Genomic DNA, 44,102 nt, shown 5'->3' on the forward strand with positions numbered 1-44,102 from the left:
CCTTCATGTTCATAATGTGTTTAACTTGTCCACTCCAGTTTGGCAATTCTTGAGCCAGAAAGGCTGGCACGATATCTAGGTTGACAATTTTGTCAACGTCTATCCATTCACAAGCTTGCTTCAACTTCCCTTCAATCATCTTTTCAGGCATTTCTCCAACAGGCTCCACGATAAAATGAAGCTCGATATTGTGAAAGTCTATACCTTCATGTGTAAATTGATTTTCAACAACAAAAGCCAATTGATTGACACGACTGTCAACCCCTAATTCTTCTTTGACTTCTCGAACAGCCGCATCCGCTGCTACCTCATTGACCTCAACTGCACCGCCAATGGTATAATAACGGCCCTTATTATCTTTGGTCAGGAAAATCTTCCCATCCTTTATAATCAATGCAGTCGCTCGAACACCAAAAATTTGGTTGACAACTCTGGTTCTGAAATCCATTTATCCTTCTCTTTTCTAAAATTTCGTCCAGATATGGAACTAAGTTTTTCTTATTTTTATCGGTAGGAGCTAACCATAGAAAATCTGTATGCTCTTCTGGGTCAAGAAGAATAGTTTTTGGTTGTTCAGGAAGTGTTACTTCATAGACTAGCCTTGTAAACACCGTCTGTTTTTCTTCATCAAACTGACTATCTTCATGGATAATGATCAGATTTTCCTTTTCTATCGAAATACCTGTTTCTTCAAAACACTCTCTCACTGCAGCATCACGGGACAACTCATTCTCCTCAACACGACCGCCTGGAATGTCCCAATATTGAGGAAAAACATTGGGTTTGCCACGCTTAGTCTGCGAACGCTGAATAATCAAGTGGCTGTCTGCAACAGTCAGTAAAACATGGGCAATCAGCTTGACAGGCATGGTTTCCTCCGCTACTTTAGTTGTCTTTGTTCATAAAATGCTTTAGTTGTCCGTCCCAGTTGGCTAACTCGGTCTTAAGAAAGGCTGGATTGAGATCCAGTTTCTCTAAGTCCGCAAAAGCAACCCATTCACACTGGCGAACAGAATTCCCTTCTTCCAGATTGGTCGCTGGATTAGACAGTGGGGTAACTATATAGAGAAATTCAATCTGATGATAGGATTTCTCCTGTAAGGTGAACTGATTTTCAACGATAAATGCTAGTGGTCCAACCTCCACATCAATTCCGATTTCTTCTTTCATTTCCCGCAGGACAGCCTCTTCGGTTGTTTCACCAAGCTGAATAGCTCCACCTAAGGTGTAGTATTTCCCCTTGGGTGACTTAACAAGATATAACTTCTCATCTTGTACCACCAAGCCCGTCGCACGGACACCGAAAATCTGGTTGTCAACTCTGGTTCTGAAATCCATCTTCTCTCCCCAATCGCAAAAAATAGCCAAAACTCTCGAAAATTGCAGGACAAAAAAGCCTACAATTCCCATGAGCTTTGACCATCATAGTTCTTGTTAGAAATATTGTATCAAATTGTCCTGACAAGTCAAGTTAAACAATCTTTACAAACCTGTCAACTAAATATACTGACAAGCCACTCCATCCTTGTAGGCCATGTCAATCATACCGCCGCCCAAGCATTCTTGTCCATCGTAGAAAACAACCGCTTGCCCTGGTGTAATTGCTCGTTGTGGCTCTGCAAAGATGACTTCTGCCTTGTCCCCTTTTACCTTGACAGTTACTTGACTATCTGGTTGACGGTAGCGGAACTTAGCTGTACACTCTAATGTGAATTCTTCCGGCATATCCCGTGTAAAGTGGACTTGACTAGCTTGTAAAGAAGTTGACATCAAGGACTCATGATAGAAGCCCTGTCCGACATAGAGGATATTTTGGGACAGATCTTTTCCGACAACAAACCAGGGCTCATTATCCCCACCTATTTGTCCTCCGATACCAAGCCCGCCCCGCTGACCAATGGTATAGTACATAAGGCCTGTGTGTTCACCCATATCACGACCGTCCACCGTCATCATCCGACCGGGCTGGGCTGGCAAATACTGCCCCAAAAATTCTTTGAAGTTCTTTTCACCGATAAAGCAGATTCCTGTAGAGTCCTTCTTTTTAGCTGTCGCCAAGCCTGCTCGCTCTGCTATTTCCCTCACCTGAGGCTTTTGTAAATGGCCGAGCGGAAACATGGTTTTCTGCAACTGCTCCTGTGAGAGTTGGCTGAGGAAGTAGGTCTGGTCCTTGCCATTGTCTGCCCCACGTAGCATATGGACAGTGCCGTCCTCGTCGCGTGACACCTGAGCATAATGCCCCGTCGCCACATAGTCCGCACCCAAGTTCATAGCGTAATCCAAGAAAGCCTTGAACTTGATTTCCTTGTTACACATGACATCTGGATTAGGTGTGCGGCCTGCCCGATACTCTGCTAGGAAGTACTCAAATACGCGATCCCAGTACTCTTTTTCAAAGTTGACAGAGTAGTAAGGAATGCCGATCTGGTCTGCCACTGCAGCCACATCCTTGTAATCTTCTGTTGCTGTACAGAAGCCATTTTCATCCGTGTCGTCCCAGTTTTTCATGAAGATGCCGATCACATCGTAGCCCTGCTCCTTGAGCAAGAGAGCCGTAACCGATGAATCCACACCGCCACTCATACCAACAACAACACGGGTTTTCGAATTGTCTATTGACATCATCTTCTCCCATCTTTTCGTTGAAATAACGATTTGAAGGTCGTATTCCAAAATTTTTTCAAAAAACGATTTGAAGGTCGATTTTGAACAACTTGTATTATACCACACAAAAGGGAGAAGAAACAGGAATTTGGTATTGAAACCCCATTCATCTAGGCATTCTATCCAAATCAAAAATTTGATATAATAGTATTAAGAAAAACGTGAGGATAGTTATGACAAATTTAAAATTTCAATCGGTCTTTGATATTATCGGGCCTGTTATGATTGGACCTTCTTCCAGCCATACGGCTGGAGCGGTCCGCATTGGAAAAATAGTGTCTTCCATCTTTGGTGATGAACCAACCGAGGTCGAATTTCAACTTTACAATTCTTTTGCCAAAACCTATCGTGGACACGGTACGGATGTGGCCTTGGTAGCAGGCATTTTAGGCATGGATACAGACGACCCACGCATTCCTGACTCTCTTGATATTGCAAGAGAACGAGGCATTAAGGTTTACTGGCGTGTCAACAAGGACAGCAATACTCCCCATCCCAATACCACCCGAATCATCATTAAAAATGACAAAAAGTCCATCTCAGCAACGGGCGTTTCCATTGGCGGAGGCAATATCCAAGTGACTGAGCTTAATGGTTTCTCTGTCAACCTCAATATGAATACTCCGACTATTATCATCGTTCACCAGGATGTTCCAGGTATGATTGCCAAGGTAACTGACATCTTATCAAAATACAACATCAATATTGCTCAAATGAACGTGACACGTGAACAGGCTGGCGAAAAAGCTATTATGATTATCGAAGTGGATGCTCGCCAGTGTGAAAATTCTATTGCAGAAATTGAAAAAATTCCCCATCTGCACAATGTTACCTTCTTCAACTAGAAAGAGAAAGACATGTTTTATACTATCGAAGAATTAGTTCAGCAAGCCGAACAGTTTTCTGGCAATGTAGCTGAACTCATGATTGCGACTGAAATTGAATTGACAGGGCGTAGCCGAGAAGAAATCTTGACAATCATGTCAAGAAACTTGACAGTCATGAAAGCGTCGATTGTTGACGGATTAACAGAAAGCAAGTCCGTTTCTGGATTGACAGGTGGTGACGCTGCCAAGTTGGACGCTTATATGAAAAAGGGCAAGACGCTGTCTGATTCCTCTATCCTATCGGCAGCAAGAAATGCTATGGCTGTCAATGAGTTGAACGCCAAAATGGGCTTGGTCTGTGCCACCCCAACTGCTGGCTCTGCTGGTTGCTTGCCTGCCGTTCTTGGTGTTGCTATTGACAAGTTAAGCTTGACAGAAGAGCAACAACTTGACTTCCTCTTTACAGCTGGAGCCTTCGGTCTAGTTATCGCCAACAACGCCTCCATCTCTGGAGCAGAAGGAGGCTGTCAGGCAGAAGTTGGCTCTGCCTCTGCTATGTCAGCAGCGGCATTAACCCTTGCTGCTGGAGGAAGTCCCTACCAGGCTAGTCAAGCTATCTGCTTTGTCATTAAAAATATGCTGGGACTGATTTGTGACCCAGTCGCAGGTCTGGTAGAAGTCCCATGTGTCAAACGAAATGCAATGGGAGCAAGCTATGCCATGGTAGCTGCTGATATGGCATTGGCAGGAATTGAATCAAAAATTCCTGTAGATGAGGTTATCAATGCCATGTACCAAGTGGGCTCTGCCCTACCAACTGCCTTCCGTGAAACTGCCGAAGGAGGCCTGGCTGCTACACCAACTGGTCGCCGATTGGCACAAGAAATCTTCGGAGAAAGTTGACAATCCTGTCAAGACAAAAAGGACCTCTACGGTCCTTTTCTTATTGTTTTGTAAAGCTGATTTTATCCAAGGTCGTGTCGTTGGTATCAACTTCTGTCAAGGTCAAGGTTGATCCACTTAAACTATAGGTATCCGCTTCGCCATCGATATAGGCAATTTTTTTCTCAAGGTCCAAAACGACTAATTCACTATCTTGTTCCCCATCATTGTCAACTTCAACCAGGCTACCCTGATTGCCTTTGATGGTCAAGGTATACGTATCATTTCCGACCGTAGCCGTATAAGTACCATCTAACTCTGAACTCTCAACCAGGGTAATGCCATAATTTGCTGCAACTTGCTCAGCTGTGATTGCTGTTGTAGTTGTTGAAGAAGCTGCTGTTGTACTACTTGATGCTGTTAAGCTAGAGCTTGCAACAACTGACTGGGCTGTGGTGACTTGATTATCATCATCGTCTGATAGACCAAGGCTCTGTTCAACTTGAGTTTCTAAAGCATCCAAACGATTTTCATATATTTCAGCTGCGACAAATCCACCTGTTACCAAGAGTAGAGCCCCTGCTGAAAGCAAGATGATTGATTTTTTACTCATCTTATTTACTTTTGTTTTTAAACTGGTTAGGAGAGATGCTTTTTCTTCCGTTTGCACTTCTTGCTCGATAATTTGCTTGTTTTCGTTTTGGTTTTCCATTTGTGTTTCCTCTTTTTTACGATTTTCTTCAGCTCTTTGCTGATAAGTCTATTATAGAGGACAATTCTCAACACTTTAGGTAAAGTTTCTAAACAGTTTCTAAACAAATTCGAAAGAATTTATGCATTTAGCCGGTAACCTGCTCCCCAAACCGTTTCAATCAAATCTGCTCCCAGCTTATCCCTCAATCGATTGATATGGACCGTTACTGTTGCACTATCGCCTACATAGTCATAGCCCCAGATTGTCTCAAACAGTTGATCTTTTGAAAAGACCCGGTTGGGATGTTGAGCTAGGTGGGCAAGTAATTCAAACTCCCTATTGGGCAACTTGATCGGCTGCCCTGCTTTTTCCACCTTCCAACTCTCCAAATAAATCACCAAATCACCAACCCGCAGTTCCTTCTCCTCTTTGGTAGGTTGTAGACGTTGGTAGCGGGTCAAATGGGCTTTCACACGCGCAACCAACTCCATGGGATCAAAGGGTTTGCTAATATAGTCATCTGCTCCTAAGCCTAAACCTCGCACGACATCCATAGTTTCTTGCTTAGATGTTACCATCAGGATGGGAAAATCTACTTGGTTGCGGAGGTCGCGGCAAATATCATAGCCTGTTTTGTTAGGGAGCATGACATCTAAAAGTAAAAGATTGTAGGTTTCGGTTCGAATCTGCTCTTCGACTAGTGCACCATCGGCTACGACATCAACTTGATACCCCTGCATTTCCAAATAATCTCGCTCAAGCTGTGCAATTTCGATATCATCTTCAGCAATCAATATACGTGTCATTTCTTATCCTTTCTTAGGTAGACGAATGGTAAAGGTCAAGCCAGTCTTATTTTCAACCACGATTGTGCCACCTAGACGATGCACAATATTGTTTACAATTGAGAGTCCTAGTCCATGTCCATCCACTTGCTGACGGGCCTGATCCACCCTATAAAATTCTGTAAAGAGTTTGTCTAGCTGGTCCTTAGAAACTCCTTGTCCGTTATCAGCAAAAGTCCAAACCACTTGATTGTCCTCACTAGTACCTGTAATGGTCAACAAGAGCGGACTAGTATTGGCATATTTTCGTGCATTATCTACCAGATTATCCAAAATCCGTCTAAACTGGACGGGGTCCATTTCTACTGGTAATTCTCCCGCCACTTCTAGACGGAAATCAACCGCTTCATCTGCCAATTCTGCCTTCTTCTCGCTGATATAAGCTTTAAAAAACTCCCGCAAATCGACTTCTACTGTATCGAATGGCAATTTATCGGTCTCTAGTTGAGAGAAAACGAACAATTTTTCCAACAATTTCTCCATGACCAATGATTTCTGATAGATAATGGTCATGTAATTCTGCCGTTTTTCTTCTGTGTTGGCAACTCCGTCTAAAATTCCCTTGGCATAGCCTTTAATCGATGTGAGAGGTGTCCGTAAATCATGAGAAATATCCGCTACCATCTGGGTCCGATTTTGTTCGTACAGACGATTTTTCTCTTGAGCCTCCAACAAACTTGTCTGCATTTGGTTGAAACCTTCTGTCAATTCTTCAAATTCTCGATCACCGCTATAATCTAGATTTTCCTGATAATTTCCCTTGCGAATCCGCTCAACCCCCTTGTGGAGTTCATCCATCGGTTTCATAATGGCCTGCAGAATGCGTCTGGTAACCATCAAATTCAAGGTCAAAATGACTGCAATACCAGAGCCACCCATTACTGCAATTTGTAACAAGAAGGTCTGGAATTCCCTAGCGTCTTGTTGGTCTTCCGTATCTTCAATTACCGCATAGAGGGAGACTGTTTGCCCCTGCGTTTCCAACTGCCTAGTGATTACAATTTCCTCATCAATGTAGGTCAAATGAGTAGTCTCGCTAATTGCAACAGCCGTGACTTCCTCTACATCTTCCTGGATATTGGAAAACAAAATAAAGCCGTCACTCTCCACATAGAGCTGAGCCCCTCCACTTGCTAGTTTCTCTGCTAGAGCCACATAATCTGTTCCCGAGAATTCTTCAATGCTGGTTTGACTCATTGCTGTTTTCTGGCTTGTGGACAATAAACTACTCCGATTCAGGTAAATGTTATTGACAACAAAGACACTGATGGCCAACATGGCAAGCAGAGAAATCCCTAACATCAGCATATTAAGACGAAAAATCCGTTTTTGTAAATTCATGTGCCACTTTCTTCCTTAATTTTTCAACATTATAAGCAAAATCCACCTATTTGTAAAGTTTTCTTACTTCAAAAAAGCTAGGACAGGCAATTGCCTGTCCTAGCTATCTCATCCTAGAATATCTCATACACACTTCTGGTTAGCTTAATACCAACCATTTGCCAACCAAAATTGATAGGCAGCTGACCAAGAACCGTAGCGGTTTGCTACATAGGCATCTGCCACACGTTCTTGGTTTTCAGGTGAATAGTCACCATTCAAATAGGTATTGGTCAACTGATAGCGACCATAATAAATTCCGTTCTGTGCAGTGTAGCTGCCGCCAGATTCCTTTTGGGCAATCCATTCTTTGGCAGCTGCATCTTCTGCACTTAGGTTAGAAGAGTAGCTGGTAGTCGTTGCCACAGTCGCTTCGCTACTTGTTTCAGTAGTAGCTGTCTGTGTAGTTGCTTCCGATTCACCGATTTCTAACACTTGACCAACGGATATCAGATTTTTATCCGCGATTTTATTTTCCTCTACCAAGGCTTCAACACTGGTTTTGTACTGAAGAGCAATTTTAGAAAGCGTATCGCCTGCTTGAACTGTATAGGTTTCTGCACTAACAAGACCTGCTGTTGCTAAAGATAGAGTTGCAACCGCTCCTGTTAGAATGGGTTTTAGGTTTGATTTTAGTGAAAAATTCATCATAAAAAGTTTCCTTTCTTTCAACTGCTCCTATCATACGCCTCCTTTATTACCTTTGGATGTAGAATTTGTAACAAATGTTACAGTTGAATTGGAATTGGACTAAAAAAACGCTTTACAAAGCGCTTTTTAACTTTTTAAAATGAATAAGACCGCACTGATTCCAAGCATAACTAGAATAGCGAGACTATCTAAGTAAGTCCATTTGAGAACACGATACTTGGTTCTTCCCTCTCCTCCTTGGTAGCCACGAGCTTCCATTGCCGTTGCTAAGGCGTATGCACGTTTAAAACTAGATGCAAATAGTGGAATCAAAATCGGAATCACAGATTTGACCTTTTGAATCAAATTACCTTCTCCAAAATCAACACCACGCGCCCGCTGTGCATTCATAATGCGTGTCGTATCATCCATCAAGGTCGGTACAAAACGCAAACTCATGGACAGCATCAAGCCAATTTCATGGACAGGAACCTTGAATCGTGCCAAAGGTGCCAAGCCGGTCTCAATGCCATCTGCCAAACTCAAGGGCGTGGTTGTCAAGGTCAGGAGGGTTGAAAAAATGATAATTAATACGAACCGTGCAAAAATGATGGCTGCCTGAGTCACTCCATGTTCGGTCAATTGGAAAATCCAAAATTGCCAGTAAATCCTACCGCCACCTGTAAAGAATAATTGAAAGAAAGTGGTAAAGAGAATAATCCCAATCATGGGCCTCACACCATTCAAGAAAAAGGAAAACTTAATGGAAGACAAACCAATCAGACCGAAGACAAATCCGATTAAAACCAGATTGGTGACCAAATTATTGGCCCAAAAAATCACCAACAAAAAGAGAAACATAGCCAAGAGTTTACTACGCGGATCTAGTCGATGTAGGAGAGAATCGCCTGGAATATAGCGACCCAAAATAAGTTTATCCACCTGACACCACCTCCCTAAATTCGTCTATTGTAATCGGCAATTGTTCAAAAACAAACCCCCGACCTTCTAAATTAGCCGCAAATTTTGTAATTTTTGGAACACCTAATTTGATAGACTCCAAGAACTCAACCTGCTGAAAAACCTCTTTGGGCTGACCAGATAACACCAATTTTCCCTTGTCCATCACATAGACATAATCAGCGAAATCAGCGACATCATCCATCACATGCGTCACCAAAATAATGGTCATCCCTTCTTGATGCAATTGTTTAAAAATCGCCATCAACTCGCGTCTTCCCAAGGGATCTAGACCAGCTGTTGGTTCATCCAAGACCAGATAGTCCGGTTCCATAGCCAAAATTCCTGCAATCGCGACCCTGCGCATCTGCCCGCCTGACAATTCAAAGGGACTTCTCTCAAACAGTTCTTTCCCAATACCAACCAAAGCCAGTTTTTCTGCTGCAATAGCCTGAGCTTCTTCTTCTGAAATACCAAAATTCTGTGGTCCAAATGCTACATCCTTCAAAACTGTTTCATCAAAGACTTGACTTTCTGGAAATTGAAAAACCAAACCAACCTTTTTCCGAATATGCTTAATATCCTTGGTTTTTGATCCAGCAAGGATTTCCACACCATCTACCAATACACTACCACTTGTTGGCACATGCAAGCCATTTAATAGCTGTAGAATTGTGGATTTTCCTGATCCTGTGTGCCCAATCAAGGCAGTATAGGAACCCTCTTTGATTTCCAAATCCACACCAAATAGGGCACGACCTTCAAAAGGCGTCCCTGCCTGGTAGATATAGCTTACATCTTGGAGATTAATTCCCATACTTCTTCTTCCAATTCTTCTTCCGTAAAATAGCCTGATGGTAGGGCAAGGCCTGCCTGCCGCATTTTTTCTGCTAACTGGACTGAGAAAGGTGCTTCCAAACCAAGTTGATTCAAATCAGACCGTAAAAATAGTTGACCAGGGCTACTGATGGACTCAATTTGCCCTTTCTTCATTACAATAACGCGGTCACTCAAGGCAACTTCATCTAGATCATGCGTGATGGACAGTACCGTAATCTTGTACTTTTCTTTTATTCTTTGAACAACCTTTATCAGCTCTAGGCGACCTTCAGGATCCAGCATGCTGGTTGCTTCATCCAAAATCATAATAGCTGGACGCAGGGCAACAACTCCAGCAAGGGCGACCCGTTGTTTTTGACCACCGGATAGTCTGGCAGGTTCCTTGGTTTTAAATTCAGACATCCCAACCAACTCTAAGGCTTCTTGAACTCTTTCGCGCATTTCTTCGAGGGGAACACCTTGGTTTTCCAAACCAAAAGCAACATCATCCTCAACAGTTGCCCCTACAAATTGGTTGTCAGGATTTTGAAAGACCATTCCAATCTGCCGACGCTTTTCCCAAACATTGTCTGGGGTCAATAGATCGCCTGAAATATAGATTTCACCCTGATTGGCTTCCAAAAGCCCATCAATCAAGCGTACCGTCGTTGATTTCCCTGATCCGTTGTGACCAATAATCGACAACCATTCTCCTTGTTTCACGTGAAACGAGACCTTATCCAATGTCCAAAATGGGGCATCTTCTTCATATTTGTAGGATAAATCTTTTACTTGAATTATTTCTGTCATTACTTAAACGTGTCCTTAAATAAGAAAGACGCTCCTTTGAAATAGTCATAACCCGAATACAAGGTAAAGAATAGAGCTACATACAGAGTGATTTGCCCCAATAACTGCCACTGCAAGAGGAGGAAAATGATAGCAAACATTTGCGAAAATGTCTTAATTTTACCAGGCATAGCTGCTGCCAAAACCGTCCCACCATTTTCCACTAATAGCAGACGCAGGCCTGTCACTGCCAACTCACGGCAGATGATAATCGCAACCACCCAGGCTGGAGCTAGGGACAGCTCCACCAGCATGATAAAGGCAGTCATCACTAAAATCTTATCAGCCATCGGATCAGCAAACTTACCGAAATTCGTTACAACCTTCCATTTCCGTGCCAGGTAGCCATCTAGATAATCTGTCGCACTAGCCAAAGCAAAGAGAAGGGCAGCAAAGGCCATCCCCGCTCCTGACTGCCATAGGGTAAGACTAATAATAAAAATTGGGATAATTGCAATGCGACCTAAGGTAAGGGCATTGGGAATATTTTCTTTTTTCATATAAATTCCTTTATTCTAGGGTCAAAACCAGACTAGCAGCTGTGTCATTCAATGAGGATGTATCAACCTTCTGACCAGCAATTGTCACTTCAACACCGTCCACAACGCCTAAAACAAGTTCTGCTGCTGTGCTTCCTTGGTAAATTGTTGCTTCTACCTTAGGATTCTCTGGACTCAACGTCACCCCACCAGCGATATCTGAATTGGAAAGACTAACCCAGCTAGTTGCATCTGTAACGAATAGTGTGACTGTTACCGCTGTTTCTTGATGAGGTATTGTCACATAGAGGACTTGGCCACCTCCAGAACTGGTCAAACTTGTCGTTGAACTAGTTGTAGTCGAACTAGATGTCGCACTAGTTGAACTGGAACTGTTCGAAGGAGTGCTTGATGCTGTTGAGGAGCTTGAAGTTGACACCACATATGAAGAGGAAGTCTGTTGATTCACCAACAATTGCATCTGATAACGCTGATAGACGACATAGGTCACAAAAATTAAAATCATCAAAGCAGACAAAAGCAGATAAACCAGCGGTAAAAAAGACTTGCCATTTCGCTTGGTTTTCTGACGTCTCCGCCATTTGTGCTCAATATCCACTTCTTCACCAGCCTCAAAATACTGGACAAGACTTTGGTGTTCAAAAGCATCTACCAAGACATCTGCATCCAAGTCCAAAACATCTGCATAAGAGCGCAAGACAGAAATCGTCGTCTCTTCATCCGGCAGATAATCAAAATCATTGTATTCTAAAGCCTGTAAATAATTGGGGTGAATTTCTGTCATTCGTTGCACTTCCGCCAAAGACCAGTCATGACTTTCCCGTGCAGAACGCAATACTTCACCGATACTTTTTTGCCTCATAGTAACCTCGCACATTCTCTAGTTTCAATACAATATTGTAACAAAAATCACCAAAAAATTCGATGATTGGTACCTAACTTTTTGGAAAAATCGTGAAATCTGCAAGGCTAGCCTCTTTAAGAAAGTTCCTACCAATTTTCCTGACCATATCCAAATCAATTTCAGCTAAAATCCTAGGAAAATCAATAGAATCTACTGAAAAAGGGAACTGTTCAGACAGATAGGTCCCGAGAAATTCAACCGAGTTTACCGACTGTAAAAATTGTCCCAACCATTCTCTCTTGATCAATTCGAGATGCTCTTGGCTGAAATCCTTACTTTTTTCAAACGAAAACAAGGTTTTACGAATCGCAGAAGCCATAGAAATCGGCTCCGCCGTATCCCCACTAATCACCAAATAGTGATAAGAAGGATGGACATCAACATAAAATTGAAAAGAAGAATCGATTTTTCCCTCTCGGTACCAATCTTGATAGCACTCTGACGTCCAACCAATAAGAAGAGCCAAAAAGAGACGCAGACCCAGTCGATAGGTCGGTAACTCTTGAATAGATTGTGGCGCCAAACTTCGCATACCAAAAGCCAACTTCGGTGTCGCCACATCCAACTCTACATGACTATGCGCGACTGGGCCTTTTGTTTCAAAATGATGAAGTTGACAACCATTGGCAAGGGAAGTCTGTTTAGGCATCTCATAGGTTCTTAAAAATGCTTCAATATCTTTGACATCCATATCTCCTATACAAACCAAATTCATCTTGTTAGGCTGGTAAAAATAACTGTAAACTTCTTGTAAAGTTTGTACATCGATTTTTTGAATGGAGTCAACGGTTCCCGCAATATCAACTGCTAAGGGACTCTCTGGAAACAGGCTTCCTACGATACCGAGATGTAGTCGATGATCAGGATCATCCAGATACATCTCAATTTCCTGCTCGATGACTGCCAGTTCCCTTTCAACTGTCTCTTGTGTAAAACCTGGTGTCAGAACCAGTTGCAATAAAAGTGCAAGAGATTCCTTGGTCTCACCCGTAGTAGAATAAAAATAACTGGTCTGTGTTTGACTGGTAAAAGCGTTTACCTGGCTACTAAGAAGGGCAAATTCCTTCACCATGTCTCTCTTATCTGGCATATCAAACAGACTATGCTCTAAAAAATGTGCCATCCCTGCAGGAATAACTTTTCCATTTTCCTTGACAAGTGTGTCAACCGAACCAAACTGACAGGTTAGAATCCCGTAAGATTCCTGTATTCCCTTTTTAGGTAATAACCATACTGTCAACCCATTGTCAAGTTCAAAACTACTTATTTTCTCCTGTGTAAAGGATAGAGAGATTTGTTTTGTTTTCATGAATCTACCCCTTCTAAAAAATAAATGGCTTGTAAACGAATTGGTTGCACCAAGTTGACAACATCCTCAATCGTCACAGCCTCTATAGAAGCAATCCAGTCCTTCAAATCAATCGATTTCAGCTGAAAGAGTTCCTTTCGATACAAGAGTTCCATCTCATGATCTTGACTATCGCGACCAAGTTTGGCTGCAGCAATCAATAATTTTTTCGTCATACTAAGCTCTTCTTCCCCAATCTTCCCCTTTTTAATGGCTAGTAAAGATTGGTGGACTGCCTTCATCACGGGTAAACGATTGGAGCGATCGATTCCTGCTGTAACTTTCAATAAACCTGTAAAGATAGATAGAGAACTGTCAATGCTATAAGCCAGCCCTTTTGTTTCACGAATATCCATAAATAGCTTGCTGTGAGCCATACCACCAAACAAACCATTGAAAACAAGTAAGGCAGGATATTGGTCATCTCTGTAAATGACCTGTAAAGGATATGCCAATTCCAAGATTGATTGGTTAACCTCCTTACGTACCACCCGCTCCTTAATAATGACAGATTTCTCTTGTTTATAAGTCGGAACAAGTTTTGGATTTCGGTAGCCGAAATCCATTGCTTCCACGAAATCAATCATACGTTGACGATCAAACCGACCTGTAAAAAAGAAGTCAATCCGATCTGATTTTAGCATATTTCGATAGGTCTGGTAAGTCGAGTGGGCACTAGTCTCTGCAACCAAGTCAGGAGTTGCGTAAGACGGCAATTTTATTTCTTCCTCTTGATAAAAAAGATCGCTAATCCCTCGATCAGCCAGATAAAAACTATCCTCCTCTTCTGACAGTAAAAAGGATAAGAGGTTCTTTTTTTCAATTTCAAAGAGTTGAGAATCAAATTCCTTTCTCTTCTTCAAGGGTCTAAAAAGACTGGCACGAAGTAGCTCCAGTAGTTCCTCTGTGACATCACATTTGTCTGGTAAAAAGTCTGACTGAACATAGGTCAAATTGAAATCAACGAGGTGGTTATTTCCCATCTTAGAGACCTGAGTTTGGAGCTGACTTCCGTATAATTTCGCCAACCGTCTTCTCAGTTGCAAAGGATTTGGAAAATCTTGGTTTGCCTGCTCCAACATATTAGCTACTAAAACCCTATCTGCAATACTAGAAGACTGTAAAGGTGCTGTAAAGCGAACCTTGATTGTATTGGTTGTAAACTGTTTACTTTCGATAAAATGAAGAAAAACACCTTCTTGAATTTTCATCTTTACTCTCTTTCTTTTGCTTGCCCTCCATTATACCATTTTGTGGTATAATATTCTGAAACGAGGTAAGAGAATATATGGAATACAAACTTTTTGATGACTACATCACCCTACAATCTTTATTAAAAACAACAGGCTTGTTGCACTCTGGAGGAGCTATCAAATCCTTCTTAGCTGAAAACAAAGTCTTGGTCAATGGCCAGGAAGAAAATCGACGTGGTAAAAAGTTAAGAGTCGGAAATCATGTAGAACTACCAGAACAAGCTAAAACAATCACCATAGTGTCTCCAAGTCCAGAAGAAATCCAAGAACATGAGAATGATCTTGCTGAGAAAACGCGCGTAGCAGCGATTGTGAAGGAAATGAACAAGCAAAACAAATTGCAAAAACAAGCAAAGACTGGAAAAAGACAAGTAAGGGCTCCGAAGCAAACAAAAAATACCTCAAAACAAACTGACAGAAGACCTGTCCGCTTCCCAGGTACCTAATATGTGGCTAAAATCCCTACAATTGCAACATTTTCGCAACTATGAGCAACTGACCATTGATTTCCATCAGGGGCTAAATGTCTTTTTGGGGCAAAATGCCCAAGGTAAGACCAATATCCTAGAAGCAATCTACTTCCTAGCACTCACACGCAGTCACCGGACAAGAACAGACAAGGATCTTCTCCAATTCAATCAGTCCACCCTTAGTTTACAAGGAGCCTTGGAACGCACTAGCGGAACCATCCCTCTAGACATTCATTTGACAGAGAAGGGCCGCATCACTAAAGTCAATCATCTCAAACAATCCAAACTTTCCGATTACATCGGTAATATGAACGTTGTCTTGTTTGCACCAGAAGATTTACAGCTGATTAAAGGAGCGCCAGCCCTTCGAAGAAAATTTATGGATGTAGAACTGGGCCAAATCAAACCTATCTATCTATCTGACTTGACCAACTACAACCATACGCTCAAACAGCGCAATGCCTACCTAAAATCCACTGACAAAGTAGACGAAACCTTTCTATCTGTACTTGACCAGCAGCTAGCTGAATTTGGCAGTCGTGTCATCCGACACAGACTTGATTTCCTCAAAAAACTAGAGGAATTTGGAAACAGGAAAGTTCAGGAAATATCTGGCAGTCGGGAGGAATTGACAATCGAATACCAAGCCTCAATCGGATTGACAGAAGGTGTCAATTTAATTGACACCTTCTTGACAGAACTAAATAAATCTCGTAAACGTGATTTATTTAAGAAAAATACAGGAGTTGGACCACATCGGGATGATGTAGCTTTCTTTATAAATGGAATGAATGCCCATTATGGTAGCCAAGGTCAGCACCGCAGTCTCGTTCTGTCGCTCAAACTGGCTGAGATCGAACTGATGAAGGAAGTCACACGAGAATACCCCATTCTACTCTTAGATGATGTGATGAGCGAGTTAGACAATAATCGCCAAATCAAACTACTCGAAACCATTACAGATACCATTCAAACATTTATTACGACGACATCCTTGGATCATTTACATCAGCTACCTGATCGTTTAAAAATCTTCCATATTGAGTCAGGTAAGGTTACTGAGTCTGAATAACAGCTATTTACATATCTGTCAATTTTGTTTACAAAACAATAAAGGCCCTGTCAAGCAGGGCCTTTATTGTTTTATTGTACTGAATAGTTTGGAGCTTCGTTTGTGATTTGAACATCGTGTGGGTGGCTTTCTTTCAAACCAGCCCCTGACATTTCGATGAATTGAGCATTTTCATGCAATTCAGTCAAGTTACCAGCACCCACATAGCCCATACCTGAGCGAAGGCCACCAACCATTTGGAAAATCATATCTGCAACAGAACCTTTATAGGCTACACGTCCTTCAATTCCTTCTGGAACAAGCTTATTGGCTTCATTGACAGATGCTTGGAAGTAGCGGTCTTTTGAACCTTGTTTCATGGCTGCAATTGAGCCCATACCACGATAGGTCTTAAACTTACGACCTTGGAAGATTTCAGTTTCACCTGGTGCTTCATCTGTTCCTGCAAACATAGAACCAAGCATTACGGCATGACCGCCAGCTGCAAGTGCCTTGACAATATCTCCAGAATATTTGATACCACCATCAGCGATAATCGTTTTACCATATTCACGCGCAACACCAGCTGCATCATAGATAGCTGTCACTTGCGGTACACCGACACCGGCGATGACACGAGTGGTACAGATTGAACCTGGTCCAATTCCGACCTTCACAACATCTACACCTGCTTCATAAAGAGCACGAGCTCCTTCAGCTGTAGCAATATTACCTGCAATCAAGGTACGATTAGGGAAATGTTCACGGATTTCTTTGATCTTACGCAAAACACCAGCTGAGTGACCATGAGCTGTATCAATGACAATCGCATCTGCACCTGCTTCAAAGAGAGCTTCTGCACGTTCAAAGGTATCAGAAGTCACACCAACCGCACCAGCAACCAAAAGACGACCAAATTCATCCTTGGCAGCATTTGGGAACTCAATCACTTTTTCAATATCCTTGATAGTAATCAAGCCAGACAAACGGCCATTTTCATCGACCAAAGGTAATTTTTCAATACGGTGCTTGTGAAGAATTGCCTCAGCAGTCGCTAAATCTGTTCCAACTGGCGCTGTTACCAAACCATCACTAGTCATATTTGTGGAAATTGGCTGTGAGTAATCCGAAATAAAACGCATATCACGGTTGGTAATAATCCCGACCAACTTGCGATTTTCCATGGTTTCTACGATTGGCACACCTGAGATACGGTAGGTCCCCATAAGTTTCTCCGCTTCAGCGATAGTGTGCTCAGGGGTCAAGAAGAATGGATCAATGATAACACCATTTTCAGAACGTTTTACTTTACGAACTTCTTCAGCCTGCTCTGCAATGGACATATTCTTATGGATAACGCCCAAACCACCAGCACGCGCCATAGCAATGGCCATTTTGCTATCCGTTACTGTATCCATAGCCGCAGAAATAATCGGAAGATTAAGTGTCAAGTTTGGTGCTAACTGCGTTTTCAAATCAATATCATGTGGCAATACATGACTTTCAGCAGGAATGAGTAATACATCGTCGAAGGTAAAGCCTTTTTTCAAAAATTTAGTGTCCCAGTTTGACATTTTCTTCCTCTTTTCTTTAATTAATGTTTGGTTTTTATTTTATTTATGATAACATTTTGAAATCATTTGTCAATCATTATTCGCTTTAATCTCTTATTAGATAAAAATTCAGAAAATTCATTCCTACTTTCTTTTAGAAAATCGAACGTTTGGTTTTTACTTACTTTTAAAAAGCATGAAAAAAGCAACGTTTTTCAACATTGCCCTTTCATTGTTAATCTTATTTAAAATAGTTAATTCCCATAGCATCCTTGACTTGATCGAGAGTGGTTGCTGCAACCTGACGAGCTTTTTGGCTGCCTGCTTCTAACATAGCATATACTTGTCCCATGTCTTTGGCAAACTCCAGACGGCGTTCACGGATTGGCCCCAACTCACGTTCTAAAATGTCAAGAAGATAGCATTTGGTCTTGACATCTCCCAAACCACCACGCTGGTAGTGCTCCTTCATGGCCTCAATCTCAGCCCTATCTTCTTCACGGCCGAACACATCGAGGTAGTGGAAGACCATATTTCCTTCAATCTTACCTGGGTCTTCAACACGAATGTGGTTTGGATCTGTGTACATGGACATGACTTTCTTTTTGAGTGTATCCATGTCATCTGCCAGATAAATCCCATTTCCAAGGGACTTGGACATTTTAGCGTTGCCGTCCAAACCTGGTAAGCGACCAGCTGCCTCATTTTCAGGATAAATGCCCTCCGGTTCTACCAAAATATCAGTCTGGTAAGCATGGTTAAAGCTACGAACGATTTCGCGGGTCTGCTCAATCATTGGTTTCTGGTCATTTCCAACAGGTACAAAATTTGCCTTGAAAGCTGTAATATCTGCCGCTTGAGAAACAGGATAAACCAAGAAACCTGCTGGAATTCCTTCGCCAAATCCCTTCTGAGCAATCTCTGTCTTCACTGTCGGATTGCGTTCCAAACGAGCCACTGATACCAAGTTCATGTAGTACATGGTCAATTCTGCTAATTCAGGAATTTGACTTTGGATGAAAATGGTTGTCTTAGCTGGATCAAGGCCTGCCGCTAGGTAATCAAGGGCAACATTTCCAACGGATTCAACAATCTTCTGCGGGTCTTTAGCATGGTCTGTCAGGGCTTGCTGGTCTGCTAGAAAGACAAAAAGCTCATGCTGCCCTGCATTTTGCAAGAGAACACGATTTTTCAAAGAGCCAACATAATGGCCGATATGGAGTTTACCTGTTGGACGGTCTCCCGTCAAAATAATTGGTTTGGTCATTTTCTCACCTCATTTTATGATTTTGATAGAAAAAAGCCCCGCACAGAAACTGTGCGAGGGCGTCTAGGACACGGTGCCACCTCACTTAAGAGCAGTTGCTCCTATCTCTATGCACATAAGGCCTGCTAGCCGAATCCTTATTGGTTCGAATTCATTGAAAATCAGTCCATTCACCAATCACCATTACCTGTTTGCAGCGACCACAAGCTCTCTAAAAATGGAGGATTACCTACTCTTCTGATTGAATACCATTATACCGCTTCAAATTTAGAAAGTCAATACTTCCAAGCCTTGACGAGACCGTCTGAATCAGCGATAATAGAGATTGAGTTTAGTAAGAAAAAAAGGTGAGGTATTGCGACCTATGCAACAAAAACTAAAAGACTTTGCACTTGTGACAGCTGGTTCCATCGTCATGGCTATTGGGTTCAATAGTCTATTTTTAGGAAATAATATCGTATCTGGTGGCGTTGGAGGGTTGGCTATTGCCCTCAACAAACTCTTGGGCTGGAATCCTTCTGATTTTGTCCTTTATAGCAACATTCCCCTCTTGATTCTTTGTTGGATTTTTTTAGGAAAATCTGTATTCATCAAAACCGTTTACGGTTCCTTGATTTATCCATTTTGTATCAAGTTGACAGCAGGTTTACCAACCTTGACAGACAATATCTTTCTCGCAGCTATTTTCGGTGGCATCATTATCGGATTTGGACTCGGATTGGTCTTCCTTGGGAATTCTTCCACTGGAGGAACAGGTATTGTCATTCAATTACTCCACAAATACACTCCACTTCCCCTTAGTCTTGCAATGTCAATCAGCGATGGTATAGTAGTCGGGCTTGGTTTTATCGCCTTTGATCCAGACACCGTCATGTACTCGATTTTGGCACTAATGACCATTACCTATGTTATCAACCGTATGATGTCGGGTACAGAATCTTCTCGAAACGTCATGATTATTTCAGAAAAATTTCCTGAGATTAAACAATACATTACACAAACAGCAGACCGTGGTGTGACCGAACTTCCTGTTGTCGGTGGGTTTACAGGCAAGGAAAAACGCATGCTGATGACCACTATTTCCATCCATGAATTTCAGAAGATTGAAACAGCAGTTTTAAGCATCGATCAAACCGCCTTTATGGTAGTCATGCCTGCCAGCCAAGTTCGTGGCCGTGGTTTTAGCTTACAAAAAAACTACGATCAAGACATTTTAATTCCAATGTAATTCATTGAAAATTCACCCACTTTCTAGTAAAATGAATCCAATAGATAGAATATAGGAGAAACTATGCTTACAGTATCAGACGTGTCGCTCCGTTTTAGCGACCGCAAATTATTTGACGATGTCAACATTAAGTTTACAGCTGGAAACACCTACGGCTTAATCGGTGCCAATGGTGCTGGTAAATCAACTTTCTTGAAAATTCTTGCTGGTGATATTGAACCATCGACAGGCCATATCTCACTTGGTCCAGACGAACGCCTTTCTGTGCTACGTCAGAACCATTTCGACTACGAAGATGAGCGCGTGATTGACGTTGTTATCATGGGGAATGAGCAACTTTACAGCATCATGAAAGAAAAAGATGCCATTTACATGAAGGAAGATTTTTCTGATGAAGATGGTGTCCGTGCTGCTGAATTAGAAGGTGAATTTGCTGAACTTGGTGGTTGGGAAGCTGAAAGTGAAGCTTCACAATTACTCCAAAACCTTAATATTTCAGAAGACCTTCACTACCAAAACATGAGTGAATTGACCAACGGTGAGAAGGTTAAGGTTCTCTTGGCCAAGGCACTTTTTGGTAAACCAGATGTTCTTCTTTTGGACGAGCCAACCAACGGTCTGGATATCCAATCCATCAACTGGCTTGAAGATTTCTTGATTGACTTTGAAAATACAGTTATCGTCGTATCCCATGACCGCCACTTCTTGAACAAGGTATGTACCCACATGGCTGACCTTGACTTTGGAAAAATCAAGATTTTCGTTGGTAACTACGACTTCTGGAAACAATCCAGTGAATTGGCAGCCCGTCTGCAAGCAGACCGTAACGCAAAAGCAGAAGAAAAAATCAAAGAATTGCAAGAATTCGTTGCCCGTTTCTCTGCCAATGCTTCAAAATCCAAACAAGCCACCTCTCGTAAAAAGATGTTGGATAAAATCGAGTTGGAAGAAATCATTCCTTCAAGCCGTAAGTATCCATTTATCAACTTCAAGGCAGAACGTGAGATTGGTAACGACCTCTTAACAGTTGAAAACTTGAAAGTTGTCATTGATGGCGAGACCATTTTGGACAATATCAGCTTTATCCTACGTCCAGGTGACAAGACTGCTCTCATTGGTCAAAATGACATCCAAACAACTGCCCTCATTCGTGCTCTTATGGGAGATATCGAATACGAAGGAACCGTCAAATGGGGTGTTACAACCAGCCAATCTTACCTTCCAAAAGACAACAGCCGTGACTTCGATAGCAATGAGTCTATTCTGGACTGGCTTCGTAACTTTGCCAGCAAAGAAGAAGACGATAATACCTTCTTGCGTGGCTTCTTGGGCCGCATGCTCTTCTCAGGTGATGAGGTTAACAAACCTGTCAACGTCCTATCAGGAGGCGAAAAGGTGCGCGTGATGCTATCAAAACTTATGCTCCTCAAGTCAAATGTCTTGGTATTGGATGACCCAACCAACCACTTGGACTTGGAATCTATTTCCAGTCTGAACGATGGTTTGAAGGCCTTCAAAGAGTCCATCATCTTTGCCAGCCACGACCACGAATTTATTCAAACCCTTGCCAACCACATCATCGTTATTTCCAAAAATGGCGTCATCGATCGTATTGATGAAACCTATGATGAATTCCTAGAAAATGCTGAAGTACAAGCAAAAGTACAGGAATTGTGGAAGGCCTAAAAAATAGAACCAAGGCGAGTCAGCTCGCCTTTTCTTATAAACTATGAAAAAAAAATTAAAAAAATATCCAACATTCCTTCCATATTTCCTTTCATTTTTCCTACCTGCAGCTATTATGGTAGCTATTTTAGCAAGCAAGGGAATCTGGTGGGGCAGTGATACAACCATTTTGGCTAGCGATGGCTTTCATCAGTATGTCATTTTCCATCAAGCCCTTCGGAATGCCCTACATGGAGATGGCTCTCTATTCTATACCTTTACAAGCGGACTCGGTCTAAATTTCTATGCCCTCTCCTCTTATTATTTAGGTTCTTTTCTTTCTCCACTCGTTTTTTTCTTCGACTTGGAGACTATGCCAGATGCCATCTACCTGTTAACCATTGTCAAGTTTGGCTTGATAGGACTGTCAACCTACTTTAGTCTAAAACAATGTTATAGAAAACTTCTGACAGGTCTCTTACTACTACTGTCAACTAGCTTTTCCTTAATGAGTTTTGCGACCAGTCAGTTAGAAATCTCTGTTTGGCTAGATGTCTTTATCTTAGCACCATTAATTTTATTGGGCTTGCACTGGTTGATTCAAGGAAAGGGAAGAAAACTCTACTACCTTGCCCTCACCTGCCTTTTTGTTCAAAACTACTACTTTGGCTATATGATGGCACTCTTTCTCTGCTTATGGTTCCTAGCTCAAGTTAGCTGGCAGCCAAGCCATTGGAAGAAAAATTGTCTAGACTTTACCCTGATCTCACTCTTAGCTGCCCTAACCAGTCTCATCATGTTGTTACCAACCTACCTAGATTTAAAAACACACGGTGAAACCTTTACAGAGTTGTCAAGAACGTTTACAGAAAACTCCTGGTATCTTGACATCATTGCCAAGAATCTAGTGGGAGCCTTTGATACCACAAAATTTGGCTCCATTCCAATGATCTCTGTTGGACTTTTTCCTTTAATTGCAGCCCTTTGTTTCTTTACAATCTCTACAATCCCAGGTCGGGTTAAACTCGCTTATGCTAGTGTATTTGCTGTCCTCATCGCTAGTTTCTATTTGCAATTCTTAGACTTACTATGGCAGGGAATGCACGCGCCAAATATGTTTCTTCATCGCTATGCTTGGCTCTTTTCTCTTTTACTAATCTTTACCGCAGCTGCTGCCTTAAACAAGGCTTCTGATATTTCGAAATCAGCTGTCTATGCTATTTTTAGCTTCTTACTAGCAGGTATCGGAGCAACCTATTTATTCAGAGAACATTATGCATTTTTAGAGACTGTCAACTTCCTTTACACCCTTGAATTTCTTTTCGCCTATGCAGTTCTTTTCTGGGTCTTGGTTCATCGAAAACTTTCTTTCCAGCTCTTTGCTCTGTCTAGCTTACTATTTAGTCTTCTGGAAATCTCTCTACACTCCTACTATCAAGTGACTGGACTAGCCAATGAATGGCATTTTCCAAGCCGTTCCAATTATGAAGAGCAGTTGACAGATATTGACAAACTTGTCAACTATACAAAAGAAGAGCATGAAGACTTCTATCGGATGGAAAGACTGTCGCCACAAACTGGTAATGATAGTATGAAATTCAACTATAACGGGATTTCACAGTTTTCTTCTATACGAAACCGATCCTCCAGCTCTGTTCTGGATAAATTGGGCTTCCGTTCAGATGGAACCAATCTGAACCTCCGTTACCAAAATAATACCATCATTGCAGATAGTCTATTTGGTATTCGTTACAATTTAGATGAAACAAATCCTGAGAAGTTTGGCTTTCTTTTCGAAAAAAGTTTGGACACCATTAGTCTCTATGAAAATCAATATGCACAAGGACTTGCCATTCTTACAGAGGGTGTTTACACTGATTTTGATATGACTAAGATGACCTTGGATAACCAAACCAACTTCCTTAATCAGCTGACTGGACTTGAGCTCCGTTATTTCTATCCTATCTCTATCCTAGCTTCTAGCAATACAGAGGTCTTAGAAAATCGTGTGACTGTCAATCAAGTTGATGGGCAAGAAATGGCTTCAGCTACCTATACACTCCAGGTGCCTGCGAATAGCCAGGTCTATCTCAATTTGCCACACCTAACCTTTACCAACAGCAACTCAGAATCCATCCAAATTTCTATTGCTAGTACTAGCCTGCAGTATGGAATTGACAATAGCTTCTCCTTCTTTAACGTAGGCTATTTCCAAGAAGAGCAAGAAATCACTGTCACCCTCTCCTTCCCTCAAAATAGCCAGGTTTCTTATGACCAACCTCAATTTTTCCAACTACATACCCAGAACTTTCTTGAAGCTGTCCAAATTTTACAAGAAAAGGACATTACAACAACAGTTTCAGGTAATCAGGTAGACATCTCCTACACGAGTCAAGAAGAGGCATCCGTCCTCTTGACCCTGCCTTATGATAAGGGTTGGTCTGCTACACTGGATGGTCAACCTGTCACAATCAAAAAAGCACAAGGTGGCTTTATGAAAATAGATGTCCCTGCTGGTCAAGGCAAACTCCAACTGACCTTCATACCACAAGGATTTTTCCTGGGACTAGGACTCTCTATTCTGGGACTGCTTGGTTTTATGCTCTATGAATGGCGGAGAAGAAAATGGAAACAGGCACTTGTAAACCCTCAGACCTAGTCTTTTCATCCCCATGATTCACCAAAAAAGAGGTCGAATAATTCGACCTCTTTTCAATCTCCACAAATGAAAAAGAAAAGCACCTCATGGTGCACTACTCCGCCAACAGGGCTCGAACCTGTGACATCATGATTAACAGTCATGCGCTCTACCGACTGAGCTATGGCGGATGATATAGTCCGTACGGGATTCGAACCCGTGTTACCGCCGTGAAAAGGCGGTGTCTTAACCCCTTGACCAACGGACCATAATCAGAACAATATCTAGTATAATCTATTCAAAATTCTTTGTCAACACTTTTTTTGATTTTTCTCAACTTGACATCCAATGTTCTTTGATGTACAATGAAAGAGTTGTAGGTTCCATAGCTCAGCTGGATAGAGCATTCGCCTTCTAAGCGAACGGTCGCAGGTTCGAATCCTGCTGGAATCAAAAAAAGAGTCTTCATTTTGAAGGCTCTTTTCGTTTTTCCATCCATAATTGATAGTTGATAAAGAGGGCAGGTACCAAGAGAAAATAAAGGGCCGCTTCATTAAAGCGAGTGGAAAGCTGGGTCGATACCATGACGCCAAAAATAAAAGAAAGAATTGTATAAAAAATAGCTAAGCCCTGTTTCCGATTAGTTACATTCTTTTCCATCACTCCCTTAAACCAAAGGTAGGATGCATTTTTTACATTTCCAGTCATCATAACATTGGCATAGGGATGTCCTCTTAGGTTTCGAAAACTTTCAACCTGAATAGAAGCTGCAAAAGCAAGGATGGCAATCGTAAAAAGCGGGGGAAAGAGATGTGTCAATAAACAATCCAATAATAGCAAACCTGTAATAACTAGGCTAGATGAAAAATGCCATGGCCATTTGCGTTCCACAAAGGCCCTCTTCATTAGATAGGTAAACCATTGTCCCAGACAGAAAAAAATAATGGGTACCAAAAAACTAAAGGCCTGGTAGAGATTTCCTAAGGCCAGATGATAGGCTAAGTAGATAACATTTCCTGATTGCACACCAGCAAATCGCCCTTCTTGGGTCAAGTAAGTAAAGGTATTCAGATAGCCACTCATAAAGGTCAAACTCAGGGCAATCCGCAATCCTTCATAGACTCGATATGTTTTTTTCATTTCCTAAACTCTTCCTGGTTTCACGTGAAACCTTACTTATGGTAAGGACTTCCTTGTTGAATCATAAATGCTCGATAGATTTGCTCCACCAAAACAAGTTTCATCAACTGATGGGGCAGGGTCAGTTTTCCAAAGCTCAACAACAAATTCGCTCTGCTTTTTACAGAAGGAGCCAAACCAAGGCTGCCTCCAATCACAAAACTAATAGTCGAGTAGCCTTGCAAGGTAGCACTGGCCAACTGTTTACTAAAATCCTCTGAGGGAAATTGTTTTCCTTCGATAGCTAATACAACAACAAAATCCCGTTCTCCAATTTTAGGAAGAATCCGGTCTGCTTCTTTTTTCAGAATGGCCTGGTTTTCTGCTGAACTTGCCTTATCCGGTGTCTTTTCATCAGCTAACTCAATTAGTTCTAGCTGGGCAAAACGAGAAATTCGCTTACTGTACTCAGCCAAGCCATCTTTTAAATATTTTTCTTTTAGTTTTCCAACGCTAATCACTTTTACTTTCATATATCTAGTGTACCACAAACTCAGAGTACTGGACTGATAAATATTAAACTTGCTTGTCCACAAAAGTTATCCACAGCTTGTGGATTGCATTTTTGAGCATTTAAGTTATAATTAAGAAAACGGTTATATGATTAAGAAAACCTTAAGAAATATGGAGGAGTACTTATATGAAAAAATACCTCAAATATATCATTTTATTCCTATTTGGTTTTGGTGGTGGCTTGGCTGGTGCCTTAACGATTGGTCTTTTCCAAGGGAATTCATCTAATCAACAGACTGGTACGACCCAGGTCAGCACAGTCAGCTATGATAATGAAACCTCTGTTACCCAGGCTGTGGAAAACGTACAAGACGCTGTTGTGTCAGTCATCAACTACCAACAGGCAAGCTCCTCAACATTTTCTTCAATTTTTGGAGCAAATGTTGCAAGTTCAGATGAATTAGAAGTTGCTGGTGAAGGTTCTGGAGTAATCTATAAAAAAGATGGCGATGTAGCGTATATTGTTACCAATAATCATGTAATTGATGGGGCTGAAAAAATTGAAATCTTGTTGGCCTCTGGTGAAAAAATCCAAGGGGAGCTAGTCGGATCGGATACCTATTCTGATCTAGCCGTTATCAAAATTTCTTCTGATAAAGTGACAACAGTAGCAAGCTTTGCAGATTCTGATACCATTCAAGTTGGAGAAGTTGCGATTGCTATTGGTAGCCCACTCGGTAGTGTCTATGCCAACTCTGTGACGCAGGGAATAGTCTCTAGTCTAAGTCGTACGGTCACTTCACAAACTGATGATGGTCAGACTATTTCAACAAACGCCATCCAAACCGATACAGCCATTAACCCAGGTAACTCAGGTGGTCCTTTGGTTAATATTCAAGGACAGGTTATCGGAATCAACTCAAGCAAGATTACATCTAGTTCAACTTCTGGACTTGGGGTTTCTGTCGAAGGGATGGGATTTGCAATTCCTTCAAATGATGTGGTCACTATTATCAATCAACTAGAAAGTACTGGCAAGGTCACACGCCCAGCTCTCGGTGTTCATATGGTTAACTTGACAGATCTCTCAACTAGTCAGTTAGCAAGTGCTGGTCTCGAAAATCTCTCCATTACATCAGGGGTTGTTATCGTTTCTACACAAGCAGGGCTTCCTGCTGATGGGATATTGAAGCAATATGATGTTATTACAGAAATCGATGGCCAAGCAATTGAAAATAATAGCGATTTACAAAGTGCTCTTTATAAACACAGTATTGGTGATAGCATAGAAGTAACATTCTATCGCAACAATAAGAAACAAACTGTTACCATCAAGTTGACACACTCAACAGAAGACTTGACAGAATAGTCAAGACCAACTCTACTTTACACTATTGTAAAGTAGAGTTTTTTTTGCTAGAATTAGCCTTATGGAAGAATTAATCTATCTATCTCCAAGGGATATTATTCCCAATCCCTATCAACCACGACAACAATTTGACCCTGACAAGCTTCAGGAATTGGCCAGGTCTATTCAGATGAACGGGATTATCCAACCCTTGATTGTTCGAAAATCGGCTATCCATGGCTATGAATTGCTGGCTGGTGAAAGACGGTTGCGAGCCAGTAAACTAGCAGGCTTAGAAGAAGTACCTGTAATTGTAAAGGAACTGACAGATAAGGAGTTGCTCAATCAAGCTATTATCGAAAATCTCCAACGCTCGGATCTCAACCCTATCGAGGAAGCCCAATCCTATCAACGGCTCATTGAGCGAGGTATGACCCATGACGAGATTGCTGGACAAATGGGAAAATCACGGCCCTATATCAGCAATATCCTCAGACTCCTACAGCTCAGTCCAGCCAGTCAGAAAGCAGTTGAAGGTGGTAGACTGAGCCAGGGACATGCTCGACTTCTTATCGGATTGTCAGAAGAAGAGCAGCAAAACTGGATTGAGACAATTGAAAAACAGGAGATAAGTGTCCGAAAACTAGAAAGTATCTTGGCTCCTCGAAAGAAAAAAGGAGTAGCTAAACAAGACCTATTTAAACAAGAAATCGAAAACCAACTGCGTAAGCGTTTTGGGACTCCGGTTCAGATTCACCAAAAAGCAAATGGGCAAGGAAAGCTATCCATCCACTTTTCAAACCAAGAAGAATTAGAAAGACTTATCAACAATTTAAAATAACCCTGTGAGTGTAATTCCTTCATCGACAGGTTTGTACACAGATAAAAGAAGTAGAAAAGGCTGGTAAAACCAGCCTTTTTCATATTTTCCACATATTGTGGAAAACTTTTATAAACAATGTGAATTAGTTTTTTTATCTGTGGAAAACTTTTGGCAATTATGGTACACTAGGGAAAAGTATTTTTCATCGAAAGGAGGCAGTCATGACGAAAGAAGAAGAATTTTGGTCTATTTTTATTGAGTTAGCCAAGGAAAATATTCCAAAAAACATCTATGAATTCTATATTGTTGGTGCTAGACTAGCCCAAATAACTGATAAAGAAGTGATTATCCAGCTTCCAAAAGAATTCAAGCAACGCTATTGGGAAAAGTCAAAGAACTTTAAAGAATTGATTGATGCTGCCAGCTACGAAGTCTACGGTAGGGATTTTCAACTTGATTTTAGGATTCTCGAGAAACTGGATTCACCAATGGACTTCCAGCCAGCCCCTCTAAAACAAGAAGTAGCAGTAACGAGAGTCGTTCAGGAAGAATTTGTACCACCATCTATTCAAAAAGGTCATCCTGACATTAAATCTCAATATACATTCGATAATTTTGTCCAGGGTGACAACAACATGCTCTCTAAAGCTGCAGCCTTGGCTGTAGCAGATAACCTTGGAGGCTATTACAACCCACTTTTTATCTATGGAGGCCCAGGATTAGGAAAAACTCATCTACTCAATGCAATTGGTAACCGTGTGCTTGAAGCCAATCCTCACGCGCGTGTGAAATATGTTACTTCCGAGACCTTCCTCAGTGACTATGTCGAGCACAATCGCCTGGATAAACTCAAGGACTTTGAGAACATGTACCGCAATCTTGACCTGCTCCTCATCGACGATATCCAGACCCTAAAAAATAAAAAGGCGACGCAGGAAGAATTCTTTAATACTTTCAATACCCTGCACGGAAAAAATAGCCAGATCGTCCTAACCAGTGACCGCAATCCTAAGAACCTGGATAACCTAGAAGAACGACTAGTCTCTCGTTTTAGCTGGGGCTTGACCAATGAAATTTACCCACCTGATTTGGAAACTCGGATTGCTATTTTACAGAGTAAAATCCAAGACAGTCCTTATGTCTTTCCGATGGAAACCTTGAAATACATCGCAGGATCCTTTGAATCCAATGTCCGAGACCTAGAAGGAGCCCTGAAAGATATTGACTTACTAGCTAAAATAAAGAATTTGGATGAAATCAGCGTTGAAGTGGCCGCAGAAGCAATTCGATCGCGCAACCAGTCCAATCCTCGCAATACAGTCATTCCAATTGAAAAAATCCAAACAGAAGTCGGTAATTTCTACGGAGTAAGCCTAAAGGAAATCCAGGGAGCCAAACGTGTACAACATATCGTGCACGCGCGTCAGGTAGCCATGTATTTGGCACGTGAAATGACAGATAATTCCCTTCCAAAAATTGGTCGAGCTTTTGGCAATCGTGACCATACAACCGTCATGCATGCCTACAATAAGATTCGCAACATGCTGGTGGACAGTGATAATCTAGAAATTGAAATCACCAATATCAAAAACAAGATTCGCTAGCTGTGGAAAAGTTTTTATTTTCATCCACAGTTTTCCACAAGTTGTGAACAAGCTAATTTTTCAGGCCTGACAAGGGTTGAAACTATTTTTCCACACTATACACAAGACCTACTACTACTACTAATCTTATTATTAATAAATATAAAGGAGAATCCATGATTCAATTCGCCATCAATAAGACAGTTTTTCTGCAAGCATTGAATATTACCAAAAGAGCCATCAGCAGTAAAAATGCAATCCCTGTTCTTTCAACTGTAAAAATCGATGTTACAACTGACGGTATCAGCCTTACAGGTTCGAATGGTCAGATTTCAATTGAAAATTATATTTCCGTTCAAGATGAAAATGCAGGGCTTTTGGTTAGTCAAACAGGCTCCATTCTTTTAGAAGCTGCCTTCTTCATCAATGTCATTTCTAGTCTTCCAGATATTGTTGTTGATTTTACTGAGATTGAACAAAAGCAAGTTGTGTTAACCAGTGGTAAATCAGAAATCACTCTGAAAGGAAAAGAAGCAGAACTCTACCCACGTTTGCAAGAAGTTCCAGCAACAACACCTTTGGTATTGGAAACCAAGTTATTGAAACAAACCATCAATGAAACAGCTTTTGCTGCATCGACTCAAGAAAGTCGCCCAATCTTGACTGGGGTTCATTTTGTTCTTTCAAACCATACAGAATTAAAGACAGTTGCAACAGACTCCCACCGTATGAGTCAACGTAAACTCCAACTTGAAAAAGCAGGAGATAATTTCAACGTGGTTATTCCAAGCCGCTCACTCAGAGAATTTACTTCAGTCTTTACCGATGAAGTGGAAACTGTAGAAGTCTTCTTCTCCAATAACCAACTCTTGTTCAGAAGCGAGCATATCAGCTTCTACACACGTTTGCTTGAAGGGACCTACCCAGATACTGACCGCTTGATTCCAGCAGAATTTAATACCAGCGCAGTATTTGATACTGCAAATCTCCGTCATGCCATGGAGCGTGCTCGACTCCTGTCAAATGCAACACAAAATGGAACGGTGAAGTTGGAAATCAAAGACGGTAGCGTAACAGCTCACGTTCACTCACCTGAAGTCGGAAAGGTAAATGAAGAATTGGATGCCCTAGAAGTGATTGGTCAGGATCTTGTCATTAGTTTCAACCCAAGTTACTTGATTGATTCATTGAAAGCTGTTGCTAGCGAGCAGGTAAAAATAAGCTTTATTTCTCCAGTCCGTCCATTTACAGTTGTACCAAATAAAGATGACAAATCTTTTATTCAATTGATCACGCCAGTTCGGACCAACTAAAATCCTAAAAAACGTTCTTCTAAGGACGTTTTTTTATGTTATACTAGAAAAAAATATGAAAATGAGTGGTATATGAAGCTATTTATTTTAGCCAATCCTCAGGCAGGGAGTAAGAGAGCACAGGCGCTTATCCAGGAGATATGTGATACTTATCCACAGCTAGCTCCTACTATTTTTTTGACCAGGGGAGTGGATGATGAGTACCGTCAGATTCAGGCTATCTTGGCGGAGTTCGAACCAGTTCAGGATGCTTTGTTGATTTTGGGAGGAGATGGAACCCTATCAAAAGCCTTAACGGCCCTGCCAAAGAACATCCCTTTTGCCTATTTTCCGACAGGATCTGGAAATGATTTTGCTCGTACCCTTGCTATCAAAGATATCCGTCAAGTGATGGAGGCGCTGATAGAAAAGCGCACAACCCCTATTACAGTTCTCCAATCGAATTTTGGAGTTGTCGTCAATAGTCTGGATCTAGGATTTGCTGCCCAGGTTATCGCCTATTCAGAAAGATCTAGGACCAAAAGATGGTTAAAGACAGTTGGTTTAGGGAAAATAGCCTATCTCTTATTTGGTCTAAGAAGTTTATTTGGCCAATCTGCTCTGTCTGTCCAAGTGGAGTTAGACGGGGAACGGATGCATTTAGACCGCCTATTCTTTCTATCCTTGGCCAACAATCCCTATTTTGGAGGGGGAATCATGATTTGGCCGGACGCCAGTCCCTTTCAATCCCAGCTGCACTTGGTCTGGTTTGCTACCGGTTCTCTCTTTTATCGAATAAAAGCGCTGCTGGAAATGATTTTTCATCGTCATAAGTCGTCTAAGATTATCCACCACCGCGAAGCCAAGGAAGTAATTGTAACAACAGATAAAGATTTATCCATTCAAATAGATGGTGAAGTAGTTGAAGCTAGCGAGATTGTTTTAACCTGTCAAGAACGTAGAATATACCGATAAGGAGGAAGTATGTATCAATTAGGATCATTTATCGAAATGAAAAAGCCCCACGCCTGTGTCATCAAATCGACCGGCAAGAAGGCCAATAAGTGGGAGGTTATCCGTCTAGGAGCGGATATTAAAATCCGCTGCAGTAACTGTGACCATGTCGTTATGATGAGCCGGCATGATTTTGAACGAAAAATGAAACAAGTGCTGCCAAGTGAAGCCTAGTTGACAGGTTGCAACTGCTGGTTGCGAATTTTTCCTAAAAAATGCTAGTCAACTCTTCCTTTCTAAACAATTCTAGACTTAGAAAAAAAAAGTAGGAAGTGACCATGAAGCAGTTAGCACAGCAAATTCGAGTTTTACGCACAGCCAAGAACCTATCCCAAGATGAGTTAGCAGAGAAACTCTATATTTCACGTCAGGCTGTTTCAAAGTGGGAAAATGGCGAAGCAACGCCAGATATTGACAAACTGGTACAGCTGGCAGAAATCTTTGGTGTTAGTCTGGATTATCTGGTTTTAGGAAAAGAGCCTGAGAAGGAAATTGTGGTGGAAGTCGAAAAGGAGCAACAAGGTAATGATTGGGAACCTTTGAAAGTTAGCAACGGCTGGGAATTTTTAGCTCGCTTCTGGTGGCTACCTCTCCCATTTCTCGGTTTTCTATCTTGGTTTTTACCTAAAATTCTTCCGAATATCTTCGGATAGTAAAAAGCTTGCCAAACAGCAAGCTTTTTCTCTACTTTTCTGCTATAATAGTCATGATTGAATTTTTAATTGGAGAGAAAAAAACATGGCTTTAACAGCAGGAATCGTCGGTTTGCCAAATGTTGGTAAATCAACCCTATTTAACGCAATTACCAAGGCAGGAGCAGAGGCAGCAAACTATCCTTTCGCGACTATTGATCCAAACGTCGGCATGGTGGAAGTGCCCGATGAGCGTCTGCAGAAGTTGACAGAACTCATCACCCCTAAAAAGACAGTCCCAACGACTTTTGAATTTACCGATATTGCCGGTATCGTAAAAGGTGCTTCTAAAGGTGAAGGGCTTGGAAATAAATTCTTGGCCAATATCCGTGAGGTTGATGCCATTGTCCACGTTGTGCGTGCCTTTGATGATGAAAATGTCATGCGTGAACAAGGCCGTGAAGACGCCTTTGTGGATCCAATCGCAGATATTGATACAATCAACTTAGAATTGATTTTGGCGGACCTAGAGAGCATCAACAAGCGTTATGCGCGTGTAGAAAAAATGGCGCGTACGCAAAAAGACAAGGATTCTGTGGCAGAATTTGCAGTCCTTGAAAAAATCAAACCTGTCCTAGAAGACGGAAAATCTGCCCGTACGGTTGTCTTTACCGATGAAGAACAAAAAATCGTCAAGCAACTTTTCCTTTTGACGACCAAGCCAGTCCTCTATGTTGCCAATGTCGATGAAGATAAGGTAGCAGACCCTGATTCTATCAACTATGTGCAACAAATCCGCGACTTTGCGGCAACAGAAAATGCAGAAGTAGTGGTGATTTCTGCGCGTGCAGAAGAAGAAATTTCAGAACTCGACGATGAAGACAAGGGTGAGTTTTTGGAAGCTCTTGGCTTGACAGAATCTGGCGTGGATAAATTGACCCGTGCAGCCTACCATTTGCTTGGACTTGGCACCTACTTTACAGCAGGAGAGAAGGAAGTTCGTGCTTGGACTTTCAAACGTGGCATCAAGGCTCCACAAGCCGCTGGTATCATCCACTCAGACTTTGAAAAAGGCTTTATCCGTGCGGTCACCATGTCTTATGATGATTTGATGACCTACGGATCTGAGAAGGCTGTTAAAGAAGCAGGACGCCTTCGTGAAGAAGGAAAAGAGTATGTGGTTCAGGATGGGGACATCATGGAGTTCCGCTTTAACGTCTAATAGACAATCAGGTTGGAAAGTATTTTCCAGCCTTTTGGTATTAAGGAGAAAAAATGACACGATTGATCATCGGTCTCGGAAATCCCGGAGACCGCTATTTTGAAACCAAGCACAATGTCGGCTTTATGCTGCTGGATAAGATTGCCAAGCGTGAAAATGTGACCTTTAACCACGATAAAATTTTTCAAGCGGATATTGCTACTACCTTTATTGACGGCGAGAAAATTTTCCTAGTCAAGCCAACGACCTTTATGAATGAATCTGGTAAGGCTGTCCATGCTCTGATGACTTATTATGGTCTGGATGAGACCGATATTCTGGTGGCTTACGACGACTTGGACATGGCAGTTGGGAAAATCCGTTTCCGTCAAAAAGGCTCAGCAGGTGGCCACAATGGGATTAAATCTATTGTCAAGCATATTGGGACACAGGAATTTGACCGCATTAAAATCGGTATTGGCCGTCCAAAAGGAAAAATGAGCGTTGTCAATCATGTCTTGTCAGGGTTTGACACAGAAGACCGTATCGAGATTGACTTGGCCTTAGATAAACTTGACAAGGCTGTCAACTTTTATCTAGAAGAAGATGATTTTGATACTATTATGAGAAAGTTTAACGGATAATGAACTTATTAGATTTACTAGGTCAGAATAAGACTATTCAAAGCTGGCAGGCCAATCTGAATAAAAATACTAGACAACTGGTTATGGGACTGTCAGGAAGTAGCAAGGCCCTAACTATTGCATCGGCCTATGACTCCCTTTCGGAAAAAATCTTACTGGTCACAGCCAGTCAGAATGAAGCTGAAAAATTAGTAGGGGGTTTGGCAGCCATTTTAGGGAATGAAGTGGTTTACAACTTCTTTACAGATGATAGCCCATTGGCAGAATTTGTTTTTGCTTCAAAGGACAGAACTCAATCTCGTATAGCTAGTTTGAACTTTCTATTAGATCCAACAACAAGTGGGATTCTAGTAGCCAGCGTGGCAGCTTGTCGGATTTTATTACCCAGTCCAAATACATTCCGTCAAGCTAAACTAGATTTGTCTATTGGGCAAGAAATAGAAATTGACAGACTTGTCAATCAGTTGACAGCGATTGGCTATAAAAAGGTGTCACGTGTACTGAGTGCAGGAGAATTTAGCCAACGTGGTGATATTCTCGATATTTTTGATATCAATGCAGAGCTTCCCTATCGCTTGGAATTCTTTGGAGATGAAATCGATGGTATTCGGACCTTTGATGTGGAGAGTCAAAAATCATTAGATACTTGTGAACAGGTAACTATTTCCCCGGCTTCTGAGATGATTTTCTCACCAGAAGATTTTTTGCGTGTCAGTGAAAAACTTGAAGCCTCAATTGAGAGTTCACAATCAGAGGAACAAATTTCCTACTTGAAGGAAGTTTTAGCAGATGTCAAAACAGATTATCGACACCCTGATTTGTCCCGATTTACTTCTTTCCTCTATGAGAAAGAATGGACCTTGCTGGACTATCTACCAGCAGGCTCTCCAGTCTTCTTAGATGATTTTCATAAGATTGCGGATCGGCACGCTCAGTTTGATAAGGAAGTAGCAGGGATCTTGACAGATGATTTACAAAAAGGTAAAGCAGTGTCAAGTCTCAATTACTTTGCCTCTTCCTACCAAAAACTTCGAACTTACAAGCCAGCAACCTTCTTTTCCACTTTTCAAAAGGGGTTAGGAAATCTGCGTTTCGATGCTATTCATTCCTTAAATCAGCATCCCATGCAGGAATTTTTCAACCAAATTCCCCTTTTGAAAGACGAATTAGCTCGCTATGCCAAATCAAACTATACAGTCATTGTTCAGGCAGAATCGCAGACATCTTTACAGGGTTTACAGAAAACGTTACAGGAATATGATATTCACTTGCCTGTTTACCAACCGCATGACTTGTTAGCAGGGCAGCAACAGGTTACTATTGGTTCCTTGTCCAGCGGTTTTCATTTCCTAGATGAAAAACTCGTCCTTATTACAGAACGCGAAATTTTCCATAAGAAAATCAAGCGGAAAATCAGACGGAAAAATATTTCCAATGCCGAACGACTGAAAGACTACACAGAGCTGGCTGTGGGAGATTATGTTGTCCACCATGTGCATGGAATTGGTCAGTATCTGGGTATTGAAACCATTGTTGTATCTGGTATTCACAGGGATTACCTGACCATTCAGTACCAAAATTCTGATAGGATTTCCCTGCCTGTTGACCAGATTGACCTGCTGTCTAAGTATTTGGCGTCAGACGGAAAAACACCCAAGGTTAACAAACTCAACGACGGCCGTTTCCAAAAGACCAAGCAAAAGGTGCAGAAGCAAGTCGAGGACATTGCCGATGACCTGATAAAACTCTATGCCGAACGCAGTCAGCTCAAGGGCTTTGCCTATTCTCCCGACGATACCAACCAGGCAGAGTTTGATGAGGCTTTCGCCTATGCGGAAACCGATGACCAAATCCGATCCATTCAGGAAATCAAGAAAGATATGGAGAAAGACTCTCCTATGGATCGCCTCTTGGTCGGTGATGTCGGTTTTGGTAAGACAGAAGTTGCCATGCGGGCAGCTTTCAAGGCGGTCAACGACGGCAAGCAGGTGGCCATTTTGGTACCCACCACAGTTTTGGCTCAGCAGCACTACACCAATTTCCAGGAACGCTTTGCGGATTTCCCTGTCAACATCGAGGTCATGAGTCGGTTTAAGACCAAGGCAGAGCAGGCTGCGACCTTAGAAAGACTGAAAAAGGGACAGGTGGATATCCTGATTGGTACCCACAGACTCTTGTCACAAGATGTCGTTTTCGCAGACTTAGGTTTACTGGTCATTGACGAAGAGCAACGCTTTGGTGTCAAGCATAAGGAACGATTGAAGGAACTCAAGAAAAAAATCGATGTCCTGACATTGACAGCGACACCTATTCCACGCACCCTTCAAATGTCCATGCTTGGTATCCGCGACTTGTCTGTTATAGAAACACCGCCAACCAATCGCTATCCCGTCCAAACCTATGTCATGGAAACCAATACAAGTGTTATTCGTGATGCAATTCTACGAGAAATAGACAGAGGGGGACAGGTTTACTACCTTTACAATAAAGTTGACACTATTGAACAGAAAGTTTCTGAATTGAAGGAATTGGTCCCTGAAGCCTCTATCGGCTATGTTCACGGACAGATGTCAGAAATCCAGTTGGAAAATACCCTCTTTGCCTTTATTGAAGGAGAATACGATGTCTTGGTAACGACAACTATTATTGAAACAGGTGTCGATATTCCCAATGCCAATACCCTCTTTATCGAAAATGCTGACCATATGGGCCTGTCAACTCTCTATCAACTGCGAGGCCGTGTCGGTCGTTCCAATCGAATTGCCTACGCCTATCTTATGTATCGCCCGGACAAGTCCTTGACAGAAGTGGCTGAAAAACGCTTAGAGGCCATCAAAGGTTTTACAGAGCTAGGCTCTGGTTTCAAGATTGCCATGCAAGATTTGTCTATCCGTGGTGCAGGAAATATCTTGGGAGCAGCTCAGTCTGGCTTCATTGATTCCGTTGGGTACGAGCTTTATTCTCAGTTACTAGAACAAGCTATCCTTGAAAAGCAAGGTAAGGCTCAAAAACGTCAGAAGAGCAATGCAGAAATCAATCTTGGAATTGATGCTTACTTACCGACGGACTATATTGCTGACCAACGTCAGAAAATTGAGATTTACAAACGAATCAAGCAAATTGACACTCGTGTAAACTACCAAGAATTGCAAGATGAGTTGATAGACCGGTTTGGTGAATACCCAGACGTGGTGGCCTATTTACTTGAAATTGGTTTACTAAAAGCCTTTTTAGATCAAACCTTTACCCAGTTAGTTGAACGAAAAGACCAGCAGGTTACAGTGCGATTTGAAGCAATGGCTGGTCAACATTTCTTGACACAAGACTATTTTGAAGCTCTTTCTGCGACTCAATTGAAAGCGCGCATTGCTGAAAATAAGGGCCAACTAGAAGTCATTTTCATTGTAAGAGGGAAGAAGGATTTTGAGATTCTGGAAGAATTGATGCTTTTTGCCGAAAAACTAGTTGAAATCAAGCGGAGAAAAGTGGGATAATTCCTGCATTTTCAATAAAACATGATAAAATAAAGAGATGAGGTGAAATCATGAGATTAGATAAATATTTGAAAGTTTCCCGTATCATTAAACGGAGAACAGTTGCAAAGGAAGTTGCAGATAAGGGCCGTATCAAAATAAATGGCATTTTGGCTAAATCTTCAACAGATGTCAAGCTAGAAGACCAGATTGAAATCCGATTTGGGAACAAATTATTGACTGTAAAGGTTCTTGAAATGAAGGACAGTACCAAGAAAGAATATGCACTGAAAATGTATGAAATAATCAGTGAGACAAGGATAGAAACTGATGAAGAAGTCGAAAATCGTTCAAATCAATAATGCTTATATCCAGAACCAACGTGAGAAAAGCAAGCTGACCTTGGCAGAAAAGCGCCAGAAAAATCGCTTTATGGCCTCCATTTTGATTTTAGTGGTCTTTTTGTTCATTTTGCCAACCTATAACCTAGTTCAAAGTTACCAAACTTTGAAAGACAGGGAGAGCCAGTTGGTAGAATTGGAAAACCAGTACCAAAATCTTGTTGCTGAGCAAGAAGAGCGCGCAGCTTTGGTCAAACAATTAGAAAATGAAGACTTTGCAGCTAAATATGTTCGTGCCAAATACCAGTGGTCTAAGGAAGGGGAATTTATCTATAATATTCCAGGGATACTGCCGCAATGATGTCATCTATCTTTGAAACAGTTGAAAAGTTCTTGCAATATTCTGATGATAAACTAGAAGAGTTATCTGAAAAAAATAAGGAATTAAAACTGGCACAAGAAGAGCCAGACGAAAACTAATGAAAAGTATGGAAAGGAGGGGACATGCAGTTCGTTTTATTGCTATTGTTATTGCCAGTATTATGGAACGCTACTAGGGTAGATAGCACAGAGCTTCCATTTCAACTAAGCAACCAAGAACGCTATCAGTTGAATTATAAGTCCTATAATACGGATTTTCAAACTGTCCCAACCAATCCAAATGTATTTGCTACAATCTCGACATTTTCGGACCAATCCTTGACAGAAAAAGTGGGGACGATTGAACCCAATCAAGTCTTTAGCATTGTCGGAGTTAGTGTCAATGACCAGCAAGTCTTGGTTTTTCAATTAGAAGACCAGACTTACATTGCTGCAGATCCGGCGCTGATTTACGATGATAGCATACTTTCGAGCCAAGATGTGGATCAAACTTATTGGACAAAGGCAGATGCAGTTTTCTATACCAGCCCGATTGCCAATCAAGCCCAAGTGAGTCAAAAGCAGAAAAAAGCCTACCAAGCTGTTCAAGTGGATCGATTAGCAGAAACACATTGGGGACTCTTTGCTCATGTAGAAGGACTAGGCTGGATTGCCATGGAAGATTTGTCTGCAACAGACAACCGCATGGAAGCTGTTCAGCAGTTATTAAAAGAAAAGTATGACAAAGATACTCTTTCAATCTACGTTCAGCAGCTTGAGACAGGTCAAACAGCTGGAGTGAATGAAGATAAACTCATGTATGCTGCATCCACTAGTAAATTAGCGACCCTTTATTATGCTCAAGAAGTCATTAATGCTGGAGAATTCCAACTTAATCAACCTCTTACCTATACCAAAGAAACCTTGGAATTCTATGGTGCATTTGATGCTTCTGGAAGCGGTTCTCTTCCAAAAACAGCTAATAATAAAGAGTATAGTGTCGAGGATTTGATTAATCGGACAGCCAAAGAATCCGATAATGTAGCTAGCAATATTCTTGCTTATTACACAAGCCATCAATTTGATGCGACGTTTACCGCTACCATTGAAGGCATTGTTGGCCAAAAATGGGACATGGAAGAACGACTTGCTTCTGCAAAGATGGCTGGAAAAATGATGGAAAAACTCTATGAACAAAATGGCTATGTTTTGGAGAGTTTAAAAGAAACTAAGTTCGACAATCAACGGATTTCTAAAGATATTCCCGTTCCAGTTGCCCATAAGATTGGAGATGCCTATGATTTTCGACATGATGTGGCAGTCGTTTATACAGACAGTCCCTTCATTCTTTCCATCTTTACAGAAAAATCTACCTACGACACGATGTCACAAATCGCAAAAGATGTGTATGAGATTCTAAAATGATAAAAAAACAATTTTTAAAAGTGACACAAGATGGTCACTTTTTTGATAAACACAAACGTGTCCTCTTGGCGATTTCAGGAGGAAAAGACTCTATGAACCTCCTTCAGCTACTCTATCATTATCGCAAGGACTTAGGAATCGAACTGGGGCTAGCCCATGTCAACTATAAGCTCCGACCAAGTTCTGACCAGGAAGAAACCTATCTCCAAAACTGGGCCCATCAACATGGGTTGGCCTTTTACTGTCGGTCTTTTCAAGGTGCCTTTACAGAAGAACGAGGGCGAGATTTTCGTTACCAATTCTTTAAAGACATCATGGAGTCAGAAGATTATAGCGCTTTAGTGACTGCCCACCATGCGGATGATCAGGCAGAAACTATCTTTATGAAATTGGTGAGAGGCAGCCGTCTGATTCATCTGGCAGGCATGCAACCAGTCCAAGATTTTCCACCAGGCCAGTTGATTCGCCCGATTTTACACTTTAGAAAATCAGATTTAGAGGACTGCTTTCATTTTGATGACCAATCTAACCAGTCACCAGCATTTTTTAGAAATAGGGTTCGAAACAATTACCTTCCCCGGTTGGAAAAAGAAAATCCTGCCATTTCACAAGCTTTGATTGAACTAGGTCAAGAAAGTCATACTTTTAAACAGGCGCTGATCGATTTGACAAAGGGGATGGATGTGACAAATCTTGCGACTTTTTTGGGACAAAGCAGAGCAGTACAACACGTTTTACTACAGCTTTACTTGCAAGAGTTTCCTGACCTTCATCTTTCAAAATCCCAATTCAAAGAATTGCACCATATAATAGTAGAAAAGGCAAATGTTCACACCTATTTGAAAAATGGCTACTGGTTTAAAAAAGACTACAAGACCATGTCTATTCAAAAAATAGGACCTGAGACGGATAGTGCACCCCAAGACATTGTGATAAAATCAGATGGTATTTTTCATTGGGGACCCTATCTGGTCACTAAAAATCAGCCCCTTCCTGATGCTTGGAATCTTGCTTTGCCGTCAGAAAATCCTATCCTATTACGAACCTGGCAGCCAGGCGACCGAATTCTCTTAAATGGGATTCAAAAGAAAGTGAGTCGCTATTTTATAGACAATAAAATTCCATTTTCTGAACGTCGCAGGGCAGCCGTGATTGAACAAGATGGAAAAATTCTTGGAATTTCCAATATTGCTACTAGTGATTTGAGTAAATCTGCAAAAAATGATATAATCAAAGCTACATTATACATAAAAATGAAAGAGTAGACTTATGCTGGAAAAAGACATTAAAAAAGTTCTGATTACGGAAGAAGAGATTGCTGCCAAGTGTAAAGAATTAGGAAAAGTTCTGACAGAAGACTATGCAGGAAAAAATCCAATTCTTGTTGGTATCTTGAAGGGCTCTATTCCTTTCATGGCAGAATTGATCAAACATATCGATACACATATCGAGACGGACTACATGGTGGTGTCTAGCTACCACGGTGGCACAGAAAGCAGCGGAACTGTAAAAATCATCAAAGATTTGGATAACAGCGTTGCTGGTCGCGATATTCTCTTTATTGAAGATATCATTGATACTGGTCGTACACTCAAAGAATTAAAAGAGTTGTTTGCGCTACGTCAAGCAAATTCAATTAAAATTGCTACTTTGATTGACAAACCAGAAGGTCGTGTAGTGGAAATTGAAGCGGATTATTCAGGCTTTACTGTTCCAAAAGAATTTTTAGTTGGATTTGGATTGGATTACAATGAAAACTATCGTAATCTTCCTTATGTCGGTGTATTGAAAGAGGAAGTCTATTCAATTTAATAGAAGGTTTTTGCTAATTTATGAACAAACAGCCCAATAAAGGATTTATTAGAAATCCTTTTCTCATTATTCTCATCATTGCGACACTGATTACAGGATTCCAATTCATGAATGCTGGCAGTCAGGTAGCAACCCAGGAAATTTCCTACTCAACCGTTCTAGAAGAATTAAAGAATGGAAATGTTACGGAACTCACCTACCAACCCAATAGCAGTATTATTGAAATCAAGGGTACTTATAAGAATGCAGTAGAAGCAAAAAGTGAGCTAGCTTCCTCTATCAAGCTCTTCCAGGTATCTGACACGCAAACTTATAAAAACTTTACGTCAACGATTTTAGCTTCCGATTCAACCTTGTCAACCCTTCAAAGTCTAGCGGATGAGCAAGGTGTAGATGTGACAATCAAACCAGAATCTTCTAATAGCTTGTGGTTAAATATCCTGCTGAACCTATTCCCACTTGTCTTGTTCGGTGTCTTCTTCATGATGATGATGAACCAAGGTGGTGGCGGTGCACGTGGTGCCATGAATTTTGGTCGCAATAAAGCCAAAGCCTTGGAACAGAGCAATATCAAGGTTCGATTCTCAGATGTTGCAGGTGCGGAAGAAGAAAAACTAGAGTTGGTAGAGGTTGTAGAATTCCTGAAAGAACCAAAACGCTTTACCAAACTAGGTGCCCGGATTCCAGCCGGTGTCTTACTAGAAGGCCCTCCAGGAACTGGTAAGACCCTTTTGGCAAAAGCTGTCGCTGGAGAAGCAGGAGTTCCATTCTTCTCTATTTCTGGTTCTGATTTTGTCGAAATGTTTGTCGGTGTCGGTGCTAGCCGTGTTCGTTCATTGTTTGAAGATGCGAAAAAAGCTGCGCCAGCAATCATTTTTATCGATGAAATTGATGCTGTCGGTCGCCAACGTGGTGTTGGAATGGGTGGCGGTAACGACGAACGTGAACAAACCCTCAACCAACTTTTGATCGAAATGGATGGTTTTGAAGGCAACGAAGGAATTATTGTTATTGCCGCAACCAACCGAAGTGATGTTCTTGATCCAGCTCTTTTACGTCCAGGACGATTTGACCGGAAGGTACTTGTCGGCCGTCCAGATGTCAAGGGTCGTGAAGCGATTCTAAAAGTTCATGCTAAAAACAAGCCGTTGGCAGACGATGTTGATTTGAAATTAGTTGCCCAACAGACACCAGGGTTTGTTGGTGCTGATTTGGAAAACGTACTGAACGAAGCAGCGCTTGTTGCAGCACGTCGCAATAAAGACAAGATTGATGCAGCAGATATTGATGAAGCAGAAGATCGTGTTATTGCAGGTCCTTCAAAGAAAGATCGCCAAGTTTCAGCCAAAGAACGAGAAATCGTGGCCTATCACGAAGCCGGTCATACAATTGTCGGGCTTGTCTTGTCAAATGCTCGTGAAGTCCATAAGGTAACAATTGTTCCACGTGGCCGTGCAGGTGGCTATATGATTGCACTTCCTAAAGAAGACCAAATGCTCCTATCTAAAGAAGATATGAAAGAGCAATTGGCAGGCTTGATGGGCGGTCGTGTCGCAGAGGAAATTATTTTCAATACTCAAACAACCGGTGCTTCAAATGACTTTGAACAAGCTACTCAAATGGCGCGTGCTATGGTAGCTGAATACGGAATGAGTGAGAAAATGGGTCCAATGCAATATGAAGGTAGCCATGCGATGTTCGGTGCACAAACAACACAAAAATATATCTCGGAACAAACAGCCTACGAATTGGACACAGAAGTTCGCAATATATTGACAGAAGCTCATAATAAAGCAGCTGAGATTATCCATGATAACCGTGAGAAACACCAACTCATCGCGGAAGCTCTTCTTAAGTATGAAACTTTGGATAGTGTACAGATTAAAGCTTTGTATGAAACAGGTCAAATGCCAATGGATAGTGAATTATCCGAAGATGAAGAAGTACATCCACTTTCTTACGATGAAATAAAAGAAAAACTAGACCAGTAATGGTTTAGTTTTTTTGAATTTTTTTTTTGTAATCGGACATTTATGTCCTGTTCAGGAGTTGATATAGGTAGTAGAATGAAAACAAAAGTAGGAAGAGGTAGACT

Annotated in this window: 42 protein-coding genes, 3 tRNA genes, 1 pseudogene and 1 other annotated feature (1 of these 47 running past the window's edge); of the genes and pseudogenes, 25 read left to right on the plus strand and 21 right to left on the minus strand. The window is 41.5% G+C overall.

Annotation, left to right across the window (positions count from 1 at the left end; all coding sequences use genetic code 11):
• The 4 genes and pseudogenes from J5566_RS02630 to mnmA all read right to left on the minus strand — a co-directional run.
• Positions 1-448, minus strand: the 5' portion of a protein-coding gene (locus J5566_RS02630) for an NUDIX hydrolase (protein WP_208561949.1). The gene continues 14 nt to the left of window position 1, outside the view; 448 of the gene's 462 nt are visible here — the first part of the coding sequence; it begins with the start codon at positions 446-448; the stop codon falls past the left edge of the window.
• Positions 441-869: pseudogene (locus J5566_RS02635) on the minus strand (NUDIX hydrolase); the annotation flags it as partial. The gene J5566_RS02630 and the pseudogene J5566_RS02635, both read right to left, overlap by 8 nt.
• Positions 870-885: 16 nt before the next feature.
• Positions 886-1,338: an NUDIX domain-containing protein gene (locus tag J5566_RS02640; RefSeq protein WP_172079480.1), complete on the minus strand. Its 453-nt coding sequence runs from the start codon at positions 1,336-1,338 to the stop codon at positions 886-888.
• Positions 1,339-1,497: 159 nt separating this feature from the next.
• Positions 1,498-2,622, minus strand: a complete 1,125-nt coding sequence (gene mnmA, locus J5566_RS02645) for a tRNA 2-thiouridine(34) synthase MnmA (RefSeq protein ID WP_044773556.1) — start codon at positions 2,620-2,622, stop codon at positions 1,498-1,500.
• A 215-nt stretch (positions 2,623-2,837) separates the two neighbouring features.
• Here mnmA and sdaAB point away from each other — a divergent pair, with 215 nt between their 5' ends.
• The gene (gene sdaAB, locus J5566_RS02650; RefSeq protein WP_024379555.1) at positions 2,838-3,509 is read left to right on the plus strand and encodes an L-serine ammonia-lyase, iron-sulfur-dependent subunit beta; all 672 of its coding nucleotides are present in this window, start codon (positions 2,838-2,840) and stop codon (positions 3,507-3,509) included.
• Between the two features lie 12 nt (positions 3,510-3,521).
• Entirely contained in the window at positions 3,522-4,394 is an 873-nt protein-coding gene (gene sdaAA, locus J5566_RS02655) for an L-serine ammonia-lyase, iron-sulfur-dependent, subunit alpha (protein WP_208561950.1), read from the plus strand.
• A gap of 40 nt (positions 4,395-4,434) precedes the next feature.
• Here sdaAA and J5566_RS02660 read toward each other — a convergent pair whose 3' ends face one another.
• The 11 genes from J5566_RS02660 to yfmF all read right to left on the minus strand — a co-directional run bounded on the left by J5566_RS02660 (position 4,435) and on the right by yfmF (position 14,513).
• A complete protein-coding gene (locus tag J5566_RS02660; protein WP_208561951.1) occupies positions 4,435-5,085 on the minus strand; it encodes a hypothetical protein in 651 nt (216 codons plus the stop codon).
• A gap of 119 nt (positions 5,086-5,204) precedes the next feature.
• On the minus strand, positions 5,205-5,873 hold the full coding sequence (locus tag J5566_RS02665; protein ID WP_208561952.1) for a response regulator transcription factor: 669 nt from the start codon (positions 5,871-5,873) through the stop codon (positions 5,205-5,207).
• A gap of 3 nt (positions 5,874-5,876) precedes the next feature.
• Complete coding sequence (locus tag J5566_RS02670; protein WP_208561953.1) at positions 5,877-7,253, minus strand: sensor histidine kinase; 1,377 nt, start codon at positions 7,251-7,253, stop codon at positions 5,877-5,879.
• Positions 7,254-7,397: 144 nt separating this feature from the next.
• Positions 7,398-7,940, minus strand: a complete 543-nt coding sequence (locus J5566_RS02675; RefSeq protein ID WP_208561988.1) for a LysM peptidoglycan-binding domain-containing protein — start codon at positions 7,938-7,940, stop codon at positions 7,398-7,400.
• A 129-nt stretch (positions 7,941-8,069) separates the two neighbouring features.
• A complete protein-coding gene (locus tag J5566_RS02680; protein WP_208561954.1) occupies positions 8,070-8,864 on the minus strand; it encodes an energy-coupling factor transporter transmembrane component T family protein in 795 nt (264 codons plus the stop codon).
• A complete protein-coding gene (locus J5566_RS02685; RefSeq protein ID WP_208561955.1) occupies positions 8,857-9,699 on the minus strand; it encodes an energy-coupling factor transporter ATPase in 843 nt (280 codons plus the stop codon). The genes J5566_RS02680 and J5566_RS02685 overlap by 8 nt, the downstream gene beginning before the upstream one ends.
• Positions 9,675-10,511: an energy-coupling factor ABC transporter ATP-binding protein gene (locus J5566_RS02690; RefSeq protein WP_208561956.1), complete on the minus strand. Its 837-nt coding sequence runs from the start codon at positions 10,509-10,511 to the stop codon at positions 9,675-9,677. The genes J5566_RS02685 and J5566_RS02690 overlap by 25 nt, the downstream gene beginning before the upstream one ends.
• Positions 10,511-11,050: a CDP-diacylglycerol--glycerol-3-phosphate 3-phosphatidyltransferase gene (pgsA, locus tag J5566_RS02695; RefSeq protein ID WP_208561957.1), complete on the minus strand. Its 540-nt coding sequence runs from the start codon at positions 11,048-11,050 to the stop codon at positions 10,511-10,513. The genes J5566_RS02690 and pgsA overlap by 1 nt, the downstream gene beginning before the upstream one ends.
• A 10-nt stretch (positions 11,051-11,060) precedes the next feature.
• On the minus strand, positions 11,061-11,912 hold the full coding sequence (locus J5566_RS02700) for a helix-turn-helix domain-containing protein (protein ID WP_208561958.1): 852 nt from the start codon (positions 11,910-11,912) through the stop codon (positions 11,061-11,063).
• 73 nt (positions 11,913-11,985) lie between these two features.
• A complete protein-coding gene (gene yfmH, locus J5566_RS02705) occupies positions 11,986-13,263 on the minus strand; it encodes an EF-P 5-aminopentanol modification-associated protein YfmH (protein ID WP_208561959.1) in 1,278 nt (425 codons plus the stop codon).
• A complete protein-coding gene (gene yfmF, locus J5566_RS02710) occupies positions 13,260-14,513 on the minus strand; it encodes an EF-P 5-aminopentanol modification-associated protein YfmF (RefSeq protein ID WP_208561960.1) in 1,254 nt (417 codons plus the stop codon). Before yfmF ends, yfmH begins: the two co-directional genes overlap by 4 nt.
• A gap of 77 nt (positions 14,514-14,590) precedes the next feature.
• Between yfmF and yaaA the strand changes: the two genes are divergently transcribed.
• Both yaaA and recF read left to right on the plus strand, forming a co-directional pair.
• The gene (yaaA, locus tag J5566_RS02715; RefSeq protein WP_208561961.1) at positions 14,591-15,001 is read left to right on the plus strand and encodes a S4 domain-containing protein YaaA; all 411 of its coding nucleotides are present in this window, start codon (positions 14,591-14,593) and stop codon (positions 14,999-15,001) included.
• A 1-nt stretch (position 15,002) separates the two neighbouring features.
• Positions 15,003-16,097 carry a DNA replication/repair protein RecF gene (gene recF, locus J5566_RS02720; RefSeq protein WP_208561962.1) on the plus strand — a complete coding sequence of 365 codons (1,095 nt, stop codon included), beginning with the start codon at positions 15,003-15,005 and terminating at the stop codon, positions 16,095-16,097.
• Between the two features lie 71 nt (positions 16,098-16,168).
• Here recF and guaB read toward each other — a convergent pair whose 3' ends face one another.
• Both guaB and trpS read right to left on the minus strand, forming a co-directional pair.
• Complete coding sequence (gene guaB / locus J5566_RS02725; RefSeq protein ID WP_208561963.1) at positions 16,169-17,650, minus strand: IMP dehydrogenase; 1,482 nt, start codon at positions 17,648-17,650, stop codon at positions 16,169-16,171.
• A gap of 220 nt (positions 17,651-17,870) precedes the next feature.
• Entirely contained in the window at positions 17,871-18,896 is a 1,026-nt protein-coding gene (trpS, locus tag J5566_RS02730; RefSeq protein ID WP_208561964.1) for a tryptophan--tRNA ligase, read from the minus strand.
• Positions 18,897-18,948: 52 nt separating this feature from the next.
• Positions 18,949-19,151, minus strand: a binding site (T-box leader).
• Positions 19,152-19,260: 109 nt separating this feature from the next.
• Here trpS and J5566_RS02735 point away from each other — a divergent pair.
• The 3 genes from J5566_RS02735 to J5566_RS02745 all read left to right on the plus strand — a co-directional run bounded on the left by J5566_RS02735 (position 19,261) and on the right by J5566_RS02745 (position 24,448).
• Entirely contained in the window at positions 19,261-20,124 is an 864-nt protein-coding gene (locus tag J5566_RS02735) for a YitT family protein (protein WP_208561965.1), read from the plus strand.
• A gap of 63 nt (positions 20,125-20,187) precedes the next feature.
• The gene (locus tag J5566_RS02740) at positions 20,188-21,810 is read left to right on the plus strand and encodes an ATP-binding cassette domain-containing protein (RefSeq protein WP_172043797.1); all 1,623 of its coding nucleotides are present in this window, start codon (positions 20,188-20,190) and stop codon (positions 21,808-21,810) included.
• Positions 21,811-21,853: 43 nt separating this feature from the next.
• Positions 21,854-24,448: a YfhO family protein gene (locus J5566_RS02745; RefSeq protein WP_208561966.1), complete on the plus strand. Its 2,595-nt coding sequence runs from the start codon at positions 21,854-21,856 to the stop codon at positions 24,446-24,448.
• A gap of 97 nt (positions 24,449-24,545) precedes the next feature.
• Here the strand turns inward: J5566_RS02745 and J5566_RS02750 are convergent.
• Positions 24,546-24,618: transfer RNA gene (locus tag J5566_RS02750), tRNA-Asn, on the minus strand.
• 5 nt (positions 24,619-24,623) lie between these two features.
• Positions 24,624-24,695, minus strand: a tRNA-Glu gene (locus tag J5566_RS02755).
• 111 nt (positions 24,696-24,806) lie between these two features.
• On the opposite strand from J5566_RS02755, the gene J5566_RS02760 reads away from it, so the two are divergent.
• Positions 24,807-24,880 (plus strand) — tRNA-Arg (locus tag J5566_RS02760).
• A gap of 12 nt (positions 24,881-24,892) precedes the next feature.
• On the opposite strand, the gene J5566_RS02765 is transcribed toward J5566_RS02760, so the two are convergent.
• Positions 24,893-25,567, minus strand: coding sequence for a YoaK family protein (locus tag J5566_RS02765; protein ID WP_208561967.1), 675 nt, complete (start codon positions 25,565-25,567; stop codon positions 24,893-24,895).
• A 32-nt stretch (positions 25,568-25,599) separates the two neighbouring features.
• On the minus strand, positions 25,600-26,079 hold the full coding sequence (gene rlmH / locus J5566_RS02770) for a 23S rRNA (pseudouridine(1915)-N(3))-methyltransferase RlmH (RefSeq protein WP_208561968.1): 480 nt from the start codon (positions 26,077-26,079) through the stop codon (positions 25,600-25,602).
• A 149-nt stretch (positions 26,080-26,228) separates the two neighbouring features.
• Here rlmH and J5566_RS02775 point away from each other — a divergent pair, with 149 nt between their 5' ends.
• The 17 genes from J5566_RS02775 (at position 26,229) to ftsH (ending at position 43,998) form a co-directional block, all read left to right on the plus strand.
• The gene (locus J5566_RS02775; protein ID WP_208561989.1) at positions 26,229-27,428 is read left to right on the plus strand and encodes a S1C family serine protease; all 1,200 of its coding nucleotides are present in this window, start codon (positions 26,229-26,231) and stop codon (positions 27,426-27,428) included.
• A gap of 61 nt (positions 27,429-27,489) precedes the next feature.
• Positions 27,490-28,248, plus strand: a complete 759-nt coding sequence (locus J5566_RS02780) for a ParB/RepB/Spo0J family partition protein (RefSeq protein WP_208561969.1) — start codon at positions 27,490-27,492, stop codon at positions 28,246-28,248.
• Between the two features lie 203 nt (positions 28,249-28,451).
• Positions 28,452-29,834 carry a chromosomal replication initiator protein DnaA gene (gene dnaA, locus J5566_RS02785; RefSeq protein ID WP_208561970.1) on the plus strand — a complete coding sequence of 461 codons (1,383 nt, stop codon included), beginning with the start codon at positions 28,452-28,454 and terminating at the stop codon, positions 29,832-29,834.
• A gap of 155 nt (positions 29,835-29,989) precedes the next feature.
• On the plus strand, positions 29,990-31,126 hold the full coding sequence (gene dnaN / locus J5566_RS02790; RefSeq protein WP_208561971.1) for a DNA polymerase III subunit beta: 1,137 nt from the start codon (positions 29,990-29,992) through the stop codon (positions 31,124-31,126).
• Between the two features lie 72 nt (positions 31,127-31,198).
• Positions 31,199-32,080 (plus strand): diacylglycerol/lipid kinase family protein, encoded by an 882-nt coding sequence (locus tag J5566_RS02795; RefSeq protein WP_208561972.1) that lies wholly within the window; start codon positions 31,199-31,201, stop codon positions 32,078-32,080.
• Between the two features lie 9 nt (positions 32,081-32,089).
• The gene (locus tag J5566_RS02800; RefSeq protein ID WP_208561973.1) at positions 32,090-32,293 is read left to right on the plus strand and encodes a DUF951 domain-containing protein; all 204 of its coding nucleotides are present in this window, start codon (positions 32,090-32,092) and stop codon (positions 32,291-32,293) included.
• A gap of 104 nt (positions 32,294-32,397) precedes the next feature.
• A complete protein-coding gene (locus tag J5566_RS02805; protein WP_208561974.1) occupies positions 32,398-32,772 on the plus strand; it encodes a helix-turn-helix domain-containing protein in 375 nt (124 codons plus the stop codon).
• A gap of 85 nt (positions 32,773-32,857) precedes the next feature.
• Entirely contained in the window at positions 32,858-33,973 is a 1,116-nt protein-coding gene (gene ychF, locus J5566_RS02810) for a redox-regulated ATPase YchF (RefSeq protein ID WP_208561975.1), read from the plus strand.
• A gap of 53 nt (positions 33,974-34,026) precedes the next feature.
• Complete coding sequence (gene pth / locus J5566_RS02815) at positions 34,027-34,596, plus strand: aminoacyl-tRNA hydrolase (protein WP_172145697.1); 570 nt, start codon at positions 34,027-34,029, stop codon at positions 34,594-34,596.
• On the plus strand, positions 34,596-38,090 hold the full coding sequence (gene mfd, locus J5566_RS02820; protein WP_208561976.1) for a transcription-repair coupling factor: 3,495 nt from the start codon (positions 34,596-34,598) through the stop codon (positions 38,088-38,090). The genes pth and mfd overlap by 1 nt, the downstream gene beginning before the upstream one ends.
• A gap of 50 nt (positions 38,091-38,140) precedes the next feature.
• Complete coding sequence (locus J5566_RS02825) at positions 38,141-38,431, plus strand: RNA-binding S4 domain-containing protein (protein ID WP_208561977.1); 291 nt, start codon at positions 38,141-38,143, stop codon at positions 38,429-38,431.
• Positions 38,400-38,771 (plus strand): septum formation initiator family protein, encoded by a 372-nt coding sequence (locus J5566_RS02830; protein WP_208561978.1) that lies wholly within the window; start codon positions 38,400-38,402, stop codon positions 38,769-38,771. The genes J5566_RS02825 and J5566_RS02830 overlap by 32 nt, the downstream gene beginning before the upstream one ends.
• On the plus strand, positions 38,768-38,890 hold the full coding sequence (locus J5566_RS02835; RefSeq protein WP_398582963.1) for an SP_0009 family protein: 123 nt from the start codon (positions 38,768-38,770) through the stop codon (positions 38,888-38,890). Before J5566_RS02830 ends, J5566_RS02835 begins: the two co-directional genes overlap by 4 nt.
• A 24-nt stretch (positions 38,891-38,914) precedes the next feature.
• Positions 38,915-40,195, plus strand: a complete 1,281-nt coding sequence (locus tag J5566_RS02840) for a serine hydrolase (RefSeq protein WP_208561979.1) — start codon at positions 38,915-38,917, stop codon at positions 40,193-40,195.
• A complete protein-coding gene (gene tilS, locus J5566_RS02845) occupies positions 40,195-41,460 on the plus strand; it encodes a tRNA lysidine(34) synthetase TilS (protein ID WP_208561990.1) in 1,266 nt (421 codons plus the stop codon). Before J5566_RS02840 ends, tilS begins: the two co-directional genes overlap by 1 nt.
• A 4-nt stretch (positions 41,461-41,464) precedes the next feature.
• Positions 41,465-42,007: a hypoxanthine phosphoribosyltransferase gene (hpt, locus tag J5566_RS02850; RefSeq protein WP_208561980.1), complete on the plus strand. Its 543-nt coding sequence runs from the start codon at positions 41,465-41,467 to the stop codon at positions 42,005-42,007.
• Between the two features lie 20 nt (positions 42,008-42,027).
• Positions 42,028-43,998 carry an ATP-dependent zinc metalloprotease FtsH gene (gene ftsH, locus J5566_RS02855; protein WP_208561981.1) on the plus strand — a complete coding sequence of 657 codons (1,971 nt, stop codon included), beginning with the start codon at positions 42,028-42,030 and terminating at the stop codon, positions 43,996-43,998.
• Positions 43,999-44,102: the final 104 nt, after the last annotated feature.

The organism is Streptococcus suis, assembly GCF_017601095.1.
In the GTDB taxonomy this organism is placed as follows: Bacteria; Bacillota; Bacilli; order Lactobacillales; family Streptococcaceae; genus Streptococcus; species Streptococcus suis_Z.

Bases quoted from the DNA above. Each gene is read 5' to 3' on its own strand.
- J5566_RS02640 (WP_172079480.1), bottom strand. From the start codon at position 1,338: ATGGATTTCAGAACCAGAGTTGACAACCAGATTTTCGGTGTCCGTGCG.
- mnmA (WP_044773556.1), bottom strand. From the start codon at position 2,622: ATGTCAATAGACAATTCGAAAACCCGTGTTGTTGTTGGTATGAGTGGC.
- sdaAB (WP_024379555.1), top strand. From the start codon at position 2,838: ATGACAAATTTAAAATTTCAATCGGTCTTTGATATTATCGGGCCTGTT.
- sdaAA (WP_208561950.1), top strand. From the start codon at position 3,522: ATGTTTTATACTATCGAAGAATTAGTTCAGCAAGCCGAACAGTTTTCT.
- J5566_RS02660 (WP_208561951.1), bottom strand. From the start codon at position 5,085: ATGGAAAACCAAAACGAAAACAAGCAAATTATCGAGCAAGAAGTGCAA.
- J5566_RS02665 (WP_208561952.1), bottom strand. From the start codon at position 5,873: ATGACACGTATATTGATTGCTGAAGATGATATCGAAATTGCACAGCTT.
- J5566_RS02670 (WP_208561953.1), bottom strand. From the start codon at position 7,253: ATGAATTTACAAAAACGGATTTTTCGTCTTAATATGCTGATGTTAGGG.
- J5566_RS02675 (WP_208561988.1), bottom strand. From the start codon at position 7,940: ATGAATTTTTCACTAAAATCAAACCTAAAACCCATTCTAACAGGAGCG.
- J5566_RS02685 (WP_208561955.1), bottom strand. From the start codon at position 9,699: ATGGGAATTAATCTCCAAGATGTAAGCTATATCTACCAGGCAGGGACG.
- J5566_RS02690 (WP_208561956.1), bottom strand. From the start codon at position 10,511: ATGACAGAAATAATTCAAGTAAAAGATTTATCCTACAAATATGAAGAA.
- pgsA (WP_208561957.1), bottom strand. From the start codon at position 11,050: ATGAAAAAAGAAAATATTCCCAATGCCCTTACCTTAGGTCGCATTGCA.
- J5566_RS02700 (WP_208561958.1), bottom strand. From the start codon at position 11,912: ATGAGGCAAAAAAGTATCGGTGAAGTATTGCGTTCTGCACGGGAAAGT.
- yfmH (WP_208561959.1), bottom strand. From the start codon at position 13,263: ATGAAAACAAAACAAATCTCTCTATCCTTTACACAGGAGAAAATAAGT.
- yfmF (WP_208561960.1), bottom strand. From the start codon at position 14,513: ATGAAAATTCAAGAAGGTGTTTTTCTTCATTTTATCGAAAGTAAACAG.
- yaaA (WP_208561961.1), top strand. From the start codon at position 14,591: ATGGAATACAAACTTTTTGATGACTACATCACCCTACAATCTTTATTA.
- recF (WP_208561962.1), top strand. From the start codon at position 15,003: ATGTGGCTAAAATCCCTACAATTGCAACATTTTCGCAACTATGAGCAA.
- guaB (WP_208561963.1), bottom strand. From the start codon at position 17,650: ATGTCAAACTGGGACACTAAATTTTTGAAAAAAGGCTTTACCTTCGAC.
- trpS (WP_208561964.1), bottom strand. From the start codon at position 18,896: ATGACCAAACCAATTATTTTGACGGGAGACCGTCCAACAGGTAAACTC.
- J5566_RS02735 (WP_208561965.1), top strand. From the start codon at position 19,261: ATGCAACAAAAACTAAAAGACTTTGCACTTGTGACAGCTGGTTCCATC.
- J5566_RS02740 (WP_172043797.1), top strand. From the start codon at position 20,188: ATGCTTACAGTATCAGACGTGTCGCTCCGTTTTAGCGACCGCAAATTA.
- J5566_RS02745 (WP_208561966.1), top strand. From the start codon at position 21,854: ATGAAAAAAAAATTAAAAAAATATCCAACATTCCTTCCATATTTCCTT.
- J5566_RS02765 (WP_208561967.1), bottom strand. From the start codon at position 25,567: ATGAAAAAAACATATCGAGTCTATGAAGGATTGCGGATTGCCCTGAGT.
- rlmH (WP_208561968.1), bottom strand. From the start codon at position 26,079: ATGAAAGTAAAAGTGATTAGCGTTGGAAAACTAAAAGAAAAATATTTA.
- J5566_RS02780 (WP_208561969.1), top strand. From the start codon at position 27,490: ATGGAAGAATTAATCTATCTATCTCCAAGGGATATTATTCCCAATCCC.
- dnaA (WP_208561970.1), top strand. From the start codon at position 28,452: ATGACGAAAGAAGAAGAATTTTGGTCTATTTTTATTGAGTTAGCCAAG.
- dnaN (WP_208561971.1), top strand. From the start codon at position 29,990: ATGATTCAATTCGCCATCAATAAGACAGTTTTTCTGCAAGCATTGAAT.
- J5566_RS02795 (WP_208561972.1), top strand. From the start codon at position 31,199: ATGAAGCTATTTATTTTAGCCAATCCTCAGGCAGGGAGTAAGAGAGCA.
- J5566_RS02800 (WP_208561973.1), top strand. From the start codon at position 32,090: ATGTATCAATTAGGATCATTTATCGAAATGAAAAAGCCCCACGCCTGT.
- J5566_RS02805 (WP_208561974.1), top strand. From the start codon at position 32,398: ATGAAGCAGTTAGCACAGCAAATTCGAGTTTTACGCACAGCCAAGAAC.
- ychF (WP_208561975.1), top strand. From the start codon at position 32,858: ATGGCTTTAACAGCAGGAATCGTCGGTTTGCCAAATGTTGGTAAATCA.
- pth (WP_172145697.1), top strand. From the start codon at position 34,027: ATGACACGATTGATCATCGGTCTCGGAAATCCCGGAGACCGCTATTTT.
- mfd (WP_208561976.1), top strand. From the start codon at position 34,596: ATGAACTTATTAGATTTACTAGGTCAGAATAAGACTATTCAAAGCTGG.
- J5566_RS02825 (WP_208561977.1), top strand. From the start codon at position 38,141: ATGAGATTAGATAAATATTTGAAAGTTTCCCGTATCATTAAACGGAGA.
- J5566_RS02830 (WP_208561978.1), top strand. From the start codon at position 38,400: ATGAAGAAGTCGAAAATCGTTCAAATCAATAATGCTTATATCCAGAAC.
- J5566_RS02835 (WP_398582963.1), top strand. From the start codon at position 38,768: ATGATGTCATCTATCTTTGAAACAGTTGAAAAGTTCTTGCAATATTCT.
- J5566_RS02840 (WP_208561979.1), top strand. From the start codon at position 38,915: ATGCAGTTCGTTTTATTGCTATTGTTATTGCCAGTATTATGGAACGCT.
- hpt (WP_208561980.1), top strand. From the start codon at position 41,465: ATGCTGGAAAAAGACATTAAAAAAGTTCTGATTACGGAAGAAGAGATT.
- ftsH (WP_208561981.1), top strand. From the start codon at position 42,028: ATGAACAAACAGCCCAATAAAGGATTTATTAGAAATCCTTTTCTCATT.